Here is a 57284-nt window from a genome sequence, read left to right on the forward strand (position 1 = left end):
CGTGCTGACCCGCATGGGCGGCCGCGATGTGGTCATAGCCGACGCCGAAGCTTGCGATCATCTCCAGCTTCGGCAGCATCGCCATCACGGCGGCATCGGTCTTCACGGTGTGGAAGGTCACGGCGACGCCGCGGATCCGCCCTTTCACGTCCGCTGGCAGCGCTTCGAGATCGGCCTGTGTCGTCGCATGGTGCACGGTGAAGCTGTCCGGGAAACCCTTTTCCAGGATCGGCCGCAGCGGCCCATAGATCAGAACATCGATCTTGTCAGACGAAGTGGCCGCCATCAGTTGTCCTTTCCAAGAGCACTTTCGTGCCAGCGCCGCAAAACGAGGTGCGAAACTAGCGCCAGCAAGCCATAGATGACAATCCCGGCGACCGACAGCAGCACCAGCGCGGCGAACATGCGGGGTATGTTGAGACGATAGCCGGATTCTGCGATGCGATAGGCGAGGCCTGATCCCGCGCCGGCGCTGCCGGCGGCGATCTCGGCGACGACGGCGCCGATCAGCGACAGGCCGCCGGCGATGCGCAGACCGCCGAGAATGTAGGGCAGAGCGGCGGGCAATTTCAGATGGCGCAAGGTCTGCCAGCGCGAGGCGCCGTAGAGCTGGAACAGGCCAGCGAGATTGCGATCGACCGAGTTGAGCCCGAGCGCGGTGTTGGACAGCACGGGGAAGAAGCCGACGATCCAGGCGCACACGACCACCGCGGTCTGCTGCGGCAGATAGATCAGGAGCAGCGGCGCGACCGCGATCACGGGCGTCACCTGCAGCACCACGGCATAGGGAAACAACGCCCATTCCAGCCATCTCGACTGGTTGAACAGCAGCGCCAGCGCGATGCCGCCGAGGGCGGCGGCGATGAAGCCTTCGAGCGTCGTGATCAGTGTCGTCAGCAGCGACTGCGCCAGAATGTCCCAGTCGGCAACCAAGGTCTTCAGGATGAGCAGCGGCCCCGGCAGCACATAAGGCTGGATGCCGTTGACGCGCACCACCAACTCCCACGCCGTCATCGCTGCGACGAAAACCAAGGCCGGAAAGGCGAAGCTCGCCAGCCGCGCTGCCGCGACAAACGTTCTCTGCTCTCGTACGCCGCTCACAGCGCATGCACCCCGGTGTAGGCCGGCGCCAACGCGTCCGAGACGCGGCGGCAATATGCGGCGTAGTCCGGCGAGGCGCGGAACGCATCATCGCGCGCGTCGACGTCGATCCGGATCTCGGCGCTGAGCCGGCCGGGCCGCGCCGTCATCACCAGGACGCGCTGCGACAGGTAGACCGACTCGAACACCGAATGGGTGACGAACAGGACGGTCATGTTCAGGCTGCGCCACAGCGCCAGCAGGTCGTTGTTGAGGCGGAAGCGCGTGATCTCGTCGAGGGCCGCGAACGGCTCGTCCATCAGCAGGATGTCGGGCCGTGTCACCAGCGCGCGCGCCAGCGAGGCGCGCATCTTCATGCCGCCGGACAATTCGCGCGGGAATGCATCGGCAAAATCCGACAGGCCGACCTGCGCCAAGGCGGCATCGATCCGAGGCCGTGCCTCCGTGGCCGGGACATGCGCAAGCTTCAACGGCAAGCCGACATTGTCGCGCACGCTGGTCCAGGGCATCAAGGTCGGCTCCTGGAACACGAAGCCGATGCGATGGCCCGGATGCGTCTCGGACGCGGACGCCGCGACGTCGACCGTACCGCCGCTCGGGCTCGCAAGCCCGGCGATCAGCCGCAGCGCCGTCGACTTGCCACAGCCGGAGGGGCCGAGCAGCGAGACGAACTCGCCTTTGGAAATCGTCAGGTCGATCGGCCCCAGCGCGGCGACGCCGGACTCGTACACCTTGGTGACGCCGCGCAGGCGTACCGCGGTCGCAACGGCGCGCTCGGACGAGGGAGGTGAGCTCATGTGCTGAAAGCGCCGCTCAAGCGTCCTACTTCTTCGGCCGGAGATCGATGCCAACGCCCTTGTTGACGAAACGCAGCGTATAGGACTTGCGATAGTCGATCGTCGACTTGACCACGCCGGCTCGCACCATCTTGTCGAAGAAGCTGGCGATGCGCTCCTCCGTCATGGCGCCGATGCCCTTGTCCACGCTGTCGCCGGAATCGACGATGCCATACTCCTTCATCTTGGCGACCGAATAGGCCAGCAGGTCGTCGGTCATCTCCGGGTTCATCTTCTTGATCAGCGCATTGCCGGCGGAATTGTCGCCGTAGATGTAATTGTACCAGCCGACGATCGAGGCATCGACGAAACGCTGCACCAGGTCCGGCTTGCTCTCGATCAGGTCGCGCCGCGTCTCGATCAGGGTCGAATAGGTGTTGAAGCCGTTGTCTGCGAGCAGGATCACGCCGGGCTTGAAGCCGGCGGCGCGCTCGACCGCGAACGGCTCTGATGTCACGTAGCCCTGCATCGCGCTCTGCGCGGTGGCGATGAACGGCTGCGGATTGAACGTGTAGGGACGCACGTTCTTCTCCGAGAAGCCGTATTCGGACTTCAGCCACTGATAGTAGCTGGAGATGCCTTCCTTGGAGACGAACAGGGTCAGCGGCTTCAGCTCTTCGAGCTTGGTGATCCTGGACTCCGGATGCGTCAGGAACACCTGCGGGTCCTTCTGGAACATTGCGGCGATCGACACCACCGGCACGTTGTTGGCCACCGCGTCGAACGACATCAGCGTGTTCGCGGCCATGAAGAACTCGATCTTGCCGGAGATCAGCAGCATGCGGTTGTTCTCGTTCGGACCGCCCGGCACGATCGTCACGTCCAGACCGTAGCGCTTGTAGGTGCCGTCGGCGACCGCCTGGAAGAAGCCGCCATGCTCGGCCTCGGCGACCCAGTTGGTGCCGAACGAGACCTTGTCCAGGGTCTGGGCCTGGGCCGCCGAGATCATCCCGCCCAAAGTCCCGCCGAGGACCAGCAATGCCGCCATTAACGTTCGCGGCAGAAGCGCCTGCGCCATGTCTGGTCTCCCCGGTTCTTTCTGGCTGAACATGTTAAGATCGTTCGGGTGATAACTACCCTGCTCCACGGACGAAGGAAACTGCCCGCGCGATGACCCTGCCGCCCCGCGACTGGACCGAGCTGCACTGGCCCGCTTTGGCAACGCCCGACTCGGGAACGCCCGAGACCGCGCGCTGGATCGCGGTGCTGCCGCTCGCCGCCACCGAGCAGCACGGTCCGCATCTGCCTCTCGGCACCGACGTCTACATCGCCGAGGCCTATCTCGGCCGGGTCCGCGCGCTGCTGCCGCCGGCGCTGCCGGTGACGGTGCTGCCGGTGCAGCCGGTGGGGATCTCGACCGAGCATCTCGATTATCCGGGCACGCTGACCGTGCCGACCGAGGTCGCGCTGCGGAGCTGGCGCGCGCTCGGCGACAGCGTCGCGCGCGCCGGAATCAGGAAGCTCGTGATCGTCACCAGCCATGGCGGCAACAGCGCCGCGATGACCCTGGTCGCGCAGGATCTGCGCGCAGATCACCGCATGCTGGTGGTGACGACGTCATGGTCGCGCTTCGGCGCGCCCGATGGCCTGTTCTCCGCCGACGAGCTGCGTCACGGCATCCATGGCGGTGCCGTCGAGACCTCGATCATGCTGGCCCGCCATCCCACGCTGGTGCGCAGCGATGCCATCGCCGCTTTCCCCTCGCGCGGCGCTGAGATGGAAACGACCTACGAGGTGCTCTCGACGCAGCGGCCGGCGCCGATGGCCTGGCAGACGCAGGACCTGAATGCGGGCGGCGCGGTCGGCGATGCCACGCAGGCCTCGGCGGAGAAGGGCGAGCGCGTGCTGGACCACGGCGCGCGGGCGTTCTGCGCGCTGCTGGAGGACGTCGATAACTTCGACGTGACCACGCTCGGCCACGGCCCGCTGCCGGGCTCCTGAGCCAAAGATAACATTCTGGATCTTCTGATGAATCTCCGGATGGCGTCGATCGCCATCAGGCGATTCGAACCGGTTTCGAAAAGGCTCCGTCCAATTTGGCAAGCGGCCGACGCCGGCCGCCGCAACATCAAACAGGAGCCTTCACCATGTCGATCAAAACCAAGATTGCCACCCTCGCGCTGACCGCGCTCGCCGTGACCGGCAGCATCGCCGCAACGTCGACGCCTGCGGCGGCCAACGGCTTCCATCATCATCACCATTGGGGCTGGGGCGTCGGTGCCGGCCTCGTCGGAGCCGCCGTCGTCGGCAGCGCCATCGCCGCCAGCAACGACAGCTACTCCTATGGCGGTGGCTATCGGTACTGCCGCTGGGTGCCGCAGTACAACGTCTACGGCCAGTATGTCGGCCGCGTCAGGGCCTGCGGCTATTGATGCCGGGCGTTCGTCGCGTCCCGCCCGGCCCCGGCCAAGGCCCGCCTCGCCAATTCGCCAAGGCCGGGCGTCTACCACCCCGATCTGCGATCTCGACAGCCCGCCCGGCCGCCCCGGGCGGGCTGATTGTTGCGTGGGCGCCACACCCTCAATCGGAAACCGGATGAGACCGCCCCACGCTTGCTGTTGCGAATTAATCGCAATATAAATCATCCACAAATTACCGCGTGCCGTCCACACTTCCGATCGAACATCGACGACTCCGTAATCTTCTCGTGACTGTGCGCGGGCAATCAGTTGTGACGTTTGCCTGTGTCGTTTGCCTCGCCTTGGGAATCCGCCGCCATGATCCGTTCGAACTGCACCCGGGAGATGATCGCGGCCGGCGCCATGATCGCCGCGCTCGCTGCCCCCGCCGCTGCCGCCGACCTGCCGGTCAAGGCCCGGATGGCGCAGACGGTGTTCGACTGGACCGGCCTCTATGTCGGCGTCCATGCCGGCTATACCCGCGACCGCGCCCAGGCGACGCTGACCGACCCGAGCGGGACGGTCAGCGCCGGTAGCCCGTTCAGCGGTCTCACTGGCGGCGTGCAGGCCGGCTATAACTGGGTCACCCGCTCCGGGTTGTTGCTCGGGCTCGAGGGCGATTTCAGCTTTCCGAACTATCTCACCTCCAACCACACCGTCGCGATGCTCGGCACGCCCGGCTCGAACGTCTCGGAGCTGTGGGACTATGTCGCCACCGCGCGCGGCCGGGTCGGCTACCTCAAGGGCGACTGGCTGGTCTACGCCACCGGCGGCCTCGCCTGGACCGGCGGCCGCTTCATCAACACCAATGCGGCCGGCGACACCGAGAAGCTGCTGACGACGCGGCTCGGCTGGGCCGCCGGCGCCGGCATCGAGCGCAGCTTTGCGCCGCATTGGAGCTGGCGTCTCGAATATCTCTACAGCCATTTCGAGAACGGCGGCGTCCGCTTCTCCAACGGCGCCAGCTACAATTCGCAACTCGACTTCCAGACCCTGCGGGTCGGGCTCAACCGCAAGCTCGATTTCGTGGGCGGTCCCGACCTGAAGCTCAAGAGCGATCCGTCCGATCCCGAATCCGACCGCTGGGAGATCCACGGCCAGGCGACCGTGATCGGCCAGGGCTATCCGGCGTTCCGCGCCGCCTACACCGGCGCCAACAGCCTGACACCCGCGCGTCAATTCCAGGAGACCTGGAGCAACAGCCTGTACATCAACGCGCGGCTGTGGGACGGCGGCGAGGTCTACTACAATCCCGAGCTGCTGCAGGGCTTCGGCCTCAGCAACACCGTCGGAGCAGGCGGCTTCCCCAATGGCGAAGCGCAGAAGTCCGACTTCCCCTATCCGCACTACAACACCTCGCGGCTGTTCCTGCGCCAGACCTTCGGCTTCGGCGGCGAGCAGGAGCAGCTCGGCAGCGGCCAGCTGCAGCTGTCCGGCAAGCAGGACATCTCGCGTCTCACGCTTCAGATCGGAAAATTCCCCGTGCTCGACGTGTTCGACGGCAACGCCTACGCCAAGGACGCACGCAAGGACTTCATGAACTGGTCGGTGTGGGCGCCCGGCGCCTTCGACTATGCCGCTGACAAGCTCGGACTGACCTATGGCGCCACCGCCGAGTTGAACCAGAAGAACTGGGCGCTGCGCGCCGGCTATTTCCTGGTCGATGCCGAGTCAAACTCGAACAATTTCGACACGAAGGTTTTCAGACGCGGCAGCTACGTCGTCGAGCTGGAGACGCGCTATCAGCTGTTCTCGCAACCCGGGCATCTGCGCACCATCGGCTGGTTCAACAACACCTTCTCCGGCAGCTATCGCGAGACGCTGGACAATCCCGCGCTCAATCTCGACATCGGCCAGACCCGCCGCGGCCGCGGCAAATACGGCTACGTCATCAGCTTCGACCAGGCGCTGTCGGACGATGTCGGCCTGTTCGGCCGCTGGAGCTGGAACGATGGCAAAACCGAGATCATGGCGTTCACCGACATCGACAGCAGCCTGTCGTTCGGCACCTCGATCAAGGGCGCGCGCTGGGGCCGTCCCGACGACACCATCGGCCTCGCCGGCGTGACCAACGGGCTGTCGCGCGACCACCGCGCCTTCCTCGCCGCCGGTGGCCTTGGCCCCTTGATCGGCGACGGCGCGCTGAACTACCGGCGCGAGAACATCATCGAGGCCTACTACGCCTACTCGATCAACAAATACCTGACCTTCACGGCGGACTATCAGTTCATCAGCAATCCCGCCTACAACGCCGACCGCGGTCCGGTGTCGATCTTCTCGGGGCGGCTGCACGGGGATTTCTGAGGGGCGGCTGTTTTTATTTGCGCAGGCCATAGCTCCTCACTCGGTGTCGTCCGCGCAAACGCGGGGACCCATACCGCGGAAGCTATCGAGGGACGTCACTGCCGATTGCCCGCCACATGACGGCCGGTGGCGATGGGTCCCGGCTCAAGGCCGGGACGACAGCGGAGGTCCAGGCGCGGCAAGCCCCAATCTGACCGCCCACCCGTCTCCAGCCATGCCCCCACCGCAACGCGGCATTGGGCGCTTGCCATCCCCATATGCTAGGACCTGTCCCCATCCCGCCCCCTCCGGGCGCCAGACCAGGTCGAAATGCTCTCCGTCGAACTCGCCATCATCGTCGTCCTCATCGTCGTCAACGGGCTGTTGTCGATGTCCGAACTCGCGATCGTCTCGTCGCGGCCGGCACGCCTCGCCATGCTGGCCGAAAAGGGCATCGCCGGCGCCCGTCGGGCGCTGGCGCTGGCGTCCGATCCGGGGAGGTTCCTGTCGACGGTGCAGATCGGCATCACCCTGGTCGGCGTGCTCTCTGGCGCATTCTCGGGCGCCACGCTCGGCCAGCGCCTGACGCAGTGGCTGCTGGAGCTCGGCCTGTCCGCCTCCGTTGCCGACATCATCGGCGTCGGCCTGGTCGTCACCACCATCACCTATGCGACCCTGATCGTCGGCGAGCTGGTGCCGAAGCAGCTGGCGCTGCGCGACCCCGAGGCCGTGGCGGTCCGCGTCGCGCCCGCCATGCAGGTGCTCGCCAAGGTGTCGCTGCCGCTCGTGGTGCTGCTCGATCTCTCCGGCAAGTTGATCCTGACGCTGCTCGGCCGCTCCGGCGAGGCCGAGGAGAAGGTGTCGGAGGCGGAGATCCACCATCTGGTGCGCGAGGCCGAGACCGCAGGCGTGCTTGAGCCCGGCGAGAAGGAGATGATCGCCGGCGTGATGCGGCTCGGCGACCGCCCGGTCGGCGCCATCATGACGCCGCGCCCCGAGGTCGACGTCGTCGACCTCAACGACGATCCCAAGACCATTCGCGAGCTGCTCGCCAAGAGCCCGCATTCGCGCCTGCCGGTGTCGGACGGCGAGCGCGACCGTCCGATCGGCGTGCTCCAGGCCAAGGACCTGCTGGCGGCCTATCTGCGCGACGAGACGCCGGACCTGCGCAGCCTGGTGCGCGAGGTGCCGATCATTCCCTCCACCGTCGATGCGCGCGACGTGATCGCGATCCTGAAAGTCGCGCCCGTGCACATGGGGCTCGTCCACGACGAATACGGCGCGTTCGAAGGCGTCGTGACCGCGGCGGATATTCTGGAGTCGATCGTCGGCGCGTTCTCCTCGGAGGAAGGTCCGCCGGAGCCGGCCTGCCTCCGCCGCGACGACGGATCGCTGCTCGTCTCCGGCTGGATGCAACTCGACGAGTTCGCCGACGTCCTCGCCATCGAGGTGCCGCCACATCGCGGCTACCACACCGTCGCCGGCCTGGTGCTGCAGCATTTCGGCAGCGTGCCCGCGGTCGGCCAGAGCTTCGAGCTGCAAGGGTGGCGCTTCGAGATCATCGACCTCGACGGCCGCCGCATCGACAAGATCCTGGCGACCAGGCTCGCCCCGGAGGGCGGCGAGCCGAACGTGGGGTAGCGCTCGCTCAATTGCGCCAGGGCGTTTCATGATGCGTATCTCGGCCCGCATCATCGAGAGACCCGCGCAGGCGCGGCACCGGCGGTGCGCCCCCTCTCCCGCTTGCGGGGGAGGGCTGGGGTGGGGGTGCCACAGCGGCAGTCTTTCCGGAGCATTCCCCCACCCGCATCGCATCTGACGATGCGATGCGACCTCCCCCGCACGCGGGGGAGGCGCTGACCGATCGCGCCGCGCCTGCGTGCCACAAACAACTTTTGCAATCCCCGATTCGCCCGTCGGGCGGAGTGCCGATCTCCAACACGCCGGCGGACGGCCGATGCGCCACGCATGTCGCCTGCGCCAAAACACTCATTTCCCCCGCGCCCTCAATATGAAGACCCATTTCAAGAGCCTCTGCGAAAAATAAACAGCTTCCGAAAATCATAATTCCTGTCCTATGCTCCTCCCATTCCGGTCCTGATGAGGGGCGTACGCGCGTCGTCACGAACGTTGGACCGGCAATGCGATGGACGTGACGGCGGCGCTGGACGAGCGCTGTCGTCGCGGACGGCGAAATCGTGTGGTCCTGACCTCCCGACGCTGAGGTCCGCGGCAGCGCGCGTGATGCGCGCGTTGTCGCCACGGTGGCCAGAAAGCCGGCGCACCGGGGAGATCACGTATAAGCCGTTAAAACCGATCGCGCAGGGAGGGCCGGGTCGTCCGGCTGAACCTTGGTACCTGCCGCCTGCACTTTTTCCGCAGGCGGGCCACGGGCCTCAGTCGGGGTCCGGCCTTCCCTGCGCCCTCACATCTTCCGAGGGCCAACGATCAGGCATACCCCGGACAGCCGATGTCGCGGGAACGTGAAGACGCGGCCTGCGTATCCTTTGATAGGCCGGACCGAGAGGCCGGATTCCCGGCCGCCACTTGAAATCAAATCATCACACAGCGCACCTAGGGTGCGGATTCGGCCGGCAGCCCTGCCAGCGCGAGCCAGCCCCAGCGCCACGACGAGGACACGTCCGCAGCCATGACCGAGGGCTGCGGACGACGAGACGAGACACGCGATGATGCTTCAGGACCTCCGGACCACCGTGCTGCGCGACGCCGTCCGTCCCAACGTCTGGGACGTGGTCGCGCTGATCATCGTGGTCGGCGCCATGGTGCTGATCGTCTATGGCGGCGAGCAAACCACGCTGCCGCTGTCGGCGCTGGACACGGCGCCGGTCTCGCTCGATCCGTCCAACCTGCCGCTCTACGCGCTGCGCACCACCTTGCGCATGCTGCTCGCGATCGTGTGCTCGCTCGTCTTCACCTTCGTCTATGCGGCGCTCGCCGCCAAGAGCCGGCGCGCCGAGATCGTGCTGATCCCGCTGCTCGACATCCTGCAGTCGGTGCCGATCTTGGGCTTCCTGACGTTCACCGTCGTGTTCTTCATGAACCTGTTCCCCGGCAAGGTGCTGGGCGCCGAGCTCGCCTGCGTGTTCGCGATCTTCACCAGCCAGGCCTGGAACATGACCTTCAGCATGTACCAGTCGATGCGCAACGTGCCGAAGGATCTGGAGGACGCGACGCGCAGCTTCCACCTCTCCGGCTGGCAGCGCTTCTGGCGGCTCGACGTGCCCTTCGCGATGCCCGGCCTGATCTGGAATGCGATGATGTCGATGTCCGGCGGCTGGTTCTTCGTCGTGGCGTCGGAGGCGATCACCGTCGGCAACACCACGGTTACCCTGCCGGGCATCGGCTCCTACGTCGCACTCGCAATCCAGCAGAAGGATCTCACGGCAATTGCCGCCGCGCTGCTGACGATGCTGCTCGTCATCACCGCCTATGACCAGCTGCTATTCCGTCCGATCGTGGCCTGGGCCGACAAGTTCCGCTTCGAGCAGACCGCCTCCGGCAATCCGCCGACCTCCTGGATGCTCGATCTGTTCCGGCGCACCCGCGCACTGCGCAGGCTGTCCGTGCCTTTCGCCGCGCTGAACCGCACCTTCTCGAACCTGCGGATCAACTGGCCGAACGCCTGGAGCGGCCCTGTCCGCCATGCGCCGCCCTCGCAGCTCGTCGACGGTCTCTGGCTTGCAGTGGTCGTCCTCGGCTGCGCCTATGCCGGTTGGAAGACCACCCTCTATCTCTCGGCGACCTTGGCACCGTCCGATGTCCTCAGCGCGATCGGCTACGGCCTGATCACGCTGGTGCGGGTGGTGGTGCTGATCGCGCTGGCGTCGCTGATCTGGGTCCCCGTCGGCGTCTGGATCGGGCTGCGGCCGAAGCTCGCCGAACGGATGCAGCCGCTGGCGCAATTCCTCGCCGCATTCCCGGCCAACCTCGCCTTCCCGGTGTTCGTCGTGCTGATCGTGCGCTACGGCCTCGACGCCAATGTCTGGCTGAGCCCGCTGATGATCCTGGGCACGCAATGGTACATCCTGTTCAACGTCATCGCCGGCGCCAGCGCCTTCCCGACCGACCTGCGCGAGGCCGCCGCGAACCTGCAGCTGACCGGCTGGCGCTGGTGGTTCAAGGTCGTGCTGCCCGGCGTCTTCCCCTACTACATCACCGGCGCCATCACCGCCTCCGGCGGCTCGTGGAACGCGGCGATTGTCGCCGAGGTCGCGAGTTGGGGCGATACCCATCTCACCGCGAGCGGCCTCGGCGCCTACATCGCCGCGGCCACGGAGCGTGGTGACTTCCCCCGCGTCGTGCTCGGCATTGCCGTGATGTGCATTCTCGTCACTCTGTTCAACCGGCTGCTGTGGCGGCCGCTCTACGCCTTCGGCGAACGCCGGCTGCGGCTCGGCTGACCGGGAGAATTTGTCATGCGCGACCAGGTCAAAGACACATCGCTGATCGAGATCAAGAGCGTGAGCCGGCTGTTTCCGAAGGGCAGCGGCGAGGATCTCGTGGTGCTCGAGAAGGTCGACCTCACGATCCGCGCCGGCGAGATCGTCGGCCTGCTCGGACGCTCCGGCTCCGGCAAATCGACCTTGCTGCGGATCATCGCCGGCCTGGTGTCACCCTCCTCCGGCGAAGCGCGCTGCCGCGGCGAGATCATCGCCGGCCCCCCGCGCGGCGTCGCCATGGTGTTTCAGTCGTTCGCGCTGTTTCCCTGGCTCACCGTGCTGCAGAACGTCGAGCTCGGCCTGGAGGCGCTCGGCATCGAGGCCGCTGAGCGGCGCAAGCGCGCGCTCGCGGCGATCGATCTGATCGGCCTCGACGGCTTCGAATCCGCTTTTCCCAAGGAGCTGTCGGGCGGCATGCGCCAGCGCGTCGGCTTCGCCCGCGCGCTGGTGGTGCATCCCGACCTCCTGCTGATGGACGAGCCGTTCTCGGCGCTGGACGTGCTGACCGCCGAAACACTCCGTACCGACCTCATCGATCTCTGGACCGACGGCCGGCTGCCGATCAAATCGGTGCTGATGGTAACGCACAACATCGAGGAGGCGGTGCTGATGTGCGACCGCATCCTGGTGTTCTCCTCCAATCCCGGCCGCGTCGCCGCCGAGTTCAAGGTCGACCTGCCGCATCCGCGCAACCGGCTCGATGCGGCGTTCCGCCAATTGGTCGACAGCCTCTACGCGCGCATGACGCAGCGGCCCGAGCCGAAGCTGCCGAGCACCGCGAGCGCCGGCGTCGGCATGGTGCTGAGCCACGTGTCCTCGAACTCGATCTCCGGCCTGGTCGAGACGCTTGCCGGCGAACCCTATAATGGGCATGCCGACCTGCCGGTGCTGGCGGGCCATCTGCAGCTCGAGGTCGACGAGATCTTTCCGTTGGCCGAGGCGCTGCAGCTCTTGCGCTTCGCCCAGCTCAGCGAAGGCGATCTGACCTTGACCGAGGCCGGACGGCGGTTCGCCCATCTCGATACCGACGAACGCAAGAAGCTGTTCGCGCAGCATTTGATGGAGAACGTGCCGCTGATGGGGCTGATCCGCCGCGTGCTCGACGACCGCCCCGCGCACGCAGCACCAGCGGCGCGCTTCCGCATCGAGCTCGAGGACTACATGTCCGAGCACTATGCCGACGAGACGCTGCACACCATCGTGTCATGGGGCCGCTATGCCGAGCTGTTCGCCTATGACGAGCAGTCCGAAACCTTCAGCCTGGAGAACCCGCATTGAGGCCAACGGCGTCACGGCGCGATCGTGAGGGTCGCTTTCATGTTCGGGTGAAAGCGGCAGTAGTAGTCGACCGTGCCCGCCTTCTTGAGGACCGAGCTCACCGTCTTGCTCGGCGGCAAAGTGACATCGAAGGCGCCATCCCGCGCCGTGGCCGTATGAGCCAGCGCATCCTTGTTGACCCATTCGACGGTGTCGCCGACCCTGGCCGAAACCACGGCCGGCGAAAACGCGAGCTTGTCTATCGTAATCCGGATCGTGGCCGCGCGCGCCGGAACGCTCACCGCGGCAAGCACGACCACACTCAGGAAGGCGAGACGTCCCGACAGCATCGGCTGATCCTACTTCAGGTCCGCCGCGACGTGCTCGGCGTGCTGCTCGTGCCCCTGAAACAGCTTGAGGCCGGTCTGCAGCAGCTCCTTCAGCTCGGAATTGCTCGCCGATGGAATGAGCTGCGTTTCCAGCGCGCCATTCACCGTCTTGTGGTAGACGACCTCGTTGGCGATGTAGGCCTTGTCGAACGCGGCGCCCTTGAGTTTGCCGAGTTCGTCGAGCTTCTCGCTCGCCTGCTTCGACAGCGCGCGGCTGGTGTCGTTGTCCTCCGGCGTGACCTTCAGCTTCTTGACGAGCGCGAGGGCCTGTTTGTTGACCGCCTCGTGGTCGCGCACCATGCCTTGGGCGAACTCCTTGACCTCCTTGCTGCTGGACTTGTCCAAGGCCTGCTTCGCCGCCTTGATGTCGATTTCACCGGCCGTGTAGGCGATATGGGCGATCTGCGGATCGTTGAGCTTGGCGCCCTGCGACAGCGCGACACTGCTCGTGAGGCAGAGCACGACGACCGTCGTGCCGATATGCTTGAACATGGCTCTCATCTCCTGTGCCGCCGGACCTCGTGGCCGGCGGATGAATGGCTGCACAGGGATTGGATGAAAAACGGGAGCCGACGTTCCCAAGAATCTTCAGCTCGGACGTGCCAGACGCTCAAGCACGGCATCCGTCAGCCGCTCGCAACGCGCGCCAGCGAAGGGAAACGCGTCCATAAGGACGGGGCCGATCTCTTTTTCGACGTTCTCGCGCAACATGCCGCGGGCGCGATGCAGGCGCGTCTTGACGGTCTCGGGCTTCAACCCCAGCAAGTCCGCGGTCTCGTCGATGCTCATCTCCTCGATCACGCGGGCGATGAACACGAGGCGAAACGGCTCGGACAGTTCATCGATGGCCCGCTCGACGACGGCCTGGATCTGGCGCTGCGCCACAGACTTCTCCGGATCGCTCGACGTGGCGGGAAATTGGATCACCTCGGCCCCAGGTTTATTCTCTCGCTCCGCATCCAGTTGCAATGCCGGTCGCTGTCCGCGCAGCCGCCCCATCGCTTCGTTCATCGCGATGCGAACCAGCCACGTCGACAGGCTGGACTGGCCGCGAAACTCGTCCAGATGGGTGAGTGCGCGGACATAGGTTTCCTGCACGACGTCCTCCGCCTCGCTGTCGTTGCGCAGGATGCCGCGGGCGATCCGGAACAGGCGGCGGTTGTTGGCCTGCAGGATGGCCCGAATGGCCGCCTCGTCGCGGGCTTTTGCCCGTCGGATCAGGTCATCCTCGGCGGTCGTCGCCGCAGAGACTGTGGTCGCTATGGTCCAAGGCATTGTCGATCATCCCAACTGAGCACGCATGGCTTAGATCGAATTCGAGCCCGGAGGTTCCTAAAAAAGATTGCGCGAGGCGCTTCACTGCACCGCCGCGAACGTATCAGGCCGCGCCAGCGCCCAGGCATCACGGAAGCGGATGTCCTGCGTACCCTCGAGCAGCTCACCCGGCCGCAGCGCCGGATAGAGTTTTGCGAAGGAGGAGACCTCGGTGGTCGACGTCCGCTGTGAGAAGTGGATGGGACGCAGGTCCTGCGGATGTTCCAGGCCGGCGGCAGCGAGCAGCTCGGCCAGCGCATGCAGGGTCGCATGATGATAGTTGTAGACGCGATCGATCTTGTGCGGAACGACCAGCGCGCGGGCGCGCGTCGGATCCTGCGTCGCAACGCCGGTCGGACAGCGGTCGGTGTGACAGCTCAAGGACTGGATGCAGCCGAGCGCGAACATGAACCCGCGCGCCGAGTTGCACCAGTCGGCCCCAATCGACATTGCGCGGGCCATGTCGAAGGCGGTGGCGATCTTGCCGGCGGCGCCGATCTTGATCCGGTCGCGGATGTTCATCCCGACCAGCGCGTTATGCACGAAGTTGACGCCCTCGCGCATCGGCATGCCCAAATGGTCCATGAACTCGAGCGGCGCAGCACCCGTGCCGCCTTCATTGCCGTCGACCACGATGAAGTCGGGATAGATGCCGGTCTCCAGCATCGCCTTGCAGATCGCCAGGAATTCCCAGGGATGGCCGATGCACAGCTTGAAGCCGGCCGGCTTGCCGCCCGACAGCCGCCGCATCTCGCCGATGAACTGCATCATGCCAACAGGCGTCGAGAACGCGCGGTGCGCCGCCGGCGAGATGCAGTCCTCGCCCATCGCGACGCCACGGATCTTGGAGATCTCCTCGGACACCTTCGCCGCCGGCAGCACGCCGCCGTGACCGGGCTTGGCGCCCTGGCTGATCTTGAGCTCGACCATCTTGATCTGCTCGGTGGCTGCGACCCGCGCGAATGCGTCGGCGTCGAACGTGCCGTCATGGCGGCGGCAGCCGAAATAGCCGGAGCCGATCTCCCAGATGATGTCGCCGCCCATCTCGGCATGGTACGGGCTGAAGCCGCCCTCGCCGGTGTCGTGCGCGAAGCCGCCGCGCTTGGCGCCACCGTTGAGCGCGCGCACCGCATTCGGGCTCAGCGCCCCGAAACTCATGGCCGAGATGTTGAACACCGAGGCCGAATAGGGCTTTGCACAATCGGGGCCGCCGATGGAGATGCGATATTTTTCCTCCGCACGCGGCTTGGGCGACATCGAATGGTGCATCCATTCATAGCCCTCGCGGTAGACATCCTCCTGGGTGCCGAACGGGCGCTTGTCGAGCACCATCTTGGCGCGCTGATAGACCACCGCACGGGTGTCGCGCGAGAACGGCATGCCGTCCTTCTCGCTCTCGAAGAAATACTGCCGCATCTCCGGCCGCATCTCCTCGAGCAGGAAACGCAGATGCGCCGCGATCGGGTAGTTGCGCAACACCGCGTGGCTCTTCTGCATGAGATCGCGGACGCCGAGCAAGGTCAGCGCGCCGAAGATCAAGAGCGGGATGAGGACGAGATCGAAGATTTTGCGGTCGTAGATACCAAGGATCAGCAACAGGGCGGTCGCCGTGGCGCAGATCGTCAGCACGATGAAGCGCGGCGAAAACGGGAGCAGCAGCGTATCCATGGGAGGCCTCGAAGCGGCTCGTGGAAGGTCTGGTGTCACCATACTACGCGTATCGCGAAGCAATCGTTACACAAGCGCGCGCAATCGGCCATCGATGATATCACAACGTCGATAGCCGCCTTCTGTCGACAGCCGCGCTGCGAGATCGAGCCGCAGCGCCGGGCCGGCCTCCGAGACTCCCGGCGCCGATATGCACTGTTCGAAGACGGCAGCCGCTTACCCCTGCGCGAACAACCCCGAATGCGCCTCGCGCAGCTGCCGCTTCAGCAGCTTGCCGCTGGGGTTCTTGGGCAGCGCATCGACGAACACGATCCTCTTCGGCGTCTTGAAGGTGGCGAGACGGCTCGAGGCCTGCTTCAGCACCGCCTCCTCGGTCAGCTCGCAGCCGGACTTGACCACGACCATCGCCACCACGGCCTCGACCCAGCGCGGATGCGGCAGGCCGACGACGGCGACCTCGGACACTTCGGGGATCAAATAGAGCGCCTCCTCGACCTCGCGGCTGGCGACGTTCTCACCACCAGTCTTAATCATGTCCTTCTTGCGATCGACGATGGTGATGTAGCCCTCCTCGTCGATGGTCGCGAGATCGCCGGAGTGAAACCAGTCGCCCTGGAAGGCGGCGGTGGTGCGCTCATCGTCGTGGAAATAGCCGAGCATCAGATGCGGCGAGCGATGCACGACCTCGCCGACCTCGCCTGGCGCGACGTCGTTCATGTCGTCATCGACGACCCGCGTCTCGACGTTGAGCACGGCGCGGCCGCAAGACCCCGGCTTGCGCAGTTGATCCTCCGGTCCGAGCATCGTCGCCAGCGGCGCGATCTCGGTCTGGCCGTAGAGATTCCACAGCCGGACCTTCGGCAACCGCTGCGCCAGCTCGCGCAGCACCTCGACCGGCATGATCGACGCGCCGTAATAGCCTTTGCGCAAGGTCGACACATCCGTGGTCTCGAACAGCGGCGAGCGCAGGATCGAGATCCATACCGTCGGCGGCGCGAAGAACGAGGTGATGCGATATTTGGCGATCAGCGGCAGCAGATCGTCGGGCGTCGGAAACGCCGTGATGATGTTGGTGGCGCCGACATAGATCGAGGGACCGAAGAACACGTCGAGCTGGGCGCAATGATAGAGCGGCAGCGCGTGCAAGGTGACGTCCTCGGCCGCGATGCCGGCGTCGACGATGCAGCTGACATACTGCCAGATCACGGCATCATGGGTCAGCATTGCGCCCTTCGGCAGCGACTCCGTGCCCGAGGTGTAGACGATCTGCGCCACATCGCCGCCTGCAATCTCGACCGCGGGCACCTGCGCCGTCGAAGCCGCAAGCTCGGCAAAATCGATCATGTCACTCTGCCGCTCGCTCGGACCTTCCGACGGCAGCCAGATCAGCTGCTCGACCGCCGGCACCAGTGCCTTGGCGGCGCGCGCCACGCCGGCGAAGCCGCTGTCGGTCGCGAGCAGCCGCGCCCCGGCGTGCTTGAGGATGTAGGCGACCTCCTCCGGCTTCAGCATGAAGTTGATCGGCACCAGCACGGCGCCGAGCCGCGCCAGCGCGAAGCGCAGGGCGGCAAAGGCATGCGAGTTGCGCGCGAGGATCGCGACGCGCTCGCCCTTGCCGACCCCCTGGGCGGCGAGGCCGGCCGCGAGGCGGTCGACGATGGCGTTGAACTCGGCGTAGGTCCAGCTGATCTCGCCGCAGATCACGGCCGTCTTGGTCGGTGTCCGCGCCGCGCTCCGCCGCAGGAGATCACCGAGCGTCTGTCGCCGTACGATGGAATCCATGCTCATCCCCTCTGTCATCACGGGGATGGCCGCCACGCGGGCAATCCAAGTCCCCTCCCTGTTTCGCGCCGGACGTCTGAAGGCCCGGTCTTGGCGCCGAAAATCGCACGGCCGCTCGGACGCGCGCAAGGAGGATATTGCCAACGAAAAGAGCGCCCCGATTGCGTCGAGGCGCTCTTTCAGAAAAGTCGCAAACGAAGGGTCGGCGGCTCAGCGCTCGACGAAGGCCTTCTCGATCACGAAGTGTCCGGGCTGGTTGCCGCTGCCTTCGAGGAAGCCTCGCGACTCGAACATGGTCTTGAGCTCCTCCAGCATCGCCGGGCTGCCGCACATCATGATGCGGTCCTTGGCGATGTCGAGCTCATGCTGGCCGATATCGTTGAAGAGCTGCTGCGACGAGATCAGGTCGGTGATGCGGCCGCGGTTACGGAACGGCTCGCGGGTGACGGTCGGATAATACTGCAGCTTGCCGTCGAGCAGCGGCCCGAACAGCTCATCCTCGCGCAGCTTCGCGACGACGCTCTCGCCATAGGCGAGCTCGGCGACCTGGCGGCAGCCATGGACCAGCACGATGCTCTCGAACCGCTCGTAGACGTCGGGGTCCTTGATCAGGCTGGCGAACGGGGCAAGGCCGGTGCCGGTCGACAGCAGCAGCAGCCGGCTGCCGGGCAGCAAATTGTCGGGGATCAGCGTGCCGGTCGCCTTGCGGCCGACCAGGATGGTGTCGCCTTCCTTGATCTGCTGCAGCCGGGAGGTCAGCGGGCCGTCCTGCACCTTGATGCTGAAGAACTCCAGTTCCTCCTCGTGATTGGCGCTGGCCATGCTGTAGGCACGCAGCAGCGGGCGGCCCTCGACCTCGAGGCCGATCATCGCGAACTGACCATTTTGGAAGCGGAAGCCCGCATCGCGGGTGGCTCGGAAGGAGAACAGGGTGTCCGTCCAGTGGTGAACGGAAAGAACTTTCTCTTTATAGAACGCGCTCATGTCGTTTGTTTTTTCACGTGGGCTGAAGTTGGAAGAAACAAGTCGTGACGGAGGCAGGACCGCAAAAACCCTATAGATCCAGCGATTTCGGCGCCTGATGTACGTGAAAACAGCGAATAATCAACCCGCATGGACGCACCATTGATCACGATCAAATGCATGCCGGCTGATGCCCGGATTCGCCTCGATCGGCCGTTCGTTCGTACACAAACGATAAGGGTAATTTACTTGCCGAGATTCCAATTTTCCAGCACTTTAATTCCGCATCCTGGCCCAATCCTTGAGCAATGATTAACCATCCGCAGACCCAGCTCGCCGCCATCACCCGCTACTGCGTCGAACGAGGCATCGCGCTCGACGTGCGGGAGGACGGCTGGCTGCTGGTGCTCGAGGATGCCAACCGGCGTCACCTGATCTTCGGCTATGATCTCGGCCTGAACAGTGCGGTGGCGCACAGACTGGCCTGTGACAAAGCGGCGACCTCGGCGCTGCTGAGAGCCGACGGGATTGCCGCGGTTCCACACGCGTTCTTTCTTGCTCCGGCCCTTAGCGGCCAGCCCGGGCAGACGGCCGAGGCCGCGCTGGCGCTGCTGGAAACGTATCCGCGCGGGCTGGTGGTCAAGCCCAACGAGGGTACCTCTGGACGGATGGTGGTCCGCGTCACGGGAAAGGATGACCTGCTGCGCGCAGCGAACCGCATCTTCGGGACCGGCGCGAACGTTGCGATCGCACCGCTCATGGACATCGTTGACGAAGTCCGTGTCGTGCAGCTCGATGACGCGTCCATGATCGTCTACCGCAAGCAGCGCCCCACCGTGACCGGCGACGGCGTGCAGCCGCTGCTCGATCTCGCGCTGTCGGCGACTCCGGCCACGGGGCACGCACAGCTCCTGCGGCGCCTCGATGCGGAATTCGACGCGTCGGCCTTGCGCGCGATCGTGCCGCGCGGCGAGCAGCGCCTGCTGAGCTGGCGGCACAATCTCGAATTCGGAACTCACCCCGAGCTGCTCGAACCAGGCGCGCAGCGGGACCTCTGTGCCGCGCTCGCGACCGCGGCGGCACGCGTCATCGGCATCCGCTACGCATCGGTCGACCTCGTGCTGGCCGATGGGCGCTGGCAGGTGCTCGAAATCAATTCGGGCGTGAAGATGGAGGCGCTCGGCCGGCATGCGCCGGAGCTGGTCGAAAGCACCTATATCGCCGCACTCGACGCGATCTTTGGCAGAAGCCCGTCGGGGTGACCTGCGGCCGCCGGCTCGATCTTCAGCAATAAGATTTCCCTGGCCTCGATCGAAATGAGGGATTAGTCTCCGATCCAAACTAAACAGTATACTGTCAATGTGGAGGACGCCCTTGCGCATCGCCGTGCTCGGCGGCGGCCCTGGCGGGCTGTATTTCGCCTATCTCTGGAAGAAGCGGCACCCCGCCGCCGTGGTCGATCTGTTCGAGCAGAACCCGGCCGGGGCGACCTGGGGCTTTGGCGTCGTGTTCTCCGATCAGGCGCTCGAATTCCTGCGTGCCGACGATCCCGACACCGTGGACGCGATCGCGCCGCACATGGAGAGCTGGCGCAACATCACGCTCAATCTGCGTGGCGAGAACGTCGAGACCGACGGCGTCGGCTTCTCTGCGATCGGCCGGCTCGAACTCTTGAAGCTGCTGCAGGCGCGCGCCGAAAGCGTCGGCGTCGTGGCCCGTTACGGCACGATCATCCAGTCGCTGGATCAGCTCGCAGGCTACGACCTCATCGTCGCTGCCGACGGACTGAACTCGCTGGTTCGCCGCAGCTTCGAAGGCGATTTCGGCTTCTCCGTCTCCTACTCCAGCAACAAGTTCGCCTGGTACGGCACGTCGAAGACCTTTGCCACGCTGTCGCAGACCTTCGTCGCGACCGACCGCGGCAGCTTCAACGCGCACCATTATCGCTATGCGCCGGACATGAGCACGTTCCTTGTGGAATGCGATCGCGCCACGTGGCACGCCTATGGCTTCGCCGAGATGTCGGTCGATGAATCCCGGCGCGTCTGCGAGCAGGTGTTCGCCGCCACGCTCGATGGCCACGCGCTGGTCTCCAACCGATCGGTATGGCGCAATTTTCCCTGGGTCTGGAATGAGCACTGGTGGCACCGGAACATGGTGTTGATCGGCGACGCGCTGCATACCGCCCACTTCTCGATCGGCTCCGGGACGCGGCTGGCGATCGAGGATGCGATCGCGCTCGCCAAGGCGCTCGATGCGGAGACCAGCCTCTCGGACGGCCTCGCCCGCTATCAGGCCGAGCGGCAGCCGATCGTGAAGAAGCTGGTGGCGGCGGCCCGGACCAGCGCCGAGTGGTATGAGTCCTTCCCGGCGCACATGACGCTCGGCCTGATGGAATTTGCCTACAGCTATATCACCCGGTCCGGCCGCATCGACGACACGCGGCTGCGAGCCATGGCCCCGCAGTTCATGGCCCGCTACGAGGCATCTCGGAACACGGGAGCACGCGTATGACGCGAGAGATCGCCGACCACGTTCCGCGCGACAGCGCCGGCGCGCGCGAGATCGGCTTCGCGATTCCCGCCCGCTACAATGCCGGCCACGTGCTGTTCGACAATCTCGCCAAGGGCAACGCGAACAAGCCCGCGCTGATCGGCCCGGCCGGTCCGCGCAGCTATGCCGAGCTGTGCGCCGACGCCTGCCGTTGGGGCAACGGCTTCACCGCGCTCGGGCTCAGCCGCGGCGACCGTGTCCTGCTGTTCCTCGACGATACGCCGGCCTATCCGGCGGCGTTCTTCGGCGCGGTACGCGCCGGCTTCGTGCCGCTGCTGATCAACACACTGACACCGCCGGATCTGCTGCAATTCTATCTCGCTGATTCCGGCGCCAAGGTCGCGGTCGCCGATGCCGAGTTTGCCGCACGATTCGACGCGCAGGCCTGCGCCGAGACCGCGCTGCGCACGCTGGTCGTCGTCAATGGCGAGGCGCCGGCTACCGCCGCCGCAACGACGGTCGCGGTCGATGCGTGGCTGCCAGGCTTCACCGATCAGCTGCCAGAGGCCGACACGCACCGCGATGAGATGGCGTTCTGGATGTATTCGTCCGGCTCGACCGGACGTCCCAAGGGCATCGTCCATCTGCAGCACGACATGGCCTATAGCGAGCAGGCGTTCGCCCGCAACGTGCTGCGGCTGAAGCCGGACGACGTCTGCTTCTCGGTGCCCAAGATCTTCTTCGCCTACGGCTTCGGAAATGCGATCACCTTTCCATTCTCGGCCGGAGCGACGACGCTGCTGCTGCCGGGCCAGCCGAAGCCCGCCGCCATCTTCGATGCGATCAGCCGCTTCCGTCCGACCGTGTTCTTCGGCCTGCCGACGCTCTACACCGCGCTCACCAAGGCTGAGGGTGCGAAGGAGGCGGACTTCTCGTCATTGCGGCTCGCGGTCTCCGCGGCCGAGGTGCTCTCGGCAGACGTCTTCAACGGCTGGAAGAGTCTGACCGGGTTGGAGATCGTCGAAGGTCTCGGCTCGACCGAGGTTCTTCACGTCTATCTCTCGAACCGCGAGGACCGCAAGAAGCTCGGCGCCGCCGGACTGCGCGTTCCCGGCTACGAGATCGCGCTGCGCGACGGCGAAGGACGCGAGGTCGCCACCGGCGAAGAGGGCATTCTCTGGGTACGCGGCGACTCCAACACGCCGCTCTACTGGAACCGTCCGGACAAGACCGCGGAGACGATCCGCGACGGCGGCTGGATCTACACCGGCGACCGTTTCGTGCGCGATGCCGACGACTTCCATTTCTTCCGCGGCCGCGCCGACGACCTGGTCAAGATCTCGGGCCAATGGGTCTATCCGCTCGAGGTCGAGCTCTGCCTCGCCGAGCATCCCGATATCAGGGAATGCGCCGTGTTCGCGCATGAGCTATCGGATCGGCGGATGAGCCTGAAGGCCGTGGTGGTGACCAATGGCCGATCGCGCGACGCGTCGGCAATGACGAAGGCGCTGCAGGACTACGTAAAGGCGAAGCTGCTGCCTTACAAATATCCGCGTGAGATCGTCTTCATCGACGAATTACCGAAAACGGGCACCGGCAAGATCGACCGTCAGGCGGTGATGCGGCTGTGAGCCTATGCCTTCCGCCCGACAACCGCGGACTTCCGCGATCAGCCGGTCTTGCCGAGATGCTCAAGCGCATCCTCGGCACGCAGCGGCACCCGCGAGACCTCGTTGTTGAGATCGACGAGCTGCGCCAGCAACGCCATCAGCATCTTGCGATCCGCGGCCTTCAGCGGCGCCAGCATGCGGGCCTGGGCGCGATCGACCGCAGGCATGATCGCTCGGAGCAGCGCGCCACCTGTCCTGGTCAGATAAAGCAGCTTGACGCGCTTATCCTCGGCCGACGGCCTGCGCTCGATATGACCCTTGCTCTCCAGCCGCTCGATCACGCTGCCGAGCGTCGAACGGTCGAAGGCGATCACCGCCGACAACCTGGTGGCATCGATGCCCGGGTGCGTCTGGATCGCGACCAGCGCTGCATATTGCACCGGCGTCAGGTCGAACTCCCGGCACTCCTCGACGAAGATCGACACCGCAATCTGCTGCATCCGCCGGAACAGATAGCCCGGCTTGGTGTAGACTGCGTCCATCGTGATGTCGGGCGGCCTACTCGGCATCGGGCTGACGCTCCGGAGCAGCATCGGCGAAAGCCGGCAACGCCTTCGCCGCGGCTTCGGCCTGCAGCAGGCGCGGGAACGCTGCGACATCGACGCCGAAGCGGCGTGCATTGCCAAGCTGCGGCACCAGGCAGAGATCGGCCAAGGTTGGCGTCGCGCCGAAGCAGAATGGGCCAGGCTCATGCCTGATCAGCGCTTCGCACGCAGCGAGCCCCTCGCGGTTGGCCCAGCCGGCCCAAGCCGTGACCTTGTCCTCGGGCAGGCCGAGCTCACGCAGCCGCGCCAGCACCTTCAGGTTCTGCACCGGATGGGTGTCGCAGGCGAGCACCTGCGCGAAGGCACGGACCTGGGCGCGGCGCAACGGATCCTTCGGCAGCAGCGGCGGCTCGGGATGGGCCTCATCGAGCCATTCGATGATCGCAAGCGACTGGATCAACGCGGCGCCGCTGTCGTCCTCGAGGGTCGGGACGAAGCCCTGCGGGTTGAGCGCGAGATAGTCGGGCGCGCGCTGCTCGCCCTTGCGGAGATGATGCGGCAGATGCTCGGCCGTGAGACCCTTGAGATTGAGCGCGATCCTCACGCGATAGGATGCGCTGCTGCGGAAATAGCCGTGCAGCTTCATCATGGCAGTCCTCCCGAATTGATAGCTCTGGTCGCAATTGACGGTAGCGGGATTGACAGTATACTGTCAATCAATAACGACATCTGATCGGGAGGCGCGCATGGCCGCAGTTTCGACCCCGGAACGCGAGGCGTTCTACAAGAAGATCGACGGCGAAAACATGACGGCGCTGTGGACCGTGATGAGCGATCTCATCACTCCCGAGCCGAAGAGCGCCTGCCGTCCGCATCTTTGGCAGTTCGCGGCGATACGCGACTACATGGTCGAGGCCGGGCGTCTGATCACGGCGAAGGAGGCCGAGCGGCGGGTCCTGATCCTGGAGAATCCGGGCCTGCGTGGGCAGTCCAAGATCACCACCTCGCTCTATGCCGGCATTCAGATGGTGATCCCCGGCGACGTCGCACCCGCCCATCGGCACAGCCAGTCCGCATTGCGCTTCGTGCTGGAAGGCAAGGGAGCCTTCACGACCGTCGAGGGCGAGCGCACCCTGATGAAGCCGGGCGACTTCATCATCACGCCGTCGATGACCTGGCACGATCACGGCAACGAGACCTCCGAGCCGATGTTCTGGCTCGATGGCCTCGACATTCCCCTGGTGCAGTTCCTCGACGCCTCCTTCGCACAAGGGTCGCAAGAGGATCAGCAGAAGGTCGCACGCCCCTCAGGCGACAGCTTCGCCCGCTATGGCCACAACCTGCTGCCGGTCGACGCCAAGCGCAGATCGCGGACGTCGCCGATCTTCAACTATCCCTATTCCTACACGCGCGAGGCGCTGGAGAGCGCCAAGCGAAGCGAGGAATGGGATGCGTGCCACGGGCTGAAGCTGAAGTTCTCCAATCCAGAGACCGGCGACTTCGCCATGCCGACGATCGGCACCTTCATCCAGCTGCTGCCGAAGGGCTTCAAGACTGCGCGCTATCGCTCGACCGACGCGACCGTGTTCACCGCGATCGAAGGCAAGGGCCGCAGCCGCATCGGCGACCAGACCTTCGAATGGGGACCGCGCGATCTGTTCGTCGTTCCGAGCTGGCAATGGGTCAGCCATGAGCCGGACGAGGATGCCGTGCTGTTCTCGTTCTCGGATCGCCCGGTGCAGGAGAAGCTCGACCTGTTCCGCGAGGATCGCGGCAACGCCTGACGAGGCCAATCAGCGCCAGCGCAGGAGCCGCGCTTCCAGCATGCTGATCAGCCGGCCGACGGCGAGACCGAACAGCGACAGGATCAGGATCCCCGCCATCAGCTGATCGGTCTGCATCAGATTGCCGGCCTGCAGTACGAGGGTGCCGATGCCGGTCTCGGCGCCGATCATCTCCGCCGAGACCACCAGCATCAGCGCCACCGACGCGGTGATGCGGAAACCGGCGAGGATCGACGGCAGCGCCCCGGGCCAGATCACGCGGCGGACGATGGTCGGGAACGGCACGTCGAAGCTCTGCGCCATGCGGATCAGGTTGCGCGGCACCGCATCGACGCCGCTATAGACCGAGATCGTGGTCGAGAAGAACACGCCGAGCGCGATCGTCGCGATCTTCGGCTGCTCGCCGATGCCGAGCCAAAGAATCAGCAGCGGCAGCACGGCGATCTTCGGAATCGGAAACAGCGCAGAGACGAAAGTGATGCCGATGCTGCGCGCAATGCGCCACAGGCCGATCGAGAAGCCGACGACGATGCCGGTGGCGGTGCCGAGCGCCCAGCCGGATACGATGCGCACGAACGATGCCGAGACATGCTGCCAGAGCGCGCCACTTTCGGCCAATCGATACAGGGCACGCAGGATCATCAGCGGCGTCGGCAGGAACAAGGGATTGACCAGGGCGAAGCTGCCGATCAGTTGCCACAGACCGAGAGCCGCCGCGAGCGCGAGCCAGCCGGCCCAGCGGTTTGCGGCCGGCGTGAAGCCGCCGCCCCGGAACGGCACCTTCCGGGCCTGCGTGCCGACCACCTCAGGCGGTTCGGCCGGGGAGCGCTCAAGCATTCTGAACCTCGCGCTCGGCATCGATTGCCTCGGTCCGGATCAGCCCCCAGAGCTCGTTCTGCAGGTCCAGCAGTTGCGCGCGTACTCCGGCATCGCCGCGGCTGCGCCGCGTCGCCGGGACGCTGACGACCTTCCGGATGCGGCCAGGACGACGCGACAGCACGACGATGCGGTCGGCGAGCCGCACCGCCTCCTCGAGATTATGCGTAACATAGACCGCGCCCATGGTGCCGTCGGCGAGCAGATCGACGAAGTCCTCCATCAGCAGCTCGCGGGTCTGCGAGTCGAGCGCCGACAACGGCTCATCCATCAGCAGGATCGCCGGGCGGACCGCCAGCGCCCGGGCAATGCCGACCCGCTGGCGCATGCCGCCCGACAACTGCTTGGGATAGACGGTCCGGAAGTCTGCCAGCCCGGTCCGCTGCAACGCATCGTCGACGGCGGCGGCGCGCTGCTGCGCCGACAGAGATGTATGGAGGAGCGGAAAGGCAACATTGTCGGCGACGCTTGCCCACGGCAGCAGCGCGAAGTCCTGGAACACGAACGTCAGGGGATTGAGGCTGCCGGGCGGCGGGGCTCCGCGCAGCAGCGCCTGTCCCTTGCTCGGCGGCAACAACCCTCCGAGGATCGCCAGCAGCGTACTCTTGCCGCAGCCGGACGGCCCAACGACGGCGACCACCTCGCCGGCTCCGACGGTGAATGATACGCCATCGAGCACTTCGAGCGCGTCGAAACGATGGCTGATGGTCTCGGCGATCAGGTCCATGTCAGGCGATCCCGCTGCAGTTCCGCGCTGCGCCCGCCTTCATCAATCCGGCTTCACAAGGTCTTTGGCGATGATCGCGGCCGCATCATAGCCCTGGTCCGCGAACCCCTGCGCCTGCAGCCATTTGATCTGGCTGTCGATGTTCTTCACATCGAGCTTGCCGTCAGGATCGATATAGGCGCAATTGCCGACCACCTGCTCGACCGGTAGGTTCGTATACTTGCCGATGATTTCCAGCAATGGCCTGGTCTTGCCGTCGATCGCGGCAGTGCCGTCCTTGACCGAGGCGAGCACGACATCATGATACTCGCGCTCGGCGCGCTGAAGCGACGTCAGCAGCTTGCCGACCAGCACGGTGTTGGCCAAGGTTTTCGGCCCCGCGAACACGCCGCTGACCTGCCACGGCGTCTCGTCGCCGACCCAGCCGAGATGCTTGACGGCGCCCTCCTCCATCAGCTTGCGTGCGACGGAAACCGGCATCAGCGCCGCGTCGACGGTCTCACCCTTGATTGCCGCCGACATGTTGGACATCGATTGCAGCGGCACGATCTTCACGTCGGCGAGCTTGAAGCCGTATTTGTCGGCCAGCAGTCCCACCGAATAGTGAAAGCTCGACCCGACCTGGGTCATCGCCACGCGCTTGCCGGCAATATCCTTCGGCGCCTTGAGACCTGCCTCGTAAGCCTTGTTGCTGGCGAAGTAGCCGATCAGCGGAAACCCGGGGCGGTCACGGCTCATGCCGGCGATGATCTTCAACGCGCCCTTGCCTGCGAGGTTATACAGTCCTGCGGTGAAGGCGGTCACCCCGACATCGACGTCGCCGGTGGCCGTCGCCACGGCGATCGGTTGCGCTGCATCGAAAAACTTCAGCTCGACGTCCAGGCCAGCTTCGCGGAAGTAGCCCTTGTCCAACGCGATGAACACCGGCGCGGACGAGGACAGCCGGAGAACGCCGATCCGGAGCTTGGTATCGTCGGCCAGCGCGGTGCTGATCGATACGAGGCTCCAGAGCAGCCCCAGGACGAAGCCAACGCATCGGAACATCACACTCTCCAATATCTGGCGACCTGCACACCCGGCCCAACGACGACGCCGACTTGTTGCAATATTTCGAGCCTGATGTCGCGCCAAATTTTCGGGAGTCGGGAGATCGCAGCCTCAGAGGACGGGCGTCTTGCTCCAAGCCGGCTCGTCCATCACGGTAACGCGTGTTGAGCTAAACGCCCTTGCAGTCGGCGGTCCGGTCCTTCCGCGACCGTGAGCTTCTTGCAGGCGCCGTGAAACGTCTCGATCCCCTTCAATCCATCCTCTGCACGGACCGACTTGGCCGGCAGGCTCGCCACGCCGAGGGCCAGCGGCCAAACGGATGAAGCTGTCTTTCTCATCGCGATCCTCTGACAAAGTGGATATTGCCGAGCAGGCCGGATTTGCCGCGTGGACCGTACGGTGGCGAGTGACGACCGGCGACGCAGCGACGAGCTCTCCTGCTGGCTCATCCTGCTTGCGCACAGGGGTGACGGCCTCAGAAAGTCTGCATCACTGGCTTCTCGCCATTGGACAGAAATAGCCCTTCAAAGCGGCCGATCTCGCTGTCGGCCGTGCATTCGATCAGGTCGGGTCCCTTGAAGGGATTGCCGTGACGGCATTGCCCCTTCGCCGTCACCTTGTTGATCGTCTTCCGACTTTGGCCAATGATCATCATATCGACCGGCGTGACGAACTTGTCCGGTCCGGGTTGCTCCTGCAGATCGCCGCGGTTCGAGAACGTGACCACGCTGCCGTCGAGCAAGGTGAAGTAGAAGCCGGTGCGCTGATCGTCATAGTCGGTATTGAGCAGCGCGCCCTTGCATTCGGAGCTGCGATCCTCTCCCGCGACGATGAGCTTCTGGCAAGTCCCCTTCACGACCACCATGCCGGTGAGCCTGGCATCGGCGCGCGACGGAGCTGCAGAGAGCATCAGCACGCCGAGCGCGCACACCGACACCGCCAACACTGCCGACCTCATCGAACTCCCCTCCCTCCCTTTCAATATGACTATGCCTCAACCTCTGGTGACGGGAAAGTTCTATTTTTGTTCTCATGCCATTTTCTCCGAAAGAGGCGCTCGGCGCGTCAGCCGGCACGCGCTTCCAGAGTCTCCAGCCACGCCGCAAACGCCTCCGTCAGGTCCTCCATGACGGCCTGATCATTCCGGCCGGAGCGCGCAGGCACGTGGAAGGCGTGGTCGGCCTGATCGATCCAATGCACGGTCGCGCGCGGTCCCAGCCGCTTCACGACGGGCGCGAGCAGCTCCATCTCCGCCAGCTTGTCGCGCGTCCCCTGCAGGAACAGCATCGGGACCTCGATCGGAGCGAGATGATCGGCGCGCGCGATGGAGGGCTTCCCGGCGGGGTGAAGCGGAAAGCCGAGAAAGGCGAGCCCGGTCACGCCTGGCAGCGGCGCTGCACTCTGCGCCTGCGACGTCATGCGCGCTCCGAACGACTTGCCGCCCGCGACGAGCGGCAGCCCCGGACAGAGCCGCGCGGCCTCCGCCACGGCAGCCCGCACCGTGGCCTGGGCGAGTGCGGGCGGATCAGGGCGCTTGCTGCCTTTCTCCATGTAGGGAAACTGAAAGCGCAGCGTCGCGATGCCGCGCGCGGCAAGGCTTGCGGCCGCTTGGTTCATGAAGACGTGGGTCATGCCGGCGCCCGCGCCATGGGCGAACACAAAGCAGGCGCGCGCCCGCGGCGGAGACATGACCAGCGCGGACACGACGCCCGCGCCGTCGATGGGAAGTGTGAGGGAACGCGGCTGGTGCTCGGTCATGCCGCAGAGTGTGAGCCTGCATCCCTTGGGTCAACTCCAGTCGCCACCGACACGGCAGCTCAGGCCGCGGTCCGGATCGTCTGCAGGAAGTCGGCGACATTGCTCTTCAGCGAAGCGGCCTGCTGCTGCAGCGCGGCGGCAGCCGCCAGCGCAGCTTCAGCGCCGGCATCGGTCTGCCCGGCCACGTTACGCACGTCGCCGATCTCCTGCGTGACCGCCGCCGTGCCGCTGGCCGCCTGCTCGACGTTGCGGGCGATCTCGCTGGTCGCGGCCCCCTGCTGCTCCACCGCGGCGGCGATCGCATTGGAGATCTCGGCAATCTCCCGCACGGTCGTGCCGAACTGGGCAATCGCGCCGACCGTCTCCTGCGTCGCGCTCTGGATGGTCGCGATCTGGCTCGAGATCTGCTCCGTCGCCTGCGCGGTCTGCGAGGCGAGGTTCTTCACCTCGCTCGCGACGATCGCAAATCCACGGCCGGCCTCGCCGGCGCGCGCCGCCTCGATGGTGGCGTTGAGCGCCAGCAGGTTGGTCTGGCTCGCGATCGCCTGGATCAGCTGCACGATGGTGCCGATCCTCTCCGCCGCGCTGGAGAGCCCGTCGATCAGCTCGGATGTCCGCTGGGTCTCGTGCGTCGCCCGGGTCGACACCGTGACCGAACGCTGGACCTGGGAGGAGATCTCCCTGATTGAGGCCGCGAGCTCCTGGGTCGCCGAGGCCACCGTCTGCACATTGACGGACGCCTGCTCGGCCCGGCTGGCGACCGCTTCCGCAAGGCCACGGCCGCGTTCTGCGACGCGTGCAAGCTCGCTGGCGCTTTCGCCCATCTCGGTCGCACGCCCGCCGACGCCGGTGATGACGCCCTGCATACCCTGCTCGAATCGACCAGCCAGATCGGACATCATGCGGGCGCGCTCGGCCTCCGCAGCCTCACGCTGTGCCGCGGCCTCCTGCTCCATGCGGCGTACAGCAAGCGCATTGTCACGGAAAATCTCCACAGCGCGCGCCATCCGGCCGATCTCGTCGCGCTGCTCGCCGCCGGGAATCGGCTGGTCCAATTCGCCAGCCGCCAGCGACTGCATGCGGTCCGTCATGCCGCGGATCGGGGTCGACACGCTGGCGCCGATCAGCCAGGCCAGCACCGCTCCGAATATCACGGCTGCGGCTGCCGTCACGATGATGGTCTGCTTGGTATCTTCGACCGCGACGCCGGTCCTCGCGGCCTGCTCTGCGCGCGCCGCACCGAGCTGCTGGTTGATCCGGCTGACCTGGGTATCGATCGAGGCGCTCGCCTTGGCGAGCTCCGCCTGCTTGGCGCGCAGGTCAGTGGCCACCTTGATCACCTCCTCGAGCGCAGCCGCATCCGCCGTGAGAGCCTCTTTCAGCGCAGCAACCAGCGCCTTCAGCTTGGCATCATCGACACCCGCGATCTCGGCCTCCGTATCGGCAATCGCGAGCTTCGCATAGACGAAGGTGAGCCTGGCGTCGTCGGCATCGCCATTCGACAACGTGTTGGTATAGCGCATCACCGCGATACGGACCGCGTCGACGACGCTGGCCAGACGCAACGGATTCATCAACGGCTCGCTGCCCGCGCGATTGGCAAGGGCAACCTGGATACCGCCCATGTTGATTCCGGCAACGGCGCCCAATGCTTCGGTCTTGGTCGTCGCCGCCCGCAGGCGGTCCACGGCCTCCGCCGCGGCAGCGAACGACGAGCGATAGGCCGCCAGCGCGTTCCGTACCGGCCCCACGCCGTCAGCCAGCACCTTCAGCCCGCCGGACTGCTTCTCGACCTGATCGGCGAGACCGCCGACGGCGTCGATGGCCTTGCTGGCCGCATCCTTGTCACCGACGTTCCAGGTGCGGATGAATCTCTCGACCGCGCCGTTGGCACCGAGCAGCGCGGCACGCACCTGCGACATGCCGGCGTCCCCGGCCGCGCTGGTGACGAGTTCGTCCACGGTGCCGCCGATGCGCCCGACCTGGATCATGGCGAAGCCGCCGAGCAACACCAGGAAGCTCAGGATCAAGGCAAAGCCGCCGAAGATTCGCGGGCGGACACCGATCCAAGACATCAGAGAAGACAATTTCATCGATTTGCCCGGCTGTTTCACGGAGTGGACCTGATAGTGGCGAGCAGCTCCTTGCCGAAGCGCTTCTCGAAGTCGGGATCGAGCGGCCTGACCGCATCGACGAAGGTCTTGCGATCGAACGTCTCGATCACCTCCATGCCGCCCTTGCGCAGCTCATCGAGCTTCTGCGCATCGAGCTGGGCCTGCCAAGTGACCTCCGCAGCCGCCTTGGCGGCGGCAACCAGCGCGTCACGGTCCGCCGCATCGAGATGGTCGAACATCGCGCGGTTGGCGACGAAGGCGATCGGCGCGAAGAAATGGCCGGTGAGCGTCAGATATTTCTGCACCTCGTCGAAGCGATTGGCCGCGATGGTGGCGACCGGATTTTCCTGACCGTCCAGACGACCGTCCTTGAGCGCGGCATAGACCAGCGGAAAATCCATCGGCATCACGTCGGCACCGAGCGCCTTGAAGGTCATCTGGTAGACCGGATTGGGGATCACGCGGATCCTGAGTCCCTTGACGTCATCGACGGTACGGACCGGGCGCTTCGAGTTGGTGAGATTGCGAAAGCCCTGCTTGCCCAGCGCCAGCAGCACCAGTCCCTTGTCGGCGAACTTGGCGCCGATCGCGGCGGCGACCGGCCCTTGCGCAACCGCCTTGGCATGCGCGGTGTCACGGAACAGGAACGGGATGTCGAAGACGCCAAGCTCGGGGACCACCGCGCTGGCGATGCCGCCGGACACCACGGCCACGTCCACCGCGCCGCTCCGGGTTGCAGCCAGCACCGCCGCCTCGCTGCCGAATGCGTTGCCCGCACGCTCATCAATGATGAGCCGCTTGCCGGCCAACGCCTGCAGCTTCACGCGAAATTCGTCCGACCCGATCTGCTGCGGGTTCTGAATCTGCGAGTTGAAGACCAGCGACACCATTCGCGGAGACGCCGTCGCCGCTTGGGTTCCGAGCAGGGTTCCCACCGATGCCAAGAAACAAACTTCAAGCAGCTGTCTGCGCATGAAACACCGGGTTCGTTTTTCCTCGATGCACAACTACCAGCGAGATATGGTTAAGATGTTAAGAGGCGATTCCCGTCTTGCCCGCTTCAGCCATTCACTCCCTGATAGTCACGTGCGATACGGCCGTAAAACTACGGAGACCGCCGAGTTCACCTGTCGATCCAAAGCCTGAGGCGCGGCGCGATACTTGATTTCGATTTATCGAAAATGGCGAGACCAAGCCGCTACGCAAGAGCGGCAGGCTCGATCATCGGCGCATGGCCCCTGACAGCATCACTCGCGTGCCGGCAACCGTAGGAACAGCCATCAGCAGTGCATTGGCGACGTCCGCCGCCGCGATGGGCTTGTAGTTCGCCGGAATCAGGAAGCCGATGATGCTGTTCAGCCTGTTGCCCCATTCCTCGCCCGGACGACTCGGCTGTCCGAGCTCCGCCCGCGGGCCGACCAGCAGCGAAGGCCGCGCGATCACCAGGCCCTCAAAGGGCAGCGCGGTCAGATCGTCCTCGAGCTCGCCTTTCACCCGGCTATAGAAGACGGGCGAGCTGCTGTCGGCGCCCATCGCGCTGACCAGACCAACGCGTCTCGTGCCGCTCGCGAGCGCGGCCTTGGCGACGGCGAGGTTGGCGTCGTGATCGATGGCGCGGAAGGCGGCCTGGCTCCCGGCCACCTTGATCGTGGTCCCGAGTGCCAGATAGAGCTCGTCGGCCGGCGGCAGGGACGGCAGCGCGGTGAAATCCACGACATGCGCCGTCAGCTTGGGCGAATGGTCAGGCGGCGCGCGGCGGCCGACGACATGCACGCGATCCACGGTCGGGTCGGCAAGCAGGCCGCGAAGAAGCTCCCGTCCCACCAGCCCGGTCGCGCCGGCAATGATCACGGTCCGGTTCATCATGCTCGGTCTCCACTCGCGGCCCGCCGAGCAAGGTAAGCATCACCGCACAGATAGGGAAGACGGCAACGACACGCCGCCGAAGGCCATGACGCCGCAGACGAGACATGCCCTCCGCGGCGCCTCGTCGCCATCCGCCTCAGGCGCCCTTGCGCCGCTCCGCCGCCTTGGCCATCGCCGCCGCAAGCGCGCCGCCGCCCGACGACTTCTCCTCACGCGTGGTCATGCGGGCCGCTGGCGGCCGTGCGCTGGTCCGCTTCTCGCCCTTCGCCGGCAGCGGATCAGACAGCCGAAGCGTCAGCGAGATGCGGTTGCGCGGCACGTCGACGTCGAGCACCTTCACCTTCACGACCTGCCCCGGCTTCACCACCTCGCGCGGATCATTGATGCGCTTCTCGGACATCGCCGAGATGTGGATCAGGCCGTCCTGGTGCACGCCGATATCGGCGAAGGCGCCGAACGCCGCGACGTTGGTGATAGTCGCCTCCAGGATCATGCCGGGCTTGAGATGGGTGATCTTCTCGACGCCCTCCTGGAAGGTGGCCGTCTTGAACTCCGGACGCGGATCGCGGCCGGGCTTCTCCAGCTCCTTGATGATGTCGGTGACCGTCGGCACGCCGAAGCGCTCGTCGGCGAACTTCGTCGGGCTCAACGCCTTCAGCACCTTGGTCTCACCGATCAGCGCCTTGATGTCGCTCTTGGTCGCCTCGAGGATCTTCTTCACGATCGGATAGGATTCCGGATGCACGCCGGAGGCGTCGAGCGGATTGTCGCCGTCGCGGATGCGCAGGAAGCCGGCGCATTGCTCGAACGCCTTCGGTCCGAGCCGCGGCACTTCCTTCAGCTTGTCGCGGCTCGGGAACGGGCCGTTGCTGTCACGGTGCGCGACGATGTTCTGTGCGAGGCTCTCGCCGATGCCCGACACGCGCGCGAGCAGCGGCGCCGAGGCGGTGTTGAGGTCGACGCCGACGGCATTCACGCAGTCCTCGACGGTGGCATCGAGCGCGCGTGCCAGCTCATACTGATTGAGGTCGTGTTGATACTGGCCGACGCCGATCGAGGCCGGCGGTACCTTGACGAGCTCGCCGAGCGGATCCTGCAGGCGGCGCGCGATCGAAACGGCGCCGCGGATCGACACGTCGAGATTGGGGAATTCCTTCGCGGCGAACTCCGAGGCCGAATAGACCGACGCGCCAGCTTCCGACACGATCGCCTTGGTCAGCTTGAGATCCGGCTTCAGCTTCATCAAATCGTTGACCAGCTTCTCCGTTTCACGCGACGCAGTGCCGTTGCCGATCGCGACCAGCTCGATGCGATGCTTGATGCAGAGCTGCGCGAGCGTCAGCATGCTCTCGTTCCACTGCCGCTGCGGCTCGTGCGGATAGATCGTGGCGTGGTCGACGAACTTGCCGGTGCGGTCGATCACCGCGACCTTGACGCCGGTGCGGAAGCCGGGATCGAGCCCGAGCGTGGCGCGGCCGCCGGCGGGAGCAGCGAGCAGCAGATCACGCAGGTTCGCCGCGAACACGCGCACCGCCTCCTTCTCCGCCTCCTGCCACAGCCGCATGCGGATATCGAGCGCCAGCGAGGTCTTGATGCGGGTGCGCCAGGCCCAGCGCACGGAGTCGGACAGGAACTGATCGGCCGGGCGGCCCTGGCGCGAGATGCCGAAGGTCACCGCGATGCGGTTCTCATACAGCGTCGGGTCCTTCGAATCCTCCGGCTCGCCATCGCCGAAATCGAGCTGCAGCACCTCTTCCTTCTCGCCGCGCAACATCGCCAGGATGCGGTGCGACGGCAGCTTGGTGAACGGCTCGGAGAAGTCGAAGTAATCGGCGAATTTCGCGCCCTCGGTCTTCTTGCCGTGCCGCACCGTCGCCTTCACGGCGCCGCGGGTCCACATCTCCTCGCGTAGCGAGCCGACGAGATCGGCATGCTCGGCGAAACGCTCGACCAGGATCGCGCGGGCGCCGTCGAGCGCGGCCTTGACGTCCTTGACCGGGTTGTCGCCATCCTTCTTGATGAATGCCTTGGCCTCGACCTCCGGCGCCTTCATCGGATCACCGATCAGCATGTCGGCGAGCGGCTCGAGCCCGGCTTCCTTCGCGATCTGCGCCTTGGTGCGGCGCTTCTCCTTGAACGGCAGATAGATGTCCTCGAGCCGGGCCTTGGTGTCGGCGGTCGCCAGCGCCAGCTCGATCTCCGGCGTCATCTTGCCCTGTGCCTTGATGCTCTCGATGATCGCGGTGCGCCGTGCATCCATCTCGCGCAGATATCGCAGCCGTTCCTCCAGCGTGCGCAGCTGCGTGTCGTCCAGCATGCCAGTCGCTTCCTTGCGGTAGCGCGCGATGAACGGCACGGTCGCGCCGCCATCGAGCAGGTCGATCGCGGCCTGGACCTGGGCATCCCTGACGGCGAGCTCAGCGGCGATGATGGAGGCAAAATTCGACACGGTGTTCTTCCGAGATTCGTGACGGGGCTGATTGGATAGGAGTGCACGCGCGCCAGCGCAAGCGGCTGGCGGACGCTCTGTGGGCAACCGTGACAAAAAAGACCGGTTGCGAATCATGTAAAACGCTGCCGCGACCGGGCCATCGCGTTGCACATGAGGCGCAAATCACTGATTCTTGCAGGCTGAGGGACGATTCGTGCAGGCCACGGCTGCGACATATCTCGACGATCTCAATCCGGAGCAGCGCCGCGCCGTCGAGCATGGCGGTGCGCTGGCCGCACCGGGCCCGCCGCTGCTGATCATTGCCGGCGCGGGATCGGGCAAGACCAACACGCTCGCGCATCGCGTCGCACATCTGCTCGTCAATGGTGCCGATCCGCGCCGTATCCTGTTGATGACGTTCTCGCGCCGCGCGGCGAGCGAGATGAGCCGCAGGGTCGAGCGCATCGCCCGCAAGGTGCTGGGCGGCAAGGCCGAGCCGATCACGGCCGCGCTCACCTGGGCCGGCACGTTTCATGGCCTGGGCGCGCGGATGCTGCGCGACTACGCTGAGCGCGTCGGCCTCGACCCCGTGTTCACGATCCATGATCGCGAGGATTCCGCCGACCTGATGAATCTGGCGCGGCACGAGCGCGGCTTGTCCAACACGCAGCGGCGCTTTCCGACCAAAGGCACCTGCCTTGCGATCTACTCGCGCTGCGTCAACGCCGACATGCCGCTCGACGAGGCACTGGTGCGGCATTTTCCGTGGTGCGCGGAATGGGCCGGCGAGCTGAAGGGCCTGTTCGCGGCCTATGTCGAAGCCAAGCAGGCCAACGCCGTGCTCGACTACGACGATTTGCTGCTCTACTGGGCGCAGATGATGGCGGACGAAACCATCGCGCGCGAGATCGGCGATCGCTTCGACCACGTGCTGGTCGACGAATATCAGGACACCAACCGGCTGCAGTCGCAGATCCTGCTCGGCTTGAAGCCCGACGGCGCGGGACTGACGGTGGTCGGCGACGATGCGCAGTCGATCTACGCCTTCCGCGCCGCCACCGTGCGCAACATCCTGGATTTTCCCGATCAGTTCAGCCCGCGCGCCGACATTGTCACGCTCGACCGCAACTACCGATCGACGCAGCCGATCCTCACCGCGGCCAACGGCGTGATCGGGCTGGCGCGGGAGCGCTTCACCAAGAATTTGTGGACCGACCGCACGAGCTCGCGCAAGCCGCAGCTCGTGACGATCAGCGACGAGACCGACCAGGCGCGCTACATCGTCGAGCAGGTGCTGGCGAAGCGCGAGGAAGGCATCGTGCTGAAGCAGCAGGCCGTCCTGTTCCGAACGTCGTCGCACAGCGGGCCGTTGGAATTCGAGCTCACGCGCCGCAACATCCCGTTCGTGAAGTTCGGCGGGTTGAAGTTCCTCGATGCCGCCCATGTCAAGGACGTGCTGGCCTGCTTGCGCTTCGTCGCGAATCCGCGCGACCGCATCGCCGGCTTCCGCGTGCTGCATCTGATCCCCGGCATCGGACCCGCGTCGGCGCAGCGCCTGCTCGATGCCATCAGCGACAGTGCCGATCCGATCGCGCGCCTGTGCGAGCAGTCCGCACCGGCGCGCGCCGGCGATGACTGGACCGCGTTCGTGCGCACGCTGGAGCAGCTGCGCGTCTCGGATTGGCCTGGGGATATCGAGCGCGTCAGGCACTGGTATCAGCCGCATCTCGAGCGCGTTCATGAAGATGCGGAGGTGCGAACCGCCGACCTGCTGCAGCTCGAGCAGATCGCGAGCGGCTATCCATCGCGCGAGCGTTTCCTCACCGAGCTGACGCTCGACCCGCCCGACGCCACCTCCGATCAGTCCGGCGTGCCTTTGCTCGACGAGGACTATCTGATCCTCTCCACCATCCATTCCGCCAAGGGCATGGAGTGGAATTCCGTGCACATCCTCAACGTCGTCGACGGCTGCATGCCCTCCGATCTCGGCGCCGGCACGAGCGCCGAGCTGGAAGAGGAGCGCCGGCTGCTCTACGTCGCCATGACCCGCGCCAAGGACGACCTGCATCTGCTGGTGCCGCAGCGCTTCTTCGTCCATGGCCAGCCGGTGCGCGGCGATCGTCATGTCTATGCCTCACGCACGCGGTTCATTCCGGAAGCGCTGGTACCGCTGTTCGAACGCACCAGCTGGCCGCGGGCGCAGCCCGGCGCGGCGTATGCGAGCCAGGGTCCGCGCATCGACCTCGGTGCCCGCATGCGCGAGCGCTGGCGGTGAGCGGATCCTTCGCCCTCCCTGCTACGAACTGGGCCCTTGCTGCTTGCGCAGTTTGCGTCGTTTGGCCGGATCTCTCGCCGCGCAAGCGGGGCGAGGTAAGCACCGCGCTCGCCGCAGGATCTAATTTCATCACGCCTCGGCTTTCCTCTCCTTCCACTGCGCCCGAAACCACGCCCAGGTCTGCCGCGTCACGGCGATGTAGCCCTCGCCGCGATACTTGATCTCGCCGTCGACGATCGCATGCAGTTTCGGCAATGCGTGGAACGGCACCGCGGGATAGGCGTGGTGCTCGACGTGATAGGGCATGTTCCAGGCGAGCCAGTGCACGGCGCGCGTGGTGAAGGTGGTGCGGGTGTTCTGGAAGGCGCTCCGGGTGTGATCGCAGCCGGTGTGCTCGGCGTAGAGATAGGGTCGCAACACCAATTGCCCCAGCAGCAGCGGCAGCACCCAGACCCACAGCAACAGCGCGCTGTGCAGCGCGAGCGAGCCGAGCAGCAGCAGCGCGTAGCCGGCGGCATAGGCGCGCGCCTCGCGCACGATGGTGGCGCGGCGGCCGGCAGGCACCCATGGCACCGTCACCTTGCCGGTGATCGCATGTTGCAGCAGCAGTCGCAGCCGGCCGGCCATCTGGATCAGGCCGGAATAGGCAATCGCGAGTTGCGTCTCCGAGCGCGGCTTGGGGCCGACGATCAGCTCCGGATCGCGCAGGGAATCCTGGGTGTGGCGGTGATGCTCCCAATGGAACAGGCAGTAATATTCATAAGGCAGTCCGATCAGGAAGCCGGAGAGATAGCCGACCGCGAGGTTGAGCCTGCGGCTGTCGAAGGCGGTCTTGTGCGCGGTCTCGTGCACCGCCATGAACAGGAACGCGATGAGCACGCCCTGCACCGGCAGCAAGGGCAGCGCCCACAGCACACCATGCGTCGATGCGATCGCTCCGATCAGCGCACCCACGCCGATGATCGCACCGTAATGGCTGAGCGTGCGTAGCGCGCCCTGCAGGTTGGAGCGCGTGCAGAGCTGCTGCAGCACCGGCGGTGTCAGCAGCTTCGGACGGGGCGCGAATTCGTCGGTGGGCACGTCGGTCATGTCGAACTCGGGTGTCGGCTCTGGAGAAGGGCGGAGACGTTAGCGTTGATGAAATCGCGGTCCGCCGGGATGCGGATCGGATTGCCCGCGCGGTGGCCGTGGATCGAGGGGATCGGCCGCAGCGCCGCGGAGCGGGCGTTCACGAGCTTGGGAAGTTCTCGCTCGTTGTCGCGCCAATCGAAGTAGCGGTCGGTCTGGCCCGGCATCAGCAACATGCGGGCGGTGATCGCGCCGAGCGCTCGGTCGAGATCGCCGCCGAACGCCGTGCAATTGCTGATGTCGCCGCCCTGCCAGATCGCGATCTGAGTCATCAGGTTGTTCGCGTCGCGATGCGCGAAGGCTAAGTCCCAGGTGGCGGCGAGATAGTCCTCCTGCGAGGCAAAGCCCTGCTCGCGCCAGGCCTCGTCGCGATAGAACTCGTAGGACATCGCCCAGCCCGCATAGATCCGCCCCATCGCGCGCAGGCCGGCCACCGGCTTCTCGGCGAAGCGGCCGTTGCGAAACGCGGGATCGGCCGTCAGCGCCGCCTTCACCGCGTCGAGAAACAGGTGATTGTAGGGCGAGCAGCGCGCGCTGCCGCACACCACCGCCGCACGCTCCACCATGTCCGGATGACGGGCGGCCCAGTGATAGGCCTGCATGCCGCCCATCGACCAGCCATAGACCAGCGCGATCCGGCCGATTCCGAACTGCTCCTCCACGAGCCGCCGCTGCACCGCGACCGCATCATGATAGCTGATGGACGGGAACGGCGCGTCGCCGAACAGCTCGCGCGTATTCGAGGGCGACGACGACAGGCCATTGCCGAACAGGTTCGGAATGATGACGAAGTACTTGGTCGGGTCGAGCGCGCCGCCGGGCGCGATCAGCCACTCGGTGTCGACGTGCTGGGCGCCGAACGAGGTCGGATAGAGGATGACGTTGTCCTTGGCCGCGTTCAGCGTGCCATAGGTCTTGTAGGCAAGCCGCAGCGACGGGAACGTCACGCCCGACTGCAACACGACGTCGCCCGCCTCGAAGATCTGATAGTCGCTGCCCGCCGCCATGCACGTCATCCCGTGTGATCGATGAACGGAGCCTAGGTGATGCGCGGCCGGGCCACACGCCCATTTTTTGGCATGGCATGACCGCGCAAGAGGCGCGGGCGGCAATCGCATCAGCCGAGGCCATGGGTTCGTACCCTCGCGGCCGCTCAAGCCCGAGCTTTGTCCGGATCGCGTGCCCTCTGAAACGTGAGGGCGCAGGGAAGACCGGGAGCTCGCCGCCCCCATGGCCCGCCTGCGAAAAAAAATGCAGGCGGCAGGAACCACAGGTTCGGCTGGGACATCCCGGCCTTCCCTGCGCGATGGTCTTAACAGCTGCTTCGCGCTCTCCCTGGGGACCGGCTGTGTTGCCCCCATCGTCGGCGTGATGCGCTTCCGCACCATCATCCGGCTTGACCTCAGCATCGGGAGGCCAGGACCACGCGACTTGACTGTCCGCAACGGATCGTTCGTCGGCGCGACACCGCGCTGCGACCCGCTACGGCCACCGCATCCCTGCCTCGCGTCTCGTGACGACCGCGCGTACGCCCCTCATCGATGAGGCAGGATGGACGCAGTAGAGCATATTTTCTGGAAAGACGAAAGCAAAATTTTTGTCGGTCGTCCGGTCCGTCTGATCCGCCCGGTATCACGACCACGTCATTCCGGGGCAAGGCCGAGAGGCCTTGAACCCGGAATCTCGATATCGTCTTGCGTCCGTTCTGAACGACTTCGAGATTCCGGGTTCAATCGTCAACACGCAGCCGCTCCGCGCCTGCGCATCGACGATTGCCCCGGAATGACGGAGAATGGCGACGGCCCAACCTTCTCATGATGCGCTCAAGCTCACGGAAACCTTGTGTTTCGCTTTCCTCCGCTTGCAATCCGGCTACGCCCCTTCCAGCTGACGAGCAGAGGCCGTATGACGGCCCGACGCAACGGAATGAGACATGAGCACAGCAATCGAATTCGGCCTGGACACGTTCGGCGACGTCACCCGCAACCCGGAGGGCGCGATGGCCGCCCATGCCCAGGTGATCCGCAACGTCGTCGAGGAGGCGGTGCTGGCCGACCAGCTCGGGCTCGATTTCATCGGGCTCGGCGAGCACCATCGCGGCGATTTCGCGATCTCGGCGCCGGAGGTGGCGTTGGCGGCGATCGCCGCGCGCACCACGAAGATCAAGCTCGGCTCGGCGGTGACGGTGCTGAGCTCGGATGACCCGATCCGCGTGTTCCAGCGCTTCTCGACGCTCGACGCGGTGTCGAACGGCCGCGCCGAGGTCATCCTCGGCCGCGGCTCGTTCACCGAGTCCTTCCCGCTGTTCGGCTTCGATCTGAAGGACTACGAGGCGCTGTTCGAGGAGAAGCTCGATCTGTTCGTCAGCCTGCTGCCGCAGCAGCCGCTGACCTGGCAGGGCCAGTTGCGCCCGCCGCTGAGGGATCAACTGGTCTATCCGCCCGTCGAACATGGGCGGCTGAAGGCCTGGATCGGCGTCGGCGGCAGTCCCGAGTCCGTGGTGCGCGCCGCGCATTACGAGCTGCCGCTGATGCTCGCGATCATCGGCGGCGACCCGAAACGGTTCGCGCCCTATGTCGAGCTGTACCATCGCGCGCTCAAGCAGTTCGGCCGCGAGACGAAGCCGATCGGCGTGCATTCGCCGGGCTATGTCGCCGACACCGACGAATTGGCGCGCGAGGAGCTGTGGCCGGACTACAAGACCATGCGCGACCGCATCGGCCGCGAGCGCGGCTGGCCGCCGATGGGCCGCGACGAGTTCGTCCAGGAGGCCGATCGCGGCTCGCTCTATGTCGGCTCGCCGGAGACCGTGGCGCAGAAGATCGCCGCGACGATCAAGGCGCTCGGCCTGTCGCGGTTTCAGCTGAAATACTCAGCCGGTCCGCTGCCGCATGCGAAACTGATGCGGAGCATCGAGCTGTATGGGCGGGTGGTGGTGCCGAGGGTGAGGGAGTTGCTGGAGGAGGGTTAAGATATCCTGCGGAGAAGGACGAGCGCGAGACCACGCACAACCGTTCTGAGTGAGCCCAGCGTTAGAATTTGTCCACCGGCAGATGTGCAGAGGTGCAGGTTTGATCAGTGACGATATTCATATTCTGCAGACGTTTCGCGAGCCGCTGATCGGTCTGCCCCTGTCTCATCTCTGGCGTGGCGCCGGATCGGCTATTTTTTTGGAGTTCGGACGGCTGACAGAACGTACGTATCTCCGTCGGGACGGGACCTCCCCCAATCCGCTTGGCGAATTCGGACTGATGATCCAGTGGAGCTGGCGCATCGAAGACAAGAAGTCGATCATGTGCGGAAGTTGGAGCGAGGAGCCGTTGTGGGAGCCAACGTTTGATCGCATTCGTAAGAAGGCTGTTTCGGACCTATCTATTTTCGGTCGGTTGCCTGAAATCGTCGTGGCTCTGTCGGATGATCTTTACGTCTCGTCATTCATGACCGCTGAAGGCGATCCACAATGGACACTCTTCGACAGACGGAACGTGGGCTTGAGGACGTTAAGCGTCGAGCGAGCGCGCCTAAAGCTGGATGTTGATCCGGCTCCTTGAGTTTCTTTGCGCGCGCGACACCCACTGCTGTCGTCCCGGCCTCCGAGCCGGGACCCATAACCCCATCTGGTTATTTGTTGCACGCGTCGCCACCATCGCGCGCCACCGAGAGATCACGCGGTATGGGTCCCGGGTCTACGCCCGGGACGACAGCGGAGAGGTGGACAGAGCACCCTCCACAACGCAGCGCTCCGTCAGGATGCGTCGAACAAGTCAGGCAGCAGCAACTCCCGCTCCCCCGCCGCAACACGCGCCAGCTCTGCTGCCGCCCACGCCAGCACGCCATCCCACGCCATCGGCTGCCCCTGCCTGAACAACCGCATGGTCGGATACCACGGGGTGTCGGCGCGGTCGCGCAGCCAGCGCCAGTCGAGCGCATAGGGCAAGAGCACCCAGACCGGGCGGCCGAGCGCGCCGGCGAGATGCGCCACCGACGTGTCGACGGAGATGACGAGGTCGAGCGCGGCAACGGCGGCCGCGGTCTCGGCGAAGTCGCTCAGCAGCGGCGCGAGATCGATGACGTCGGCGCCAAGCTCGGCGAGCCCTAGCGCATCGTCCGGCCGCGGCTCCTTCTGCAAGGAATAAAGCTGCACGCCCGGCATCACCAGCCGCGGCAGCACCGCCTGCGCGGTGAGCGAGCGCTGGCGGTCGCCCTTGTGCCTGGGATTGCCGGCCCAGACCACGCCGACCTTCAATGACGGCGCGCGCCCGAGCACGTTGCGCCACGCGGCCACCTTGATCGGATCGGTGGCAAGATAAGGCACCTCGACCGGAATCGTCTCCAGCGTGGTGCCGAAGATGCGCGGCAGATCCATCAGCGGCGCCTGCAGGTCGAATGGCGGCAGCGGCGCGCCGCGCGGCACCACGGTCACGCCCTCCAGACAGCGCAGCAGCGGCGCGATCGCCGGCTGCACCTGCAGCACGATATTGCCGCCCATCGTCTTGACGCGATCCACATAGCGCACGAATTGCAGCGCATCGCCGATGCCGTATTCGGCGAACAGCAGCAACGTGCGTCCCTCAAGCGGCTCACCCTGCCATTCCGGCGCGTCGAAGCGCGGCATGCCCGCGGAGAGATCAGGACAGTCACGGCCCCAGCGATGCTCGGCGAAGCCGTTCACGAGGTCGCCGCACATCAGCAGGAAATGCGCGTGATTGTAGCGCGCGAGCGCGTTGTCGGGCGCGAGCGAAATCGCGTGATGCGAGGCCGCCAGCGCGGCGTCGATGTCGCCGGCATTACGCAGCGCCACCGCGAGATTGGCGTAGCCCTTGGCATAGGCCGGATCAGCGGCGACGGCGCGGCGATGCGCCGCGACGGCATCATCGATCTCGCCGCGCAGCTCATGGATGATGCCGAGATTGGTATGCGCCGGGGCGTGATCGGGCTGCAGCGCCAGCGCGTGCTCGCAGGCTGCGATGGCGGCGTCGAGCTGTCCTGTCCCGCACAGGCAGGCGGCGAGATTGCTGAGCACGACCACATCGGTGGGATCGAGCGCCGCGGCGCGGCGATAGGCCTCGACGGCCTCGGCGGGGCGGCCGGCCTCGTGCAGCGCGTGCCCCAGCAATCGCGCGGCCTTGGCATCGCCCGGCGCAAGATCGCCGGCGCGGCGGTAATGGATCGCGGCGTCAGCGTAGGCGCGCTGCTTGTAGAGCACGTCGCCGAGGGCGAGGTGGAGGCCAGCATCGGCCGGCTGCGCCGCCAGCGCATGCAGATAGGCCGGCACGGCCTCGTCATATCTGGCCTGGTCGGCGAGCACATGCGCCAGCGCCCGCCATGCACCGGGATAGGAGGGCTCGCGCTCGAGCAGCTCGCGATAGGCCGCTTCCGCCTCGGCAAGCCGCCCCTGCCGGTTGAAGGCGAGCGCGAGATTCCAGCGCGCGCGCAACAGCGCCGGATCGAGCGCCAGCGCGTGGCGATAGGCGGCTTCGGCCTCGGTAAAGCGGGCGAGCTCCAGCAGCGCGCTGCCGAGCTTGCTGTAGATGGCGGCATCGTGCGGTCTCAACGCTGCGGCGCGCGCAAAGGCGTCGGCAGCGCCGTCGCGCTCACCTTTCACCGCCAGCGCGTCGCCGAGCGTCACATAGGCCGGCGCATGGTTGGGATCGCGTGCGAACACGCACGCCAGCAGCTCCGCGCCGTCTGCCATGCGGCCATCGGCGAAGGCGAGGATCGCGGACAGATGCAGCGCCGGCAGATGATCCGGCACCGCCTGGAGGATGTCGCTGCACAGTGCCTTGGCCGGACCGGCACGCCCCGCATTGTAATGATCAGCCGCCTCGATCAGCAGCTGGTCGACAGCCACAGCCCCCATGATGTCCCCACCTCTCGCACTCGAATGCAAGCTTCAACGTGCGGCCGGGCGATTCCAGGCGAGACTCGGGGCCGAGCCGGCTCAGCCTGCCGCCACCTCCATCCGCATGGCCGCCTTGCGGGCGCGCTCGACGTCGGGCGTGCGATAGGCCGCCTCCGGAATGGTGCCCAGCCGCGAATCGTGAAGGCGCGCGCCCAGGCCATAGAACTGCTGGAAGCTCATGATCAGCGGCCGCCATTTGTCCGGGTCGATACGGTCACGCGTGCCGTCCATCAGGATGGCCTCGTCGACATGGATCCGCTGCACCCGCACCTCGAAGCACTGGATGTGCCCCCTCAGGATCGCGTCGTCGTCGGCGATGCCATGCACCGACTCGATGCGCGCTTCGAGCTGGACCGCGCATTCGGCGACGCGCGGGGCCGCAACGGTCTCCGACGCCGTTGCGGTCAGCCCGGCGGCGGCGAACTTGTCGGACACGTGGCGATAGCCCTTGCGCTGCTTCATCGCCGGCACCGGGTCCGATCCCGTGGTCTGCGCCAGGCGATCGACGGCGGCGACGAGATCGACCGACGGCAGGTTCAGCACGCACTCGCCGGTGCGGCGCATGTTCTGCGGCGTCTTCGATCCGGCGGCGAGGCCCAGCATGCAGCGCCAGCCGAGCCAGAACGCCGACGACATCGGCGCGAGATTGAAGCCGCCGTTCTCATTGACCGTGCTGATGAGGACGACCGGCGTCCCAAAATAGAGGATGCCCGGCTCGATGGTCGTATGCATGGAAAGCTCTCCAGGGTGATGCATCTCGGCGGCGATTGCGCGCCGCACGGACGGGGCTCAGGCCGCCGTCTCACCCGGAGAAGTTCCTCAATGGCGACGACGCGCTCCACCCGATTCCCGAACGGGCCGGATCACGCGTGCGCCGGGCTTGATCTGGAGAGGTCTGCGCGCGCAAGGCTGCGGCAGTTGGCGATCCCGGCATGACTCGAACATGCGACCTACGGTTTAGGAAACCGCCGCTCTATCCAGCTGAGCTACGGGACCGGAGCCTGCACCGAAGTGCACCTGCTTCGCCGCCTCCATAGCAGACCCGGCCACCGACCGGAAGCCTCTCCGGTCGTCGCCTGAACCGGACGGCCGGCCGTGGCACAACGACGCTCGGGTCCGTTGATGGGAAGACGGTGGGAACGCGGCCGCGTGATCCCGGTTGAGGCGGGGCGCCTACCGATCACAGGCCCGTAGGGAGGGGTGGTTTGACTATCCGGAAGGCAGCCGATGGTCTAAGAGAACGGCGCCGATCCGGACCCCAGCCTTGGGATCGCCGTATTGGTCGTGCCTGAGCGCGTCACGTGGCCGGGCCAGCCGTCCGGCGCGACGAGATCCGCTTCATCCAGCGCGCCTGCCCATTTCAGCCGAGGGAAACAGACAAGTCGATGCTCATCCGGTCGGTCATTTCAGGCGCGCTCGCAGCTCTGCTCTCCGTCGCCGCCGCAAGCGCGCAGGATACCCGCCATCTGCTGGAGTCCAAGGAGTCGCTCTACAACAACATCTATGTCTATGAGCAGGCGCCCTACCGCAGCATGACCTTCGGTCACAACCGGCGCATCTATACCGAGAGCGTCTACAACACCCGCGACGAGCTCGATCTGCCGGTCGACTATACCCGCTTCATGACCGCGAGCGTGATGTACGCCAAGGACGTCCGCTCGATCCTGGAGATCGGCTTCGGCGGCGGCCGCACCGCCTGGTACCTGCACCGCTCCCTGCCCAAGGTGCAGGTGACCTCGGTCGAGCTCGATCCGACCGTGCTGGAGCTCGCCAAGAAATATTTCGGCATCAAGGAGGAGCCGAACTTCCACGTCGCCAACCGCGACGGACGGCTGTTCGTGCAGGAATCCAAGGAGCGGTACGACGTCATCCTGATCGACGCCTATCGTGGGCCGTTCGTGCCGTTCCATCTGCTGACCAAGGAATTCTACCAGCTCGTCAAGGACCATCTCGCCGAGGGCGGCGTGGTGGCGCAGAACGTCGAGCCATCGACGATGCTGTTCGACGCCGCGGTCAAGACCATTCACAGCGTGTTCCCGCAGGTCGACTTCTACGAGGCCGGCGGCAACATCGTGATGGTCGGCTATCTCGGCGACGAGCGGAAGCCCGAGGATCTCGCCGCCATCGCGCAGGAGCGCGACAAGGAGTTCGGCTTCCGCTACAATCTCGCCGAGATGCTGGCGCAGCGCAAGCGCATCGACATCGACGGCGGCCAAGTGATCGATGCGAACGCCAAGGTGCTGACGGACGACTTCGCGCCGGTCGAGGCGCTGAAGAGCATCGAGCGCCACAACAGGAAGCTGCCGTGAGCGCGCCGGTGTCACGCTCGGGCCTGCTGGCGATCTATCTCTGCTCGTTCCTGGTCGGCTGCGTGCTGATGGGCTTTGAGATGCTCGGCAGCCGCTATCTCAACCCGTATTTCGGCAGCGGCATCGGCGCCTGGGCCAGCCTGATCTCGACGGTGCTGTGCGCGCTCGCGATCGGCTATTTCGCCGGCAGCGCCATCGTCGACCGGCAGCCGACGACGCGCACCATCGGCACCATGATCCTGATCGCCGCCGCCTACATGGCGCTCGTGCCGGCGACGGCCGACATCGTCATGGCCGACATCCTCGACACGGTCGGCGACGGTCCGGCGGCCACGCTGATGGCCTCGACCGCGCTGCTGCTGGTGCCGCTGACCCTGCTCGGCACCTTCTCCCCGATCGCCGTCAGCCTGTTGACGCGCTCGGCCGACGAGGCCGGCCGCGTCGCCGGACTGGTCTACGGCGTCTCGACCATCGGCAACGTCGTCGGCACGCTGGTCACGACCTTCGCGCTGATCCCGACGATCGGCTCGCGCGCGATCACCTATTATTTCGCGGTGGCGCTGGCTGGCTGCGCCGGCATCCTGTTCATTCCATTCGGCAAGAAGACGTCCTGATTTTCATTTTGAAGAGCTTCTCGATGACTGAGTTCTGGCCTCGCCTGACCGCTACGGTGGCAATGGCGGCATTGCTGTTTGCATCCCCCGCGGCACGCGCCGCAGAGGCGCAGATCGAGCTCTGGGACGGGCAGCGCGCGATGGCCCATATCGCGGACCTGCTGAAATTCACGCCGCGCTCGATGGGCGAGCCGGGCCATCAGAAGACCATCGACTACATCAAGGCGGCGATGGCCAAGAGCGCGGCGGACGCGGTGCTGACGCAGAGCTTCACCGCCAAGGGCGACGACGGCAAGACGATCCCGCTGACCAACATCATCGCCCGCTTCCAGGTGCAGAACCCGCGCCGCATCATCGTCGCCACGCATTACGACAGCATCGTCAAGGCCTATCGCGATCCCAAATCGCCGGATGCGCCGATGCCGGGCGCCAACAATTCGGCCTCCGCCGTGGCGCTGGTGCTGGAGACCGCGCGCGTGCTGTCGCTGTCGCCGAAGCCCGAGATCGGCATCGACCTGATCTTCTTCGACGGCGAGGAGGGGCCGAAATCGCTCGGCGCCGGCGATCCGACCTGGCGTCCGCTGGGCTCGCCGCATTTCGCGGCCAATCTGAAGACCTATTATCCGGCGCACAAGCCGGAGAAGGCGGTCGATTTCGACATGGTCTGCGACAAGGATCTCAAGCTGCAGCCGGAGCCCTCGTCGCTCGGCTCGGCGCTGCCGGAGGTCAAGAAGTTCTGGAGCATCGGCAGCCGTATCGCGCCACAGGCCTTCTCGCCGGAGCCCACGGCGTATCCGATCAGCGACGACCACACGGCGCTGCAGCAGGCCGGGATTCCGAGCTTCCTCGTCATCGACTTCGACTACGAGCCGTATTTCAACACCACGCAGGATACGATCGAGCAGTGCTCGGCGCAGAGCCTGGAGACCGTCGGCCGCACCCTGCTGCGCTACCTCTATACGCCTTGATGCGCTGCAGCCGGCACCGGCCGCTCGCTTACGCCGCCCGTGACGGCTGCTCCCTGACGGCCCCCCGACGCGGCAGGTGACACGCGCGCCAGCAGGCCCGGCAGCAGGGCCTCCGCGGCCTCGGCGCCCGAGATCACCACGGCCTCCACCCCCGCTCCGGCATTGCCGCCGCCGGCGATGACGAGGTTGCGCAGCGGAGCCTTGGCGCCCTTCAGCCGTCCCGACCCGGCCACGCCATAGATCGCGCCGGCGCTGGCGAGGTCGTAGCGCGCATAGGTCACGGGGCTGGCGTCGGTGCGGTAGACGATATGCTGCGCCAGGCCGGGAATGATGGTCTCGGCGGCCGCAACCATGGCATCGCCGAGCTGCTGCTTGCGCGCCTCGTAGTCCGGCGAGCGCCGCCACGCCTTCCAGTCGTCGCCGCCCTCGCCCGGAAACCAGCCCTTGGCCTGCTCGTGAGGAACGAGGGTGATGATCGTCATCGTCGCATGTCCGTCAGGCGCCGCCGACGGATCGAGCTTGGACATCACCGCGAGGCCGATCCCCATCGGCGAGTCGAGATGCGTGGTGGGCGCGATGTCGGGCACCATGTCGAGGCCGAGATGCACCGAGAAGCACGACGTCGCCGGCGCGAGGGTGCGGGCACGCTCACGAAAGACGGCGGGCAGATCGTCGGGCCTCAGAAGCTCGGTCAAGGTGCGGCCGAGATCGGCATTCGAGACCACCGCCTGCGCGCGAACCGTGCGGCCATTGCCGAGCACGACACCCACGGCGCGGCCCTCCTCGACCAGGATGCGCGTGACCTTGGATTTCAGATGCACCTCGCCGCCGCGTGCGGTGATGGCCTCGGCCAGCACGTCCGAGAGGTGGCCGGAGCCGCCGACCGGATAAAAGCCGCCCTTGAAATAGTAGCCGAAGATCGGGACCATCTGGGCGCAGCTCAGCTTCTCGCTGCCGTCGCCGAGATAGCCCGACAGCGCATTGAGATAGGCGATCAGCTCGGGATCGGAGACATGGGCGGCGACCAGCTCGTCAAACGGGCGGTTCATCCAGCGGTACGCCTGCGGATGCTTGCGCGGGAAGGCCAGCATCTCCTCCAATGTGGCCGGCATGCCGGGAATGCCGCTGCGGCCCTGCCCCGTCGCATACATGCTCTCGAAGATGGCATGGATGGTGTCGAACAGCCGGGTCAGCCCATCCGCGCTGGCGGGAAACATCTCGCAGAGCAGTCGGACATAGGCGCGCCAGTCCTCGGGCACGTCGATGCGGCGGCCGGCGAGACGGTAGGAGTGGATGACCCGCTTCCACTGGATGCGGTCGGCGACGCCGAGCCGGCGCAGCACGCTGTCGACCGGCCCGCCGGGCCAGACGCCGGAGAAATCGTGCGGCCCGGCATCGAAGCGATACAGCACCGGCTTGTTGTCGTGGTGGGCCTTGCGCAGATAAGTGTGGCAGAAGCCGCCGGGCACGACGTGGTGGTCGAACACCTTCACCTTCAGCCCGGACTCCGCGAGCAGGGCTGCCGCCGTCAGCCCGCCGATGCCCGCGCCGATCACCGCGACGTCGCACTCGGTGTCGGCCGCTTGGGTGAAGCTCGGCGCCGGCCATTGGCACTCCTCGCGCGCGGCCCGCATGCGCAGCAAGGCCTGGCGAATCGCGAAGTGCGGGCCGAAGATCGAGATCAGCGCGCCGCCGACGACGATCATCGTCGTGATCCAGGAGGCGACGCCGGCCCAGCGGCACAGGCCGAGCACGAGGAACAGGACGCCCCAGAGCCCGGTCATCATCATGTTGATCAGGTGGAACTGGGGCGTCGCGGCGCTGTCGGCATAGGCCGACCGGGAATAGTCCGCTGTCCAGGGACGGCCGACGGCGAGCGAAGCGAAGCTGATGAGGCCGAGCGCTGCGAAGGACAGCCACAGCGCATTGCCGGCCGTCCAATTCGGCGCGACGTCGTTGGCAATCGCCAGCACGACGAACAGCGCGAGGCTTCCCAGTTCCAGCAGCGCGAGCTGGCCCCGGGAGGCGCGCCAGACATTGGCGGCCAGCGCCAGGCCCAGCGCGGACCACACCGCCCATGCCGGCTGGTGCCAGGCCAGTAGCGCCCAGAACACGACGAACGGCAGCAGCGCCAGCTTGACCGTGAGGAACACTTTCATGGCAGCCTCCTCCGCGCCGGACGCGCGCAGTTTATCTTTCCATTGTCAAGATATTCATAGGAGCGCTCGCCCGGTTCCGTCAACACCAATCTTTCCAATGTCAAGATTAGTTTTGTCAACTACGGCGGGATGAAAATGGTGGAAAGATGCTGCGTATCGTTCCGGCGCCACAGCAAGGTGCGATTCACGAGCGGCACCGCCGTCAATGCCGACCCGACTGTGGCAACCAGATCACGGAACCACGGCAAATAAAGAAGAAAGTCGCAAATTACGCAGCATTGGAGTCACACCTCGCCGCAAAATGGCGACAATCTCCCGTCATCTGAGGCGGGGAGCCGCTGAGGATTGCCGTTCGTGTACCCACCCCGCCTGCCAGTACTGATCTTTGCAGCGATCACCTGCCTGCCCGCCGTGCAACCTCCACGCGCGCACGCAGAGTGGTGGAGCCGCTCCCCGACTGATTTCGAGGAATGCGCCGACGCCGCCGAGAAGTCGGCCTCCAAGGAGGAGAAGACGGCGGCGCTGGCGCAGTGCAACGCTAAATTTGCCGGGAGACGGAAGCCGGGCGGCGGCTATGTCTATTACGACTTCATGCAGGACCGCAGCTTCGACATCGCCGGTCCCAATCCCACGGCCGAAGAGCAGAAGTTCATCGACCAGCAGTATACGCAATACCTCGAGCGCCAGCGCCACGCCAACATGAGTTCGGCGATGATGTCGCGGCCGCAAACGCAGGACCTCCAGCCCTCGCTCCGGGACATGACGGCGCGGGCCGCGATCGAGCCGCCGAAGCCGGCCATGCCGGCGCCGCCGCCGCAACGGCCGAGCAAGCCGCCGGCCGCGACCGCGCAGGGGGGATTGCCACCGCCGGCGTCGAACGTGGAGGCACGCGCCCGCATCAAGGCGGCGCAATGTGCCAAGGACGGCTGGCGGCGCGATTCGTTCTCGTGCAACTTTCCGGTCCTGTCCGAGAAGCTCGACGAACTGAAGCGGATGTTCACCGGCCCGAGCCAGACCGCGGCCGCGCCGCCCGGGGCCAAGGCGCCGAAACGGGCCGAAGCCAGGAACTGAGCCGCGCGCGACACGTTCCCCCTGTGCGACCATTCTGCACGCGGCTTGTAACGCCGCGTGCAAGCCCATAGGTTTTGTCGGCGTGGGGCGCAGGAGGCAGGGTCATGGGTCTACTTGATATCCTCAACGGCATGCAGAACGGCCCGAACGGGCCGAGTCATCCGACCACGCAGAAGAGCGGCGGCATGTCGCCGATGACGATGGCGATCCTCGCTTTGCTGGCGTGGAAAGCGGTGAAGCATTTCTCGCAGAATGGGCAGCAGCCGAACGCGGCGCCAGCGCCGGTCCCGCCGCCCCAGCCGACCGGGAATCAAGGTGGACCGCTCGGCGGTGCGCTTGGTGGCGGATTGAGTGGCGGCCTCGGCAACATCATCGCCGGCGGCCTGGGCGGCCTGCTGGCGGGCGGTGCCGCCGGCAGCGTGCTGTCGGGCGGGCTCGGCGATCTCCTGCGCCAGTTCCAGGACAAGGGCCATGGCGACACCGCGAACTCCTGGGTCTCCCCCGGCGAGAACAAGCCGATCTCGCCCGGCGATCTCGCCAATGCGCTCGGCGCCGATCAGATCGATCAGCTCACCGCGCAGAGCGGGCTGTCGCGCGACGAGCTGTTGAACGGGCTGAGCCAGTACCTGCCGAAGGTGATCGATCAGCTCACGCCGGACGGGCGGCTGCCGACCGAGCACGAATTGGCGGGCCGGATCTGACGCTCCGCGATCGCTGACGGGAAGGACGACACTCATGCTGCACATTCTGATCGTCGGGCTGGTCGCCGGCTTCCTGGCGCGGCTTCTATCGCCGGGTCCCAACAATCCCTCCGGCTTCATCCTGACCATCGTGCTCGGAATCCTCGGCGCGTTCCTCGCCACCGCCATCGGGCAGGCCATCGGCCGCTACGGCCCCGACCAGGGCGCGGGCTACGTGACCGCGACCCTCGGCGCGGTCGTGGTGCTATTCATCTGGAACAGGCTGGTCGCCAGCGGCACGATCCGCGATTTCAATCGGTAACCGCCTCACGCCACGTCATTGCGAGCGACCACAGCGGCCGCTCGCCATGACCATTTCACCCCAACAGATGCATCCCCGCATCCATGCGCACGACCTCGCCGGTCATGTGGCCTGACGCCGGACTCGCCAGGAACGCCACGAGCTGCGCGATATCCTCAGCGGATGAAGCCGCGCGCAGCGGCACCCGCGCCACCACGGCATCGCGCACCTGCTTGGCGCCGGCCTCGCCGCGGCCCTTGGTGAACCAGGGCGTATCGATATAGCCGGGGCAGACGGTGTTGACGCGGATCGCGGGTGCCAGGGCGCGAGCCAGCGACAGCGTCATCGTGTTGAGCGCGCCCTTGCTGGCGGCGTAGGCGACCGACGAGCCGACGCCGCTGATGCCGGCCACCGACGAGACGTTGACGACCGCGGACGCACGCGCCGTCGCCTTGGCCGCCGCTTCGAGCAGCGGCCGCGCGGCGCGCACCATCTGGAAGGGGCCGATGGTGTTGACCGCGAAGATGCGTTGGAAATCCTCGGCCGAAAGACCGTCGAGCTGATCGTGCGGTACGTGCTTGGTGGTGCCGGCATTGTTGACGAGCGCATCCAGCCGGCCCCAGTCCGCAGCGGCGGCGACGATCTTGCGGCAATCCTCGTCGCGCGACACGTCGCCTTGGATGACGACGACCTCGGCACCTTCCTTGCGGCAGAGATCGGCGGTCTGCTCGGCCTCACTCTTGCTGTTCGAATAGTTCACGACGATGCGCATGCCGGCCTTCGCCAGCAGCAACGCGGTCGCGGCTCCGAGACCGGACGCCGAACCCGTCACGATCGCGCACAGACCTTCAGCCATTCCGCACCTCCCTGTTTGCTTTGCTTCTTCTTAGCCAACATCGCTGCATCTGCAAAATCGGCACAATCTCCGCAGCGCGGAAATCGCTCGCCTCCATGCGGCGAGCGGACGGGGCCCTGCAGCGGGCTACGCTTGTCAGGACCGTCGCTTGCGCTCATCATGCCGGCAAAACATCGCCGGCGCGCGCAGGACATGGCGCGCCGAGACCGACGACAACGAGGGCGAGGAGCGCTGTGGCGGAAGCCGAGAACATCGTCGTTGCGACCGCGGAAAAGATCTTCGCCGATCTCGCCGACCCGCAGACGATCAATCACGACAAGGACGGCCGCTGGACGGCGCCGCTGTGGCGGGCGCTGAGCGAGGCCGGCCTGCCGCTCGCCTGGGTGGGCGAGGAGTTCGGCGGCGCCGGCACTGACCTCGCCGACGGCTTTGAGATCATCAATGCCGCCGGCCGTTTTGCGATTGCGGTGCCGCTGGCCGAGACGCTGCTCGCGGGCTGGCTGCTGCAGCAAGGCGGCATTGCCTCGCCCGGCGGCGCCATGACGATCGCGCCGGCTCATCCGAGAGACCGGATCACGCTCGACACCGACGGCACATTGTCCGGCCGCGCCCGCGGCGTGCCGTTCGCCAGGACGGCGCAGCATGTTGCCGTGCTTGCCCACGGCGGAGACGGCGTGTCGATCGCGCTGGTCGAGACCGCGCGCCTGCGCATCGAGGCGGGCCTCAACCTCGCCAACGATCCCAGCGACACGGTGACGTTCGACAAGATTACGCCGCTGGCATGCCGAGCGGCACCGGCGGGCTTCGACGCCACGACCTTGATGCTGATGGGCGGCGTCGCCCGCGGACTGCAGATCGCCGGCGCGCTGGATCGGCTGCTCGCGATCAGCGTGAACTATGCGGGTGAGCGCGTGGCCTTCGAGAAGCCGATCGGCAAATTCCAGGCGGTGCAGCACAACCTGGCACGGCTGGCCGGTGAGAGCGCCGCCGCGAGCGCGGCCGCGACATCGGCCGCGGATGTGATCGCGCGGGCCACCGCATTCGACGAGGCGGTGTTTCTCGAAGCCGCCGCGGCCAAGATCCGCTGCGCCGAGGCCGCCGAGAAGGGCGCGGCGATCGCGCATCAGGTCCACGGCGCGATCGGCTTCACCACCGAGCACATCCTGCATCGCTTCTCGCTGCGCGCGCTCGCCTGGCGCGACGATTTCGGCTCCGAGAGTCATTGGGCCGTCGAGCTCGGCAGGCGCGTCGCTGCGCGCGGCGCCGATGAGCTGTGGCCGCTGGTCGCCTCGCGCTGACCACGAAGAGGATTGTTGCATGAGCGCACTTCGTTTCGATCCGATCCGGCTGCCGAGGGAATGCGAGGAGCTGCGCAAGGAGGTGCGCGCCTTCCTCGCTGACGAGATCGCGGCCGGCACTTTCAACCCATACCAGCCCAAGCGCGAGGATGCCGACGCGCGCGAGTTTGCAGCCCGCGTCGGCGCGCGCGGCTGGATCGGCATGACCTGGCCGAAGCAATATGGCGGCCACGAGCGCTCGTTCCTGGAGCGCTACGTCGTGACCGAGGAGATGCGCGTCGCCAACGCGCCCGTCAGGCGCTTCTTCGTCGCCGACCGGCAGAGCGGCCCGATCCTGCTGCGCTACGCACCCGAGCATATCAAGATGGACATCCTGCCGCGCATCTGCCGCGGCGAGCTGTGCTTCGCGATCGGCATGAGCGAGCCGAACTCGGGATCCGACCTGTTCGCCGCCAAGACGCGCGCGACGAAGACCGAGGGCGGTTGGCTAATCAACGGCTCGAAGATCTGGACGACGTCGGCGCACATGGCCGATTACATGATCGCGATCTTCCGCACCTCGCCGTCGACCAAGGAGAACAGGCGTCATGGCTTGACGCAGTTCCTGGTGAACATGAAATCGCCCGGCATCAAGGTGAATCCGATTGGCCAGATCACCGGGCAGAAGGAGTTCAACGAGGTCGTCTTCACCGACGCCTTCGTGCCGGACGATCATCAGCTCGGCGAGATCGACGGCGCCTGGAAGCAGGCCACCTCCGAGCTCGCCTATGAGCGCTCGGGGCCGGAGCGTTTCCTCGAAACCTATTACGTGCTGACCGAGCTGGTGCGCGCGGTCGGTCCCGATCCGGACACGCGCAGCGCCGAGGGCATCGGCCGGCTGGTAGCGCAGCTGCATGCGATGCGGCGGATGTCGGTGTCGGTGGCCGGCATGCTGCAGGCCGGCAAGGAGCCGGTGGTCGAGGCCTCGATCGTCAAGGACGTCGGCACGGTATGGGAGCAGCAGCTGCCGCACCGCGTCCGCGACCTCGCCGCCTTCGTTGAGGAGAACGCAGGAAATCGCGAGACCTTGGAGAACCAGCTGACATTTGCGATGCAGACCGCGCCGAAGCTGACGATCCAGGGCGGCACCACCGAGGTGCTGCGCGGCATCATCGCCCGCGGGCTGGGACTGAGGTGAGGCAGACAGCATTCCGGCGGTCGCGAACTGATAGCGCTGGCAATGACGCTCGGAAAGCAGAATCGGAGACCACAACCATGACCCACTTTCCTGACATCGGGGTCGAGATCCACGGCCATGTCGGCCTGATCGAGATTCGCCGGCCGCCGCTCAACTTCTTCGACATTTCGCTGATCAACCAGATCGCCGACGCGCTCGAAGGCTTCGACCGCGACATCGAGATCCGCGCTTCGGTGCTGGCGGCGCAGGGCAAGGCGTTCTGCGCCGGCGCCAACTTCACCGATCCGGCACGCCAGGCGCAGGAAGCGGCCGGCGCAAAAGGCGATCCGGCCGACAGCCTCGGGGCGATCAACCATCTCTACATGCAGGCCGTGCGGATTTTCCGCTGCAGGAAACCGGTCGTCGCCGCCGTGCACGGCGCCGCCATCGGTGGCGGGCTCGGCCTCGCCGTCTCGGCCGACTTCCGCGTCACCTGTCCGGAAGCGCGCTTCTCCGCCAATTTCACCAAGCTCGGCTTCCATCCCGGCTTCGGGCTGACGGTGACGCTGCCCGAGCTGATCGGCAAGAACAACGCCGAGCTGATGTTCTACACCAGCCGCCGTGTCACCGGCGAAGAGGCGCTGAAGATGGGGCTCGCCAATGAATGCGTGCCGCAGGACCAGGTGCGGACAGCAGCGATGAAGCTCGCCGCCGAGATCGCCGAATGCTCGCCGCTCGGCCTGCTGTCGACCCGCGCGACGATGCGCGCCAGCCTCGCCGACCGTGTGATGGCAGCAACCGAGCACGAGCTCGCCGAACAGACCCGGCTGCGCGCGACCGAGGATTTCAAGGAAGGCGTCAAGG

At 66.0% G+C, this 57284-nt stretch carries 49 protein-coding genes and 1 tRNA gene (2 of these 50 running past the window's edge); 22 read left to right on the top strand and 28 right to left on the bottom strand.

The features are described from left to right. From QX051_RS07515 to QX051_RS07530, 4 genes are all read right to left on the bottom strand, one after another. Positions 1-286, bottom strand: the beginning of a protein-coding gene (locus QX051_RS07515; protein ID WP_315775637.1) for a 2-hydroxyacid dehydrogenase. 698 nt of this gene lie to the left of the window's left edge; 286 of the gene's 984 nt are visible here — the first part of the coding sequence; its start codon is at positions 284-286; its stop codon lies off the left edge, out of view. Further along, entirely contained in the window at positions 286-1014 is a 729-nt protein-coding gene (locus QX051_RS07520; protein ID WP_409997693.1) for an ABC transporter permease, read from the bottom strand. Before QX051_RS07520 ends, QX051_RS07515 begins: the two co-directional genes overlap by 1 nt. A gap of 83 nt (positions 1015-1097) precedes the next feature. Then, entirely contained in the window at positions 1098-1898 is an 801-nt protein-coding gene (locus QX051_RS07525) for an ABC transporter ATP-binding protein (protein ID WP_315753889.1), read from the bottom strand. Between the two features lie 25 nt (positions 1899-1923). Then, positions 1924-2925 carry an ABC transporter substrate-binding protein gene (locus QX051_RS07530; protein ID WP_315775856.1) on the bottom strand — a complete coding sequence of 334 codons (1002 nt, stop codon included), beginning with the start codon at positions 2923-2925 and terminating at the stop codon, positions 1924-1926. A 122-nt stretch (positions 2926-3047) separates the two neighbouring features. Here QX051_RS07530 and QX051_RS07535 point away from each other — a divergent pair, with 122 nt between their 5' ends. The 6 genes from QX051_RS07535 to QX051_RS07560 all read left to right on the top strand — a co-directional run bounded on the left by QX051_RS07535 (position 3048) and on the right by QX051_RS07560 (position 12357). Beyond that, on the top strand, positions 3048-3878 hold the full coding sequence (locus QX051_RS07535) for a creatininase family protein (RefSeq protein WP_315775639.1): 831 nt from the start codon (positions 3048-3050) through the stop codon (positions 3876-3878). Between the two features lie 146 nt (positions 3879-4024). Then, positions 4025-4309 carry a hypothetical protein gene (locus QX051_RS07540; protein WP_315735045.1) on the top strand — a complete coding sequence of 95 codons (285 nt, stop codon included), beginning with the start codon at positions 4025-4027 and terminating at the stop codon, positions 4307-4309. 345 nt (positions 4310-4654) lie between these two features. After that, positions 4655-6640 (top strand): carbohydrate porin, encoded by a 1986-nt coding sequence (locus QX051_RS07545; RefSeq protein ID WP_315775640.1) that lies wholly within the window; start codon positions 4655-4657, stop codon positions 6638-6640. A gap of 309 nt (positions 6641-6949) precedes the next feature. Further along, positions 6950-8260, top strand: a complete 1311-nt coding sequence (locus tag QX051_RS07550) for a hemolysin family protein (RefSeq protein ID WP_315775641.1) — start codon at positions 6950-6952, stop codon at positions 8258-8260. Positions 8261-9306: 1046 nt separating this feature from the next. Further along, positions 9307-11040 (top strand): ABC transporter permease subunit, encoded by a 1734-nt coding sequence (locus tag QX051_RS07555; RefSeq protein ID WP_315775642.1) that lies wholly within the window; start codon positions 9307-9309, stop codon positions 11038-11040. Between the two features lie 15 nt (positions 11041-11055). Further along, the gene (locus QX051_RS07560) at positions 11056-12357 is read left to right on the top strand and encodes a nitrate/sulfonate/bicarbonate ABC transporter ATP-binding protein (protein ID WP_315775643.1); all 1302 of its coding nucleotides are present in this window, start codon (positions 11056-11058) and stop codon (positions 12355-12357) included. Positions 12358-12368: 11 nt separating this feature from the next. Here the strand turns inward: QX051_RS07560 and QX051_RS07565 are convergent, their stop codons facing one another. The 6 genes from QX051_RS07565 to QX051_RS07590 form a co-directional block, all read right to left on the bottom strand. Next, the gene (locus QX051_RS07565; RefSeq protein WP_315775644.1) at positions 12369-12686 is read right to left on the bottom strand and encodes a cupredoxin family copper-binding protein; all 318 of its coding nucleotides are present in this window, start codon (positions 12684-12686) and stop codon (positions 12369-12371) included. Positions 12687-12695: 9 nt separating this feature from the next. After that, on the bottom strand, positions 12696-13217 hold the full coding sequence (locus QX051_RS07570; protein WP_315775645.1) for a DUF4142 domain-containing protein: 522 nt from the start codon (positions 13215-13217) through the stop codon (positions 12696-12698). Positions 13218-13313: 96 nt separating this feature from the next. Then, complete coding sequence (locus tag QX051_RS07575) at positions 13314-14000, bottom strand: RNA polymerase sigma factor (protein WP_315735060.1); 687 nt, start codon at positions 13998-14000, stop codon at positions 13314-13316. Between the two features lie 81 nt (positions 14001-14081). After that, positions 14082-15707 carry an FMN-binding glutamate synthase family protein gene (locus QX051_RS07580; protein WP_315753907.1) on the bottom strand — a complete coding sequence of 542 codons (1626 nt, stop codon included), beginning with the start codon at positions 15705-15707 and terminating at the stop codon, positions 14082-14084. A gap of 216 nt (positions 15708-15923) precedes the next feature. Further along, positions 15924-17489, bottom strand: coding sequence for an acyl-CoA synthetase (locus QX051_RS07585; RefSeq protein ID WP_315775646.1), 1566 nt, complete (start codon positions 17487-17489; stop codon positions 15924-15926). A gap of 210 nt (positions 17490-17699) precedes the next feature. Beyond that, a complete protein-coding gene (locus tag QX051_RS07590) occupies positions 17700-18473 on the bottom strand; it encodes a ferredoxin--NADP reductase (protein WP_315735067.1) in 774 nt (257 codons plus the stop codon). 287 nt (positions 18474-18760) lie between these two features. Between QX051_RS07590 and QX051_RS07595 the strand changes: the two genes are divergently transcribed. From QX051_RS07595 to QX051_RS07605, 3 genes are all read left to right on the top strand, one after another. Further along, positions 18761-19714, top strand: coding sequence for a RimK-like protein (locus QX051_RS07595; RefSeq protein ID WP_315775647.1), 954 nt, complete (start codon positions 18761-18763; stop codon positions 19712-19714). A gap of 112 nt (positions 19715-19826) precedes the next feature. After that, complete coding sequence (locus tag QX051_RS07600; RefSeq protein ID WP_315775648.1) at positions 19827-20966, top strand: FAD-dependent monooxygenase; 1140 nt, start codon at positions 19827-19829, stop codon at positions 20964-20966. Next, positions 20963-22576 (top strand): benzoate-CoA ligase family protein, encoded by a 1614-nt coding sequence (locus QX051_RS07605; protein WP_315775649.1) that lies wholly within the window; start codon positions 20963-20965, stop codon positions 22574-22576. The genes QX051_RS07600 and QX051_RS07605 overlap by 4 nt, the downstream gene beginning before the upstream one ends. Before the next feature lie 38 nt (positions 22577-22614). Here QX051_RS07605 and QX051_RS07610 read toward each other — a convergent pair whose 3' ends face one another. Next, a complete protein-coding gene (locus tag QX051_RS07610) occupies positions 22615-23124 on the bottom strand; it encodes a MarR family transcriptional regulator (RefSeq protein ID WP_315735076.1) in 510 nt (169 codons plus the stop codon). Next, positions 23114-23746, bottom strand: a complete 633-nt coding sequence (gene maiA / locus QX051_RS07615; protein WP_315775857.1) for a maleylacetoacetate isomerase — start codon at positions 23744-23746, stop codon at positions 23114-23116. The genes QX051_RS07610 and maiA overlap by 11 nt, the downstream gene beginning before the upstream one ends. Before the next feature lie 100 nt (positions 23747-23846). On the opposite strand from maiA, the gene gtdA reads away from it, so the two are divergent. Next, positions 23847-24884, top strand: coding sequence for a gentisate 1,2-dioxygenase (gtdA, locus tag QX051_RS07620; protein WP_315775650.1), 1038 nt, complete (start codon positions 23847-23849; stop codon positions 24882-24884). Positions 24885-24893: 9 nt separating this feature from the next. Here gtdA and QX051_RS07625 read toward each other — a convergent pair whose 3' ends face one another. From QX051_RS07625 to QX051_RS07665, 9 genes are all read right to left on the bottom strand, one after another. Continuing rightward, on the bottom strand, positions 24894-25721 hold the full coding sequence (locus QX051_RS07625; RefSeq protein ID WP_315775651.1) for an ABC transporter permease: 828 nt from the start codon (positions 25719-25721) through the stop codon (positions 24894-24896). Continuing rightward, positions 25714-26487: an ABC transporter ATP-binding protein gene (locus tag QX051_RS07630; RefSeq protein WP_315775652.1), complete on the bottom strand. Its 774-nt coding sequence runs from the start codon at positions 26485-26487 to the stop codon at positions 25714-25716. The genes QX051_RS07625 and QX051_RS07630 overlap by 8 nt, the downstream gene beginning before the upstream one ends. Positions 26488-26529: 42 nt before the next feature. After that, entirely contained in the window at positions 26530-27531 is a 1002-nt protein-coding gene (locus tag QX051_RS07635) for an ABC transporter substrate-binding protein (RefSeq protein WP_315775653.1), read from the bottom strand. Positions 27532-28009: 478 nt separating this feature from the next. Continuing rightward, positions 28010-28492, bottom strand: a complete 483-nt coding sequence (locus QX051_RS07640) for a hypothetical protein (RefSeq protein ID WP_315735090.1) — start codon at positions 28490-28492, stop codon at positions 28010-28012. 107 nt (positions 28493-28599) lie between these two features. Continuing rightward, positions 28600-29292: an alpha/beta family hydrolase gene (locus QX051_RS07645; RefSeq protein ID WP_315775654.1), complete on the bottom strand. Its 693-nt coding sequence runs from the start codon at positions 29290-29292 to the stop codon at positions 28600-28602. 59 nt (positions 29293-29351) lie between these two features. Further along, positions 29352-31367 carry a HAMP domain-containing methyl-accepting chemotaxis protein gene (locus tag QX051_RS07650; RefSeq protein WP_315775858.1) on the bottom strand — a complete coding sequence of 672 codons (2016 nt, stop codon included), beginning with the start codon at positions 31365-31367 and terminating at the stop codon, positions 29352-29354. Between the two features lie 35 nt (positions 31368-31402). Beyond that, positions 31403-32296: a TRAP transporter substrate-binding protein gene (locus QX051_RS07655; protein WP_315775655.1), complete on the bottom strand. Its 894-nt coding sequence runs from the start codon at positions 32294-32296 to the stop codon at positions 31403-31405. A 331-nt stretch (positions 32297-32627) separates the two neighbouring features. Next, a complete protein-coding gene (locus QX051_RS07660) occupies positions 32628-33272 on the bottom strand; it encodes an NAD(P)H-binding protein (protein WP_315775656.1) in 645 nt (214 codons plus the stop codon). Between the two features lie 136 nt (positions 33273-33408). Further along, on the bottom strand, positions 33409-35721 hold the full coding sequence (locus QX051_RS07665; protein WP_315775657.1) for a Tex family protein: 2313 nt from the start codon (positions 35719-35721) through the stop codon (positions 33409-33411). A gap of 196 nt (positions 35722-35917) precedes the next feature. Here QX051_RS07665 and QX051_RS07670 point away from each other — a divergent pair, with 196 nt between their 5' ends. Beyond that, positions 35918-37978: an ATP-dependent helicase gene (locus QX051_RS07670; RefSeq protein WP_315775658.1), complete on the top strand. Its 2061-nt coding sequence runs from the start codon at positions 35918-35920 to the stop codon at positions 37976-37978. Between the two features lie 129 nt (positions 37979-38107). On the opposite strand, the gene QX051_RS07675 is transcribed toward QX051_RS07670, so the two are convergent. Both QX051_RS07675 and QX051_RS07680 read right to left on the bottom strand, forming a co-directional pair. Beyond that, positions 38108-39067, bottom strand: a complete 960-nt coding sequence (locus QX051_RS07675; protein WP_315775659.1) for a fatty acid desaturase — start codon at positions 39065-39067, stop codon at positions 38108-38110. Then, entirely contained in the window at positions 39064-40113 is a 1050-nt protein-coding gene (locus tag QX051_RS07680) for an alpha/beta fold hydrolase (protein ID WP_315775660.1), read from the bottom strand. The genes QX051_RS07675 and QX051_RS07680 overlap by 4 nt, the downstream gene beginning before the upstream one ends. Positions 40114-41039: 926 nt before the next feature. Here QX051_RS07680 and QX051_RS07685 point away from each other — a divergent pair. Together QX051_RS07685 and QX051_RS07690 are read left to right on the top strand one after the other, a co-directional pair. Beyond that, on the top strand, positions 41040-42077 hold the full coding sequence (locus QX051_RS07685) for an LLM class flavin-dependent oxidoreductase (RefSeq protein WP_315775661.1): 1038 nt from the start codon (positions 41040-41042) through the stop codon (positions 42075-42077). Positions 42078-42177: 100 nt separating this feature from the next. Beyond that, the gene (locus QX051_RS07690) at positions 42178-42657 is read left to right on the top strand and encodes a hypothetical protein (protein ID WP_315735111.1); all 480 of its coding nucleotides are present in this window, start codon (positions 42178-42180) and stop codon (positions 42655-42657) included. Positions 42658-42851: 194 nt separating this feature from the next. Here QX051_RS07690 and QX051_RS07695 read toward each other — a convergent pair whose 3' ends face one another. The 3 genes from QX051_RS07695 to QX051_RS07705 all read right to left on the bottom strand — a co-directional run bounded on the left by QX051_RS07695 (position 42852) and on the right by QX051_RS07705 (position 46004). Further along, on the bottom strand, positions 42852-44966 hold the full coding sequence (locus tag QX051_RS07695) for a tetratricopeptide repeat protein (protein WP_315775662.1): 2115 nt from the start codon (positions 44964-44966) through the stop codon (positions 42852-42854). Positions 44967-45047: 81 nt separating this feature from the next. Continuing rightward, on the bottom strand, positions 45048-45740 hold the full coding sequence (locus QX051_RS07700) for a flavin reductase family protein (protein WP_315775663.1): 693 nt from the start codon (positions 45738-45740) through the stop codon (positions 45048-45050). A 187-nt stretch (positions 45741-45927) separates the two neighbouring features. Then, positions 45928-46004 (bottom strand) — tRNA-Arg (locus QX051_RS07705). 389 nt (positions 46005-46393) lie between these two features. Here QX051_RS07705 and QX051_RS07710 point away from each other — a divergent pair. The 3 genes from QX051_RS07710 to QX051_RS07720 are packed head-to-tail and all read left to right on the top strand — an operon-like array spanning position 46394 to position 48899. After that, positions 46394-47317, top strand: coding sequence for a fused MFS/spermidine synthase (locus QX051_RS07710; protein WP_315775859.1), 924 nt, complete (start codon positions 46394-46396; stop codon positions 47315-47317). Next, positions 47314-47931, top strand: a complete 618-nt coding sequence (locus QX051_RS07715) for a fused MFS/spermidine synthase (RefSeq protein WP_315756936.1) — start codon at positions 47314-47316, stop codon at positions 47929-47931. The genes QX051_RS07710 and QX051_RS07715 overlap by 4 nt, the downstream gene beginning before the upstream one ends. Before the next feature lie 23 nt (positions 47932-47954). Beyond that, positions 47955-48899 (top strand): M28 family peptidase, encoded by a 945-nt coding sequence (locus QX051_RS07720; RefSeq protein WP_315775664.1) that lies wholly within the window; start codon positions 47955-47957, stop codon positions 48897-48899. Here QX051_RS07720 and QX051_RS07725 read toward each other — a convergent pair. Next, the gene (locus tag QX051_RS07725; protein WP_315775665.1) at positions 48887-51058 is read right to left on the bottom strand and encodes an FAD-dependent oxidoreductase; all 2172 of its coding nucleotides are present in this window, start codon (positions 51056-51058) and stop codon (positions 48887-48889) included. The two genes, QX051_RS07720 and QX051_RS07725, sit on opposite strands and share 13 nt — an antisense overlap. A 354-nt stretch (positions 51059-51412) precedes the next feature. On the opposite strand from QX051_RS07725, the gene QX051_RS07730 reads away from it, so the two are divergent. From QX051_RS07730 to QX051_RS07740, 3 genes are all read left to right on the top strand, one after another. Further along, positions 51413-52129: a hypothetical protein gene (locus tag QX051_RS07730; protein ID WP_315775666.1), complete on the top strand. Its 717-nt coding sequence runs from the start codon at positions 51413-51415 to the stop codon at positions 52127-52129. A 104-nt stretch (positions 52130-52233) separates the two neighbouring features. Next, complete coding sequence (locus QX051_RS07735) at positions 52234-52830, top strand: YidB family protein (RefSeq protein WP_315775667.1); 597 nt, start codon at positions 52234-52236, stop codon at positions 52828-52830. 34 nt (positions 52831-52864) lie between these two features. Further along, positions 52865-53131: a GlsB/YeaQ/YmgE family stress response membrane protein gene (locus tag QX051_RS07740; protein WP_315735131.1), complete on the top strand. Its 267-nt coding sequence runs from the start codon at positions 52865-52867 to the stop codon at positions 53129-53131. 55 nt (positions 53132-53186) lie between these two features. Here the strand turns inward: QX051_RS07740 and QX051_RS07745 are convergent, their stop codons facing one another. Continuing rightward, a complete protein-coding gene (locus QX051_RS07745) occupies positions 53187-53966 on the bottom strand; it encodes an SDR family oxidoreductase (RefSeq protein ID WP_315775668.1) in 780 nt (259 codons plus the stop codon). A gap of 233 nt (positions 53967-54199) precedes the next feature. Between QX051_RS07745 and QX051_RS07750 the strand changes: the two genes are divergently transcribed. The 3 genes from QX051_RS07750 to QX051_RS07760 all read left to right on the top strand — a co-directional run. Then, the gene (locus QX051_RS07750) at positions 54200-55264 is read left to right on the top strand and encodes an acyl-CoA dehydrogenase family protein (protein ID WP_315775669.1); all 1065 of its coding nucleotides are present in this window, start codon (positions 54200-54202) and stop codon (positions 55262-55264) included. A gap of 19 nt (positions 55265-55283) precedes the next feature. Beyond that, positions 55284-56441: an acyl-CoA dehydrogenase family protein gene (locus QX051_RS07755; protein ID WP_315775670.1), complete on the top strand. Its 1158-nt coding sequence runs from the start codon at positions 55284-55286 to the stop codon at positions 56439-56441. Between the two features lie 77 nt (positions 56442-56518). Continuing rightward, positions 56519-57284, top strand: the 5' portion of a protein-coding gene (locus tag QX051_RS07760; RefSeq protein ID WP_315775671.1) for an enoyl-CoA hydratase/isomerase family protein. The gene runs 41 nt beyond the window's last position; the window shows 766 of its 807 coding nt (coding positions 1-766); the start codon lies at positions 56519-56521; its stop codon lies off the right edge, out of view.

Source organism: Bradyrhizobium sp. SZCCHNR1053, from assembly GCF_032381235.1.
Taxonomy (GTDB): Bacteria; Pseudomonadota; Alphaproteobacteria; order Rhizobiales; family Xanthobacteraceae; genus Bradyrhizobium.

What these genes read in the sequence shown, in the direction of transcription:
- QX051_RS07745 (WP_315775668.1), bottom strand. Translation starts at nt 53,966, where the DNA reads ATGGCTGAAGGTCTGTGCGCGATCGTGACGGGTTCGGCGTCCGGTCTC.
- QX051_RS07625 (WP_315775651.1), bottom strand. Translation starts at nt 25,721, where the DNA reads ATGCTTGAGCGCTCCCCGGCCGAACCGCCTGAGGTGGTCGGCACGCAG.
- gtdA (WP_315775650.1), top strand. Translation starts at nt 23,847, where the DNA reads ATGGCCGCAGTTTCGACCCCGGAACGCGAGGCGTTCTACAAGAAGATC.
- QX051_RS07655 (WP_315775655.1), bottom strand. Translation starts at nt 32,296, where the DNA reads ATGGTGTCGCTGGTCTTCAACTCGCAGATTCAGAACCCGCAGCAGATC.
- QX051_RS07700 (WP_315775663.1), bottom strand. Translation starts at nt 45,740, where the DNA reads ATGCATACGACCATCGAGCCGGGCATCCTCTATTTTGGGACGCCGGTC.
- QX051_RS07570 (WP_315775645.1), bottom strand. Translation starts at nt 13,217, where the DNA reads ATGTTCAAGCATATCGGCACGACGGTCGTCGTGCTCTGCCTCACGAGC.
- QX051_RS07575 (WP_315735060.1), bottom strand. Translation starts at nt 14,000, where the DNA reads ATGCCTTGGACCATAGCGACCACAGTCTCTGCGGCGACGACCGCCGAG.
- QX051_RS07680 (WP_315775660.1), bottom strand. Translation starts at nt 40,113, where the DNA reads ATGGCGGCGGGCAGCGACTATCAGATCTTCGAGGCGGGCGACGTCGTG.
- QX051_RS07545 (WP_315775640.1), top strand. Translation starts at nt 4,655, where the DNA reads ATGATCCGTTCGAACTGCACCCGGGAGATGATCGCGGCCGGCGCCATG.
- QX051_RS07675 (WP_315775659.1), bottom strand. Translation starts at nt 39,067, where the DNA reads ATGACCGACGTGCCCACCGACGAATTCGCGCCCCGTCCGAAGCTGCTG.
- maiA (WP_315775857.1), bottom strand. Translation starts at nt 23,746, where the DNA reads ATGAAGCTGCACGGCTATTTCCGCAGCAGCGCATCCTATCGCGTGAGG.
- QX051_RS07640 (WP_315735090.1), bottom strand. Translation starts at nt 28,492, where the DNA reads ATGAGGTCGGCAGTGTTGGCGGTGTCGGTGTGCGCGCTCGGCGTGCTG.
- QX051_RS07565 (WP_315775644.1), bottom strand. Translation starts at nt 12,686, where the DNA reads ATGCTGTCGGGACGTCTCGCCTTCCTGAGTGTGGTCGTGCTTGCCGCG.
- QX051_RS07725 (WP_315775665.1), bottom strand. Translation starts at nt 51,058, where the DNA reads ATGAAAGTGTTCCTCACGGTCAAGCTGGCGCTGCTGCCGTTCGTCGTG.
- QX051_RS07635 (WP_315775653.1), bottom strand. Translation starts at nt 27,531, where the DNA reads ATGTTCCGATGCGTTGGCTTCGTCCTGGGGCTGCTCTGGAGCCTCGTA.
- QX051_RS07695 (WP_315775662.1), bottom strand. Translation starts at nt 44,966, where the DNA reads ATGGGGGCTGTGGCTGTCGACCAGCTGCTGATCGAGGCGGCTGATCAT.
- QX051_RS07550 (WP_315775641.1), top strand. Translation starts at nt 6,950, where the DNA reads ATGCTCTCCGTCGAACTCGCCATCATCGTCGTCCTCATCGTCGTCAAC.
- QX051_RS07650 (WP_315775858.1), bottom strand. Translation starts at nt 31,367, where the DNA reads ATGTCTTGGATCGGTGTCCGCCCGCGAATCTTCGGCGGCTTTGCCTTG.
- QX051_RS07645 (WP_315775654.1), bottom strand. Translation starts at nt 29,292, where the DNA reads ATGACCGAGCACCAGCCGCGTTCCCTCACACTTCCCATCGACGGCGCG.
- QX051_RS07630 (WP_315775652.1), bottom strand. Translation starts at nt 26,487, where the DNA reads ATGGACCTGATCGCCGAGACCATCAGCCATCGTTTCGACGCGCTCGAA.
- QX051_RS07720 (WP_315775664.1), top strand. Translation starts at nt 47,955, where the DNA reads ATGACTGAGTTCTGGCCTCGCCTGACCGCTACGGTGGCAATGGCGGCA.
- QX051_RS07735 (WP_315775667.1), top strand. Translation starts at nt 52,234, where the DNA reads ATGGGTCTACTTGATATCCTCAACGGCATGCAGAACGGCCCGAACGGG.
- QX051_RS07710 (WP_315775859.1), top strand. Translation starts at nt 46,394, where the DNA reads ATGCTCATCCGGTCGGTCATTTCAGGCGCGCTCGCAGCTCTGCTCTCC.
- QX051_RS07595 (WP_315775647.1), top strand. Translation starts at nt 18,761, where the DNA reads ATGATTAACCATCCGCAGACCCAGCTCGCCGCCATCACCCGCTACTGC.
- QX051_RS07610 (WP_315735076.1), bottom strand. Translation starts at nt 23,124, where the DNA reads ATGCCGAGTAGGCCGCCCGACATCACGATGGACGCAGTCTACACCAAG.
- QX051_RS07525 (WP_315753889.1), bottom strand. Translation starts at nt 1,898, where the DNA reads ATGAGCTCACCTCCCTCGTCCGAGCGCGCCGTTGCGACCGCGGTACGC.
- QX051_RS07540 (WP_315735045.1), top strand. Translation starts at nt 4,025, where the DNA reads ATGTCGATCAAAACCAAGATTGCCACCCTCGCGCTGACCGCGCTCGCC.
- QX051_RS07660 (WP_315775656.1), bottom strand. Translation starts at nt 33,272, where the DNA reads ATGATGAACCGGACCGTGATCATTGCCGGCGCGACCGGGCTGGTGGGA.
- QX051_RS07605 (WP_315775649.1), top strand. Translation starts at nt 20,963, where the DNA reads ATGACGCGAGAGATCGCCGACCACGTTCCGCGCGACAGCGCCGGCGCG.
- QX051_RS07535 (WP_315775639.1), top strand. Translation starts at nt 3,048, where the DNA reads ATGACCCTGCCGCCCCGCGACTGGACCGAGCTGCACTGGCCCGCTTTG.
- QX051_RS07740 (WP_315735131.1), top strand. Translation starts at nt 52,865, where the DNA reads ATGCTGCACATTCTGATCGTCGGGCTGGTCGCCGGCTTCCTGGCGCGG.
- QX051_RS07555 (WP_315775642.1), top strand. Translation starts at nt 9,307, where the DNA reads ATGATGCTTCAGGACCTCCGGACCACCGTGCTGCGCGACGCCGTCCGT.
- QX051_RS07590 (WP_315735067.1), bottom strand. Translation starts at nt 18,473, where the DNA reads ATGAGCGCGTTCTATAAAGAGAAAGTTCTTTCCGTTCACCACTGGACG.
- QX051_RS07580 (WP_315753907.1), bottom strand. Translation starts at nt 15,707, where the DNA reads ATGGATACGCTGCTGCTCCCGTTTTCGCCGCGCTTCATCGTGCTGACG.
- QX051_RS07530 (WP_315775856.1), bottom strand. Translation starts at nt 2,925, where the DNA reads ATGGCGGCATTGCTGGTCCTCGGCGGGACTTTGGGCGGGATGATCTCG.
- QX051_RS07685 (WP_315775661.1), top strand. Translation starts at nt 41,040, where the DNA reads ATGAGCACAGCAATCGAATTCGGCCTGGACACGTTCGGCGACGTCACC.
- QX051_RS07520 (WP_409997693.1), bottom strand. Translation starts at nt 1,014, where the DNA reads ATGACGGCGTGGGAGTTGGTGGTGCGCGTCAACGGCATCCAGCCTTAT.
- QX051_RS07585 (WP_315775646.1), bottom strand. Translation starts at nt 17,489, where the DNA reads ATGGATTCCATCGTACGGCGACAGACGCTCGGTGATCTCCTGCGGCGG.
- QX051_RS07560 (WP_315775643.1), top strand. Translation starts at nt 11,056, where the DNA reads ATGCGCGACCAGGTCAAAGACACATCGCTGATCGAGATCAAGAGCGTG.
- QX051_RS07755 (WP_315775670.1), top strand. Translation starts at nt 55,284, where the DNA reads ATGAGCGCACTTCGTTTCGATCCGATCCGGCTGCCGAGGGAATGCGAG.